Source organism: Actinoallomurus acanthiterrae (genome assembly GCF_054775715.1).
The window spans coordinates 2,478,788-2,535,665 of the sequence record NZ_BAAHCO010000001.1; the positions used below are offsets into that span (position 1 = coordinate 2,478,788).

At 72.1% G+C, this 56,878-nt stretch carries 51 protein-coding genes (2 of these 51 cut by a window edge); 25 read left to right on the top strand and 26 right to left on the bottom strand.

The annotated features are described in order from the left end of the window. The 4 genes from ACYVF7_RS12190 to ACYVF7_RS12205 all read left to right on the top strand — a co-directional run. Nucleotides 1-694, top strand: partial view of a Vgb family protein gene (locus ACYVF7_RS12190; RefSeq protein ID WP_460338945.1) — the 3' portion only. It extends 1,055 nt beyond the left edge of the window; the window shows 694 of its 1,749 coding nt (coding positions 1,056-1,749); its start codon lies beyond the left edge, outside the window; the stop codon is at nt 692-694. 127 nt (nt 695-821) lie between these two features. Continuing rightward, a complete protein-coding gene (locus ACYVF7_RS12195; protein WP_460338947.1) occupies nt 822-1,415 on the top strand; it encodes a hypothetical protein in 594 nt (197 codons plus the stop codon). Between the two features lie 192 nt (nt 1,416-1,607). Then, the gene (locus ACYVF7_RS12200; protein WP_460338949.1) at nt 1,608-3,635 is read left to right on the top strand and encodes a Vgb family protein; all 2,028 of its coding nucleotides are present in this window, start codon (nt 1,608-1,610) and stop codon (nt 3,633-3,635) included. Next, nucleotides 3,590-4,051 carry a hypothetical protein gene (locus tag ACYVF7_RS12205; protein ID WP_460338951.1) on the top strand — a complete coding sequence of 154 codons (462 nt, stop codon included), beginning with the start codon at nt 3,590-3,592 and terminating at the stop codon, nt 4,049-4,051. The genes ACYVF7_RS12200 and ACYVF7_RS12205 overlap by 46 nt, the downstream gene beginning before the upstream one ends. Nucleotides 4,052-4,258: 207 nt before the next feature. Here ACYVF7_RS12205 and ACYVF7_RS12210 read toward each other — a convergent pair whose 3' ends face one another. Next, nucleotides 4,259-4,924, bottom strand: coding sequence for a hypothetical protein (locus ACYVF7_RS12210; RefSeq protein ID WP_460338952.1), 666 nt, complete (start codon nt 4,922-4,924; stop codon nt 4,259-4,261). Nucleotides 4,925-4,995: 71 nt separating this feature from the next. On the opposite strand from ACYVF7_RS12210, the gene ACYVF7_RS12215 reads away from it, so the two are divergent. Genes ACYVF7_RS12215 through ACYVF7_RS12230 form a run of 4 tightly spaced genes read left to right on the top strand, consistent with a single transcriptional unit; the run spans nt 4,996 to nt 9,285 of the window. After that, the gene (locus ACYVF7_RS12215; protein ID WP_460338954.1) at nt 4,996-7,008 is read left to right on the top strand and encodes a bifunctional YncE family protein/alkaline phosphatase family protein; all 2,013 of its coding nucleotides are present in this window, start codon (nt 4,996-4,998) and stop codon (nt 7,006-7,008) included. An 18-nt stretch (nt 7,009-7,026) separates the two neighbouring features. Then, a complete protein-coding gene (locus ACYVF7_RS12220) occupies nt 7,027-7,986 on the top strand; it encodes an ABC transporter ATP-binding protein (protein ID WP_460338956.1) in 960 nt (319 codons plus the stop codon). Beyond that, complete coding sequence (locus tag ACYVF7_RS12225; RefSeq protein WP_460338958.1) at nt 7,983-8,840, top strand: ABC transporter permease; 858 nt, start codon at nt 7,983-7,985, stop codon at nt 8,838-8,840. The genes ACYVF7_RS12220 and ACYVF7_RS12225 overlap by 4 nt, the downstream gene beginning before the upstream one ends. Nucleotides 8,841-8,844: 4 nt before the next feature. After that, nucleotides 8,845-9,285, top strand: a complete 441-nt coding sequence (locus ACYVF7_RS12230; protein WP_460338960.1) for a hypothetical protein — start codon at nt 8,845-8,847, stop codon at nt 9,283-9,285. Between the two features lies 1 nt (nt 9,286). Here ACYVF7_RS12230 and ACYVF7_RS12235 read toward each other — a convergent pair whose 3' ends face one another. After that, entirely contained in the window at nt 9,287-9,838 is a 552-nt protein-coding gene (locus tag ACYVF7_RS12235) for an OmpA family protein (protein WP_460338962.1), read from the bottom strand. Between the two features lie 191 nt (nt 9,839-10,029). Then, nucleotides 10,030-10,530: a MarR family winged helix-turn-helix transcriptional regulator gene (locus tag ACYVF7_RS12240; RefSeq protein ID WP_460338964.1), complete on the bottom strand. Its 501-nt coding sequence runs from the start codon at nt 10,528-10,530 to the stop codon at nt 10,030-10,032. Between the two features lie 106 nt (nt 10,531-10,636). On the opposite strand from ACYVF7_RS12240, the gene ACYVF7_RS12245 reads away from it, so the two are divergent. Continuing rightward, nucleotides 10,637-11,641 (top strand): EamA family transporter, encoded by a 1,005-nt coding sequence (locus ACYVF7_RS12245; RefSeq protein WP_460338966.1) that lies wholly within the window; start codon nt 10,637-10,639, stop codon nt 11,639-11,641. A 62-nt stretch (nt 11,642-11,703) separates the two neighbouring features. Next, nucleotides 11,704-12,906 (top strand): RNA-guided endonuclease InsQ/TnpB family protein, encoded by a 1,203-nt coding sequence (locus tag ACYVF7_RS12250; RefSeq protein ID WP_460338968.1) that lies wholly within the window; start codon nt 11,704-11,706, stop codon nt 12,904-12,906. Nucleotides 12,907-13,014: 108 nt separating this feature from the next. On the opposite strand, the gene ACYVF7_RS12255 is transcribed toward ACYVF7_RS12250, so the two are convergent. From ACYVF7_RS12255 to ACYVF7_RS12265, 3 genes are read right to left on the bottom strand one after another with little or no spacing between them, the layout of a single operon-like run. Next, nucleotides 13,015-13,236, bottom strand: coding sequence for a hypothetical protein (locus tag ACYVF7_RS12255; RefSeq protein WP_460338970.1), 222 nt, complete (start codon nt 13,234-13,236; stop codon nt 13,015-13,017). A 51-nt stretch (nt 13,237-13,287) separates the two neighbouring features. Next, nucleotides 13,288-13,581: a DUF6204 family protein gene (locus tag ACYVF7_RS12260; RefSeq protein WP_460338972.1), complete on the bottom strand. Its 294-nt coding sequence runs from the start codon at nt 13,579-13,581 to the stop codon at nt 13,288-13,290. Next, a complete protein-coding gene (locus ACYVF7_RS12265) occupies nt 13,569-14,222 on the bottom strand; it encodes a TetR/AcrR family transcriptional regulator (RefSeq protein ID WP_460338973.1) in 654 nt (217 codons plus the stop codon). The genes ACYVF7_RS12260 and ACYVF7_RS12265 overlap by 13 nt, the downstream gene beginning before the upstream one ends. A gap of 164 nt (nt 14,223-14,386) precedes the next feature. Between ACYVF7_RS12265 and ACYVF7_RS12270 the strand changes: the two genes are divergently transcribed. The 3 genes from ACYVF7_RS12270 to ACYVF7_RS12280 all read left to right on the top strand — a co-directional run bounded on the left by ACYVF7_RS12270 (nt 14,387) and on the right by ACYVF7_RS12280 (nt 16,756). Further along, nucleotides 14,387-15,016, top strand: a complete 630-nt coding sequence (locus tag ACYVF7_RS12270) for a TetR/AcrR family transcriptional regulator C-terminal domain-containing protein (protein WP_460338975.1) — start codon at nt 14,387-14,389, stop codon at nt 15,014-15,016. A gap of 9 nt (nt 15,017-15,025) precedes the next feature. Beyond that, the gene (locus ACYVF7_RS12275; protein ID WP_460338977.1) at nt 15,026-15,466 is read left to right on the top strand and encodes a type II toxin-antitoxin system PemK/MazF family toxin; all 441 of its coding nucleotides are present in this window, start codon (nt 15,026-15,028) and stop codon (nt 15,464-15,466) included. Between the two features lie 99 nt (nt 15,467-15,565). Next, the gene (locus tag ACYVF7_RS12280; RefSeq protein WP_460338979.1) at nt 15,566-16,756 is read left to right on the top strand and encodes a cellulose-binding domain-containing protein; all 1,191 of its coding nucleotides are present in this window, start codon (nt 15,566-15,568) and stop codon (nt 16,754-16,756) included. A 63-nt stretch (nt 16,757-16,819) separates the two neighbouring features. On the opposite strand, the gene ACYVF7_RS12285 is transcribed toward ACYVF7_RS12280, so the two are convergent. From ACYVF7_RS12285 to ACYVF7_RS12295, 3 genes are read right to left on the bottom strand one after another with little or no spacing between them, the layout of a single operon-like run. Next, the gene (locus tag ACYVF7_RS12285) at nt 16,820-17,275 is read right to left on the bottom strand and encodes a DUF5990 family protein (protein ID WP_460338981.1); all 456 of its coding nucleotides are present in this window, start codon (nt 17,273-17,275) and stop codon (nt 16,820-16,822) included. A gap of 23 nt (nt 17,276-17,298) precedes the next feature. Beyond that, nucleotides 17,299-20,118 carry a hypothetical protein gene (locus tag ACYVF7_RS12290; RefSeq protein WP_460338983.1) on the bottom strand — a complete coding sequence of 940 codons (2,820 nt, stop codon included), beginning with the start codon at nt 20,116-20,118 and terminating at the stop codon, nt 17,299-17,301. After that, a complete protein-coding gene (locus ACYVF7_RS12295; RefSeq protein WP_460338985.1) occupies nt 20,115-21,437 on the bottom strand; it encodes an SWIM zinc finger family protein in 1,323 nt (440 codons plus the stop codon). The genes ACYVF7_RS12290 and ACYVF7_RS12295 overlap by 4 nt, the downstream gene beginning before the upstream one ends. Nucleotides 21,438-21,620: 183 nt before the next feature. On the opposite strand from ACYVF7_RS12295, the gene ACYVF7_RS12300 reads away from it, so the two are divergent. The 3 genes from ACYVF7_RS12300 (at nt 21,621) to ACYVF7_RS12310 (ending at nt 25,730) form a co-directional block, all read left to right on the top strand. Then, nucleotides 21,621-23,252, top strand: coding sequence for an APC family permease (locus ACYVF7_RS12300; RefSeq protein ID WP_460338987.1), 1,632 nt, complete (start codon nt 21,621-21,623; stop codon nt 23,250-23,252). A 173-nt stretch (nt 23,253-23,425) separates the two neighbouring features. Next, the gene (locus tag ACYVF7_RS12305) at nt 23,426-24,349 is read left to right on the top strand and encodes a response regulator transcription factor (protein WP_460338989.1); all 924 of its coding nucleotides are present in this window, start codon (nt 23,426-23,428) and stop codon (nt 24,347-24,349) included. 7 nt (nt 24,350-24,356) lie between these two features. Beyond that, a complete protein-coding gene (locus ACYVF7_RS12310) occupies nt 24,357-25,730 on the top strand; it encodes a sensor histidine kinase (protein WP_460338991.1) in 1,374 nt (457 codons plus the stop codon). A 5-nt stretch (nt 25,731-25,735) separates the two neighbouring features. On the opposite strand, the gene ACYVF7_RS12315 is transcribed toward ACYVF7_RS12310, so the two are convergent. Continuing rightward, nucleotides 25,736-26,740 (bottom strand): TAXI family TRAP transporter solute-binding subunit, encoded by a 1,005-nt coding sequence (locus tag ACYVF7_RS12315; RefSeq protein WP_460338993.1) that lies wholly within the window; start codon nt 26,738-26,740, stop codon nt 25,736-25,738. A 632-nt stretch (nt 26,741-27,372) separates the two neighbouring features. Between ACYVF7_RS12315 and ACYVF7_RS12320 the strand changes: the two genes are divergently transcribed. From ACYVF7_RS12320 to ACYVF7_RS12330, 3 genes are all read left to right on the top strand, one after another. After that, a complete protein-coding gene (locus ACYVF7_RS12320; RefSeq protein WP_460338995.1) occupies nt 27,373-29,964 on the top strand; it encodes a right-handed parallel beta-helix repeat-containing protein in 2,592 nt (863 codons plus the stop codon). A gap of 164 nt (nt 29,965-30,128) precedes the next feature. Beyond that, nucleotides 30,129-30,905 (top strand): SAM-dependent methyltransferase, encoded by a 777-nt coding sequence (locus tag ACYVF7_RS12325; RefSeq protein ID WP_460338997.1) that lies wholly within the window; start codon nt 30,129-30,131, stop codon nt 30,903-30,905. Nucleotides 30,906-31,064: 159 nt separating this feature from the next. Then, nucleotides 31,065-32,777 (top strand): DEAD/DEAH box helicase, encoded by a 1,713-nt coding sequence (locus ACYVF7_RS12330; protein WP_460338999.1) that lies wholly within the window; start codon nt 31,065-31,067, stop codon nt 32,775-32,777. Nucleotides 32,778-32,864: 87 nt separating this feature from the next. On the opposite strand, the gene ACYVF7_RS12335 is transcribed toward ACYVF7_RS12330, so the two are convergent. Continuing rightward, a complete protein-coding gene (locus ACYVF7_RS12335; protein WP_460339001.1) occupies nt 32,865-33,806 on the bottom strand; it encodes a LysR family transcriptional regulator in 942 nt (313 codons plus the stop codon). A gap of 110 nt (nt 33,807-33,916) precedes the next feature. Here ACYVF7_RS12335 and ACYVF7_RS12340 point away from each other — a divergent pair, with 110 nt between their 5' ends. Continuing rightward, nucleotides 33,917-34,123 (top strand): hypothetical protein, encoded by a 207-nt coding sequence (locus ACYVF7_RS12340; RefSeq protein ID WP_460339003.1) that lies wholly within the window; start codon nt 33,917-33,919, stop codon nt 34,121-34,123. A 451-nt stretch (nt 34,124-34,574) separates the two neighbouring features. Here the strand turns inward: ACYVF7_RS12340 and ACYVF7_RS12345 are convergent, their stop codons facing one another. From ACYVF7_RS12345 to ACYVF7_RS12375, 7 genes are all read right to left on the bottom strand, one after another. Next, entirely contained in the window at nt 34,575-35,462 is an 888-nt protein-coding gene (locus ACYVF7_RS12345) for a DUF2268 domain-containing putative Zn-dependent protease (protein WP_460339005.1), read from the bottom strand. Between the two features lie 166 nt (nt 35,463-35,628). After that, nucleotides 35,629-35,832: a hypothetical protein gene (locus tag ACYVF7_RS12350; protein WP_460339007.1), complete on the bottom strand. Its 204-nt coding sequence runs from the start codon at nt 35,830-35,832 to the stop codon at nt 35,629-35,631. 52 nt (nt 35,833-35,884) lie between these two features. Next, entirely contained in the window at nt 35,885-36,775 is an 891-nt protein-coding gene (locus tag ACYVF7_RS12355; protein WP_460339009.1) for a hypothetical protein, read from the bottom strand. A gap of 225 nt (nt 36,776-37,000) precedes the next feature. After that, nucleotides 37,001-37,564 carry a hypothetical protein gene (locus ACYVF7_RS12360; RefSeq protein WP_460339011.1) on the bottom strand — a complete coding sequence of 188 codons (564 nt, stop codon included), beginning with the start codon at nt 37,562-37,564 and terminating at the stop codon, nt 37,001-37,003. A gap of 194 nt (nt 37,565-37,758) precedes the next feature. Then, nucleotides 37,759-38,241 (bottom strand): hypothetical protein, encoded by a 483-nt coding sequence (locus ACYVF7_RS12365; RefSeq protein WP_460339013.1) that lies wholly within the window; start codon nt 38,239-38,241, stop codon nt 37,759-37,761. Nucleotides 38,242-38,382: 141 nt separating this feature from the next. Continuing rightward, complete coding sequence (locus ACYVF7_RS12370) at nt 38,383-41,040, bottom strand: LuxR C-terminal-related transcriptional regulator (RefSeq protein WP_460339015.1); 2,658 nt, start codon at nt 41,038-41,040, stop codon at nt 38,383-38,385. A gap of 64 nt (nt 41,041-41,104) precedes the next feature. Beyond that, nucleotides 41,105-43,735, bottom strand: coding sequence for a LuxR C-terminal-related transcriptional regulator (locus ACYVF7_RS12375; RefSeq protein WP_460339017.1), 2,631 nt, complete (start codon nt 43,733-43,735; stop codon nt 41,105-41,107). Nucleotides 43,736-43,876: 141 nt separating this feature from the next. On the opposite strand from ACYVF7_RS12375, the gene ACYVF7_RS12380 reads away from it, so the two are divergent. The 3 genes from ACYVF7_RS12380 to ACYVF7_RS12390 all read left to right on the top strand — a co-directional run bounded on the left by ACYVF7_RS12380 (nt 43,877) and on the right by ACYVF7_RS12390 (nt 47,412). Beyond that, the gene (locus tag ACYVF7_RS12380; protein WP_460339019.1) at nt 43,877-45,154 is read left to right on the top strand and encodes an FAD-dependent oxidoreductase; all 1,278 of its coding nucleotides are present in this window, start codon (nt 43,877-43,879) and stop codon (nt 45,152-45,154) included. 133 nt (nt 45,155-45,287) lie between these two features. Then, entirely contained in the window at nt 45,288-46,340 is a 1,053-nt protein-coding gene (locus ACYVF7_RS12385) for a PP2C family protein-serine/threonine phosphatase (protein ID WP_460339021.1), read from the top strand. A 64-nt stretch (nt 46,341-46,404) separates the two neighbouring features. After that, nucleotides 46,405-47,412: a cation diffusion facilitator family transporter gene (locus ACYVF7_RS12390; protein WP_460339023.1), complete on the top strand. Its 1,008-nt coding sequence runs from the start codon at nt 46,405-46,407 to the stop codon at nt 47,410-47,412. A gap of 74 nt (nt 47,413-47,486) precedes the next feature. Here the strand turns inward: ACYVF7_RS12390 and paaE are convergent, their stop codons facing one another. The 6 genes from paaE to paaZ all read right to left on the bottom strand — a co-directional run bounded on the left by paaE (nt 47,487) and on the right by paaZ (nt 53,314). Further along, on the bottom strand, nt 47,487-48,575 hold the full coding sequence (gene paaE, locus ACYVF7_RS12395; RefSeq protein WP_460339025.1) for a 1,2-phenylacetyl-CoA epoxidase subunit PaaE: 1,089 nt from the start codon (nt 48,573-48,575) through the stop codon (nt 47,487-47,489). A gap of 1 nt (nt 48,576) precedes the next feature. Beyond that, nucleotides 48,577-49,080 carry a 1,2-phenylacetyl-CoA epoxidase subunit PaaD gene (paaD, locus tag ACYVF7_RS12400; protein WP_460339027.1) on the bottom strand — a complete coding sequence of 168 codons (504 nt, stop codon included), beginning with the start codon at nt 49,078-49,080 and terminating at the stop codon, nt 48,577-48,579. Beyond that, nucleotides 49,074-49,943: a 1,2-phenylacetyl-CoA epoxidase subunit PaaC gene (gene paaC, locus ACYVF7_RS12405; RefSeq protein ID WP_460339029.1), complete on the bottom strand. Its 870-nt coding sequence runs from the start codon at nt 49,941-49,943 to the stop codon at nt 49,074-49,076. The genes paaD and paaC overlap by 7 nt, the downstream gene beginning before the upstream one ends. Nucleotides 49,944-49,950: 7 nt before the next feature. After that, nucleotides 49,951-50,217, bottom strand: a complete 267-nt coding sequence (gene paaB / locus ACYVF7_RS12410) for a 1,2-phenylacetyl-CoA epoxidase subunit PaaB (protein ID WP_305883833.1) — start codon at nt 50,215-50,217, stop codon at nt 49,951-49,953. 125 nt (nt 50,218-50,342) lie between these two features. Then, the gene (gene paaA / locus ACYVF7_RS12415; protein ID WP_460339031.1) at nt 50,343-51,281 is read right to left on the bottom strand and encodes a 1,2-phenylacetyl-CoA epoxidase subunit PaaA; all 939 of its coding nucleotides are present in this window, start codon (nt 51,279-51,281) and stop codon (nt 50,343-50,345) included. Beyond that, nucleotides 51,278-53,314: a phenylacetic acid degradation bifunctional protein PaaZ gene (gene paaZ / locus ACYVF7_RS12420; protein ID WP_460339033.1), complete on the bottom strand. Its 2,037-nt coding sequence runs from the start codon at nt 53,312-53,314 to the stop codon at nt 51,278-51,280. Before paaZ ends, paaA begins: the two co-directional genes overlap by 4 nt. A 70-nt stretch (nt 53,315-53,384) precedes the next feature. On the opposite strand from paaZ, the gene ACYVF7_RS12425 reads away from it, so the two are divergent. After that, complete coding sequence (locus tag ACYVF7_RS12425; protein WP_460339034.1) at nt 53,385-54,017, top strand: TetR/AcrR family transcriptional regulator; 633 nt, start codon at nt 53,385-53,387, stop codon at nt 54,015-54,017. 57 nt (nt 54,018-54,074) lie between these two features. Here the strand turns inward: ACYVF7_RS12425 and ACYVF7_RS12430 are convergent, their stop codons facing one another. Then, nucleotides 54,075-54,659 carry a TetR/AcrR family transcriptional regulator gene (locus ACYVF7_RS12430; RefSeq protein ID WP_460339036.1) on the bottom strand — a complete coding sequence of 195 codons (585 nt, stop codon included), beginning with the start codon at nt 54,657-54,659 and terminating at the stop codon, nt 54,075-54,077. Between the two features lie 156 nt (nt 54,660-54,815). Between ACYVF7_RS12430 and ACYVF7_RS12435 the strand changes: the two genes are divergently transcribed. After that, nucleotides 54,816-55,754 carry an SDR family NAD(P)-dependent oxidoreductase gene (locus ACYVF7_RS12435; RefSeq protein WP_460339038.1) on the top strand — a complete coding sequence of 313 codons (939 nt, stop codon included), beginning with the start codon at nt 54,816-54,818 and terminating at the stop codon, nt 55,752-55,754. 353 nt (nt 55,755-56,107) lie between these two features. Here the strand turns inward: ACYVF7_RS12435 and ACYVF7_RS12440 are convergent, their stop codons facing one another. Then, on the bottom strand, nt 56,108-56,878 hold the 3' end of the coding sequence (locus ACYVF7_RS12440) for a tetratricopeptide repeat protein (RefSeq protein WP_460339039.1). The gene runs 5,883 nt beyond the window's last position; only the last 771 of its 6,654 coding nucleotides appear in the window; its start codon lies beyond the right edge, outside the window — the gene reads right to left on this strand; its stop codon occupies nt 56,108-56,110.

Genomic DNA, 56,878 nt, shown 5'->3' on the forward strand with positions numbered 1-56,878 from the left:
CGTCGACGGGACCAGCCCGCGGATCGCGGCGTCGTTCCAGGGCCGCTGCCCCACCACCGCGATCATCTGCCAGACCCAGCTCACGACGGGCGGCAGCGTGAAGATCGGCAGCTTCAGCCAGACGATGCCCTCCGGCGCGCTGCGCGTCACCGGCTATGTCACCTCGCTCAGCGGTGGTTCGACCGTCCTCCAGCCGCCCCTCACGGGCTCCCAGCTCGAGTCGGTCCCGGTCGAGGTGCCGGGAGGCATCATCGGCACCCTGCCCCTGATCGGCCCGATCCTCGGCATGACCCCAGCGGCGATGCTGCCGTTCAACAAGCTGACGATCACCCAGTCGCTGGCCGGACCGATCACGGTGGGCTTCGGCCCCGGCGGTCTGCAGGCCACCGCGCAGCTGAACGTCCATCTCAACAACACCCTGCTCGGGGACAACTGCGTCATCGGCCCGATCACCGCGAAGCTGGGACCGGCGGACCGGTCCGGCGGCTCGGCGCACGACCCGCAGCTCGGCTGGCAGCCCCTGAACGTCGAGATCAAGGACGACACCATCGCCGTGCCGAAGGCCGCGGGCTGCGGCCTCGCCGGAATCCTCGACGGGGTCATCAACTCGACCATGGGCCTGCCCTCGACCTCGGGCAACACCCTCGACCTCACCGCGATTCTCAGCGTCGGCGCGGGAGCCCACGCCAACTGACCGGAAGGAGGCCGTGACTCACATCCCCCGCCAATCTCCCTCTCTCTATTCCTCCCCGCCATCACCCCCCGCCACCCGAGACCGGCCACGCCGGTTCCCGGTCCCCTTTGTACGAGAGGCGCAGCACATGATCTCCAAGACGGCGAAACTCGCCCTGACCATCACCGGGGCGGGTTCCCTGGTCGCGCTGATGGGCGGCACCGCCTACGCGGCCGGCGTCAGCCCGGCCAACACCGCGATCACCGCCACCAGCACGAGCGTGAAGTTCGCCGGCACCCTGTCCGGCCTGTCGTTCTCGGTCACCTGCACCGGCTCGACGATCGCGTTCACCACCCCGTCGTCGGGGTACGGCCCGGTCAACATCAGCCCGGACCCGACCTTCACCAGCTGCAAGGACAACTTCGGCGGCACGGCGACCATCACCGCCAACCACACGAGCGGCAGCTGGACGCTGCTGGCCGTGGCGAGCCCGACCCAGGTCAAGATCACGATCCCCACGGGCGGCGTGACGGTCACCACCAGCACGCTTCCCGGCTGCACCGTGACGGCCGCGCCGACCGCCCCGGCGACGATCACGGCCAGCTACAGCAACACGACCGGCAAGGCGACGTTCACCAACGCGAGCGTGCCGTTCTCCGGGACCTCCGCCTGCGGCAGCATCAGCCCGACCGGCACCGCCACGGGCGTCTACACCACCAGCCCGACCGTGACGATCACCTGACGTCCGATCGCGACACGAGACGGGCAGGGGCCGCCGTCCGGCGGCCCCTGCCCCCTCTCCGTACAGGCCGAACGTGACCGGAAGCGGTCGGGCGGTACTGATCGGCTTGACGTGAAACACCCGTGGGTTTCTAGTAGCCCATTACTGCTCTGTCCTGTCGTCCTCGGGGGAACCATTCAAGGAGGCGATGGCATGCGCCATCGTGGTGTGCGCGCGGGGGTCCTCGCGTCGGCGGCCCTGCTCGGCGCGGTCGCCCTGAGCCCGACCTCGCCCGCCGGCGCCGCCGACGGCGTTACGGAGGTCGGGTTGCCCATACCCGACGTCACCCCGGCGGGCCTGACCGCCGGCCCGAACGGCAGCGTCTGGTTCGGCGAGAACGCCGGCGGGCTCGGCAAGGTGGACTCGGCAGGCAAGGTCACCGAGTACCCCCTTCCGGCCAACTCGCAGAAGACGCTCGGCGCGGCCGACGCGATGGCCGCCGGACCGGGCGGGCGCCTCTGGTTCACCGACTCCTCGGTCGACGTCCCACGCGTGGGGTACGTCGATCCGGCGACCGGGAAGACGACGCTGTTCGAGGTCCCCACGACCACGGACGTCAACTTCGCCGGCGGCAGGCTCACCGACATCGTCGCCGGTCCGGACGGCGCGATGTGGTTCGGCGGCGTCTCGGCGACGGCGATCGGCCGGATCGACGCCTCGGGCACCGTCACCGCGTACGCCACCGCCGGTGCGGCCGTCTACGGCCTCGCGGCCGGGCCCGACGGCGCCATCTGGTACACGGGGACGGACGGCTCGATCGGGCGGCTCGACCCGAAGACCGGCGCGGTCACCGCCTACTACCCGCCGTCCGCGGGCTCGGGCTCGCCGACCCTCGGCGGGATCGTCAAGGGCCCCGACGGAGCCCTCTGGTTCACCGAGCCCGGCGTCGGGAAGATCGGCCGGCTCGACCCGGCCACGGGCGACATCGGCGAGTACCCGGTGAACACGGCCGACTCCGCCCCGATGGGCATCACCGCCGGCCCGGACGGCCTGATCTGGTTCACCGAGGCCGCCGCCAGCAACGTGGGCAGTATCGACCCCGGGTCGGGGGCCGTCAGCGAGTACCCGCTTCCGGCCACCCTGTCCGCGCCGATGCGGATCACCTCCGGCCCCGGCGGACGACTGTGGTTCAGCGAGTCGGGCAGGGGCGCCGTCGGCAGCCTCGACCCGGCGTCGCCGCCGGCCGGTTCGCCGCACCCGGCCGTCCCGCCGCTGGCCGCGGGCAGCATGCCGCGGATCGCGGCGAAGTTCCAGAGCCAGTGCCCACAGAACACCACCTGCCAGAGCCAGGTGACCTCCGGCGGCAGCGTGAAGATCGGTAGTTTCGCCCTGGACCTGCCGCCGAACGCCATCCGCGTCACCGGCTACATCACCTCGCTGAGCCCGGGTAGCGTCCTGCACGCGCCGGTCATGGGGGACCAGCTGGTGTCGCAGCCCGTCGAGGTCCCCGGCGGCCTCATCGGGCAGCTGCCGTTGATCGGCCCCATCCTGGGCAAGACCCCGGCGGCGATGCTGCCGTTCAACCGGCTCACCGTCAGCCAGACGCTGGCGGCGCCGATCACCGTCCAGCTCGGCCAGGGCGGCATCCAGGCGACCGCGCAGCTGAACGTCCACCTCAACAACCAGCTGCTCGGATCGAACTGCGTCATCGGCCCGATCACCACGAGCCTGACCCCGACCGTTCTCGTCCCGGGCGGGGCCGGGCGACCCGTCGCTCGGCTGGTCGCCGTACCCGATCCAGATCAACAACAAGATCGCGGTGCCCGCCGCCAAGGGATGCGGCCCCGCCTCGATCCTCGACGGCGTGATCAACCAGATGATGGGCCTGCCGTCGAGCTCGGCGAACAACGCGATGAACCTCGTCGGCGTCATGAGCCTGGGCGCGGGGATCAACCCCGCCGACACCCCGGCCCTGCGGTCGACGGCGTCCACGTCGGTGCTGTCCAAGCTGGTCGCCGGCCTCCGGCCGCAGCCCAAGGCCAAGGCGGGCAGCAAGAAGCACGTCAAGGCGCCCAAGAAGGTCACCGTCAAGGTGAAGGCCCGCCACTGAGCCGCGTCGATGGGGCGCCGTCTGGCGCCCCATCGGTCGTACGGCTCTCCGCCGGAAGCCCGGAATCGCGTAGCGGGAGGACAGGATGCGACGAGCACGGCACGGCACCGTGGCCTTGGCGCTCGCCGTGACGGCGGCGGGCTGCGGCGGCTCCGGGCACGGCGCGACGCCGACGGCCGTTCCCCCGTCCGCCCGAGCCACCGGCCCCGGCCGTACGCCGGGCACCGGGACCGCCTCGGCGGGCACCGGAGCCGCTCCGGCGATCAACGGTGTTCACCCGGGAGCGGAGCGGAAGTCCGCGGCCGACGGCACGTGGGTCGCCGGGACCGGCAACGCCCGGGTGGCCCTCTACCTCTTCCGCGGCGCGGCGGCGCTGAACGCCCCGTACTTCTGCACCGGGACGGTCGACGCGGCGATGCGCATCGCTTTGACCTGTGCGAACGGTGCTCGTGACCGGACCGCAGGCCGCGCGACGCTCGGTGCCGGGGGCAGGATCCTCACCGTCGCGTGGGACGGCGGGAATGAGGACGTCTTCCAGCGGAAGTAGACGCGCGATGAACGGCCGGCGACGCGCGGACATCCGATGATCATTTTAAAACCGGATTTAAAGGCCTATTTCGGCCAGCGTGGTTTGGATGTTCTGCACCCCAGGGGGGAGGCGCGGTGGCGATCAGCGGTCTAGATTTCTCCGGCGGGTTGACCCGTCGCCCGGCGGGTCATGCGTCAGGAGGAATCCATGGCCCGACGGCTCCTGTCAATGCCGGTACTCGGCATTGCCATGGCCCTGGTCACGTCCACGGCGGCATTCGCCGCAGGCGTGACCAATCAGAACAAACCGTTGGCCGACCATTTGGTCGGACGGCAGGCTGACGGATCCGTACTCACCCCCGACAACCAATACGTCACCCCGGCGGGCGTCAGCATCGAACAGTCCGGCCGCCCGATGGACCTGGCCGTACGCCCGGACGGCAAGACCGCCGTCGACCTGACCAAGTCCGGTGCGGGCCTGTTCACGGTCGTCGACCTGGCCGGTCAGAAGGTCCTGCAGCAGTACACCCCGCCGAAGGGCACCGGCAGCGGCAACGTCGGCGTCGGCGGCCTGCTCTATTCCAAGGACGGCAACACCCTCTACGCCGCGCAGGGCGGCGACATCCTGAAGTTCGCCGTCGCCGCCGACGGCACGCTGAGCAGCCCGAGCGTCATCAAGCCGCCGGCCGACGCCAACGTTCCGAAGGACGCCACCGGTGCCGCGGCACAGCCCCTGCCGACGGACCTGGCCTGGACTCCGGACGGCAGTCACATCCTGGTCGTGCTGGACGGATGGGACCGGCTCGGCGTACTCGACCCCGCCACGAGTACGCTGACCGCCCAGACGTCCGTCGGTGTCGCGCCCCGGGACGTGGTCGTCGTGGGGAACCACGCGTTCGTCAGCAACGAGGGCGGCCGTAGCCGGCCGACGGCGACTTCACCAACCTCAGCTACGACTCGCCGGTGGTCGCCGACGAGGTCGACGGCCGGGCGAGCACCGGCACCGTCTCCGAGGTCGACCTCGCCACGAACGAGGTCGTCAAGACGTACCGGCTCGGCCTGGACCCGAGCAGCCTGCTCGCGCACGGCACCGAGGTGCTCGTCACCAACTCCAGCGACGACACGGTGTCCGTCATCGACACGGCCGCCCAGCGGGTCACCCAGACGTTCAACGTCAACCCGCTGCCCGGGCAGCCGTTCGGCAGCTCGCCCAACGCGCTGGAGTTCATCGACTCGTCGCACCTCGTCGTCAGCCTCGGCCGGAACAACGCCCTCGCGGTGTACGAGTACCGCGGCGCGCGCCGGCCGGTCGCCTTCGACGGGCTGATCCCGACGGCCTGGTACCCGGGCACGCTGCACTGGAACGCCACGCTGAACAAGCTCGTCGTGGCGAACCAGGCGGGCGTCGGGGCGCTCGGCAAGGACGGGACCATCAGCGAGGGCCCGGGCACGACGCCCGCGACCGGCCGGCAGGTGTACGCCGACGTCGGCACGATCGGCCTCGTCGACCGGCCGACGCGGGCGCAGATCGCCAAGTACACCGCCCAGGTCTTCCGCAACAACCAGTGGCTCGGCCTGAAGGCCCGGAACAAGAAGGGCTCCCGGCGCACGCAGCCGACCGCCCTGCCGCTCCGCGTCGGCGACCCTTCGAAGATCAAGCACGTGTTCATGATCGTGAAGGAGAACCGGACGTACGACCAGGTCCTCGGCGACGACCCGCGCGGCAACGGAAACCCGGCGTTCGCGCAGTTCGGCCAGAAGACCACGCCGAACATCCACGCCCTCGCCCAGCAGTTCCCGCTGATCGACAACCTGTACTCCGACGGCACCAACTCGGCGGTCGGCCACACCTGGCTCGACGCGGGCTTCGTCAACGACTACCTCGAGCGGTCCTACGCCAACTACATCCGCGACTACGGGCAGCCGGACGCGATGGTCTACCCCAAGTCCGGGTTCCTGTGGGACAACGCGCAGGCGCACGGCCTGACCGCGCACGTCTGGGGCGAGTACGCCGAGTTCTGGAACGCCCCGGGCGGAGCGGTCTGCCCCGGCACGTGGGCGGACTGGTACAAGGACTCGCAGATCCTCGAGGGCAAGGCGACGGGCACGCCGCATGTGCCGGTCGGCTACTGCCAGACCACGGCCGACGTGCCATCACTCGACAAGGTCCTGTCGCGTGACTTCCCGAACTTCCAGACGAACATCACCGACCAGTACCGCGCGGACCTGTTCACGCGGGATCTGCAGCAGTACGAGAAGAACGGGAAGCTGCCCGCGCTCAACATGCTGTGGGTGATGGACGACCACACCAACGGCCTGAACAAGGGCTACCCGACGCCGTCGGCGATGGTCGCCGACAACGACCTGGCGACGGGCCGCATCGTCGACGCGATCTCGCACTCGAAGTACTGGAAGGACAGCGCGGTCTTCGTCGTCGAGGATGACTCCCAGAACGGCATCGACCACGTCGACGGCCACCGCAACGTCACGCTGATCGCCAGCCCGTACGCCAAGCGGGGCGTGGTCGACCACACCTACTACAGCCAGCTCAACGTCGTCCGTACGATCGAGCAGATCCTCGGCCTTCCGCCGATGAACCAGCTCGACATGGCGGCCGAGCCGATGTACGGGGCGTTCACCGACCGGCCCGACTTCACCCCGTACACCGCGCTGCCGAACCAGATCCCGCTCGACACGATGAACGGGACGGCGGCGCAGGCCACGGACCCGATGCAGAAGGCCTGGCTCGCCTGGTCGGAGAAGCAGAACTTCAAGTCCGAGGACCAGCTGGCGTTCGCCCCGTTCAACCGGCTCACCTGGTACGCCACGACCGGCTGGAAGCGGCCGTACCCGGGTGACTCCAAGGTCATGACTCCGGAAGAGGTGCTCAAGAAGTTCCCGCAGACGACGGTGACGGGCAGCGTGGACAATGACATTCCGTCAAGCCGCGCTCAGGCACCGCACAAGGCGAACTGATGAGGTCTCGATAACACGATGGATCACTCCTTCTCACCGGCGATCGAGGCGCTCGGCCTGACCAAGCGCTTCGAGGAGACGGTGGCCGTCGCCGGGGTCGACCTTGTGGTCGGCCCCGGCCGGGTCCATGGAATGCTCGGGCCCAACGGCGCCGGAAAGACGACGCTGCTCACCATGCTCATGGGCCTGGTACGGCCCGACGGGGGCACCATTCGCGTCCTCGGCCGCCCCCGGGACGAATTCGGCGCGCGCATGCTCGACGGAGTCGCCGGCTTCGTCGAGAGCCCGCGCTTTTATCCCTACCTTTCCGGCCGCCGCAATCTGGCGCTGCTGGCCGAGCTGGACGGCGGCTCCGCCGCGAGCCGGATCGACGACGCCCTCGACCTCGTCGACCTGCGCGACCAGGCCGGCGCGAAGGTCGGCGGTTACTCGGTCGGCATGCGCCAGCGGCTCGGCATCGCGGCGGCGCTCCTGCGCGATCCCCGCCTGCTGATCCTCGACGAGCCGGCGAGCGGCCTGGACCCGGCCGGGATGCGCGACATGCGCGCCCTCGTCGCCAGGCTTGCCGCCGACGGGGTCACCGTGCTGCTGAGCAGCCACGACATGGCCGAGGTCGAGGAGCTCTGCGACAACGTGACGATCATGCGCAGGGGCGAGGTGGTCTTCGACGGGTCGATGGGCATCCTCCGCCGGCGCGCCCCGGACCCGGCGTTCCGGCTCGCGACCAGCGACGACGAGCGCGCGCTGGAGCTCGCCCGTGACACGCAGGGGATCGCCGCCGCCGTCGCCGGCGACGAACTGCTCGTCCACGCCCAGCGCGGCAACCTGGACGGCTACGTCATCGCGCTCGGCCAGGCCGACGTCGCCGTACGCCGCCTCGACCTGGAGTCCTCTCCGCTCGAAGCGCTGTTCTTCGCGCTCACCGAGGACGAACCCGACGAGGCGACCGAGCGCGTCCCCGAGGAGGCGACCCGATGACGGCGGTCGCGGCGCCCCCCGAAGCCCGTACGGCCGCGCGCGGTGGATCGTGGGTCGTCTACCGGTGCGAGCTGGCCAAGCTCGTCCGGCAGGTGAAGGTCCAGGTCGCGGCGATCGGGTGCCTGCTGGCCCCGTTCCTGTTCGTGTCGGCGCTGAACGTCCAGAGCAACACCCCGCAGGACACTCTGTTCGGCCGGTGGGTGCACGACTCCGGCTTCGCGATCCCGCTCGTCGTGCTCGGCTTCGCCGGCCAGTGGGCGCTCCCGGCCCTCACCAGTGTCGTCGCCGGCGACATCTTCTCCTGCGAGGACCGGTACGGCACCTGGAAGACCATCCTGACCCGGTCCCGGAGCCGCTCGCAGATCTTCACCGGCAAGGCGCTCGCCGCCATGACGTACTCCGTGGCGATGACCGTGCTCGTGGCGCTGTCCAGCCTGGCCGCGGGGGTGCTGCTGGTCGGCCGGCAGCCGCTGATCGGACTGTCCGGGACGCTCCTTCAGCCCGGACACTGCACGGCCCTGGTGCTGACCGCCTGGGCGACGGTGCTGCCACCCGTCCTGGCGTTCACCGCCTTCGGGCTGCTGCTGTCGGTCGCGAGCCGGAACAGCGCGGTCGGCGTCGGCGGCCCGGTCGTCGTCGGCCTGGCACTGCAACTGGCGTCGCTGGTCAACGCTCCGGAGGTCGTCCGGATACTGCTGCCGACCACGGCGTTCGGGACCTGGCACGGCCTGTTCGCCGAGCCGTCGTTCGCCTGGCCGCTGGCATTGGGCATCGTCGTCAGCGCCGTGTACTTCGTCGTCTGCGTCGTCGGCGCGCACGCGCTGCTGCGCCGCCGTGACATCACCGAGGGCTGAGACCATGCGATGGGGAGCGACCGCCGCGCTCGCGGCCGTACTGCTGGCGACCACCGGCTGTGGATCGTCCGGCATCACCCGCGACCGGCTGAACACCGCCGTCGCGCCGACATTCGCCAACCTCTACGTGCTCCAGCAGTCCCTGCGGGGCCGTACGGTGACGGCGGCGTCGATGCGCGCGAAGGCGTCCTGCGCCAAGGGCGGGCCGTCCACTCCGGACCAGGGCGCGGGCAACGACTGGACCTGTTCGGTGACCTGGTTCAACGCCGGACCGGCCGTTCCGGAGACCGCGTCGTACCAGCTGCACGTCCAGACGAACGGCTGCTACTCCGCGGACGGCGACGGCCCGGCGGACCTGAACGGCCAGCAGATGATCGTCGCGGCGGACGGCGCGACCGTCACCAACCCGCTGTGGGAGTTCGACGGCTGCTTCGACACGACGTGAGCTACTGCTTGTAGGAGATCTCCACGCGGCGGTTCTTGGCGCGGCCGACGGGGTCGTCCTTGCCGTCCGGCGTCCGGTTCGGCGCGGCCGGACGCGCCTCGCCGTAGCCGACCGCGGTGACCGTCACCTTGACGTGCCCGGCGAGCTCGGCGCGCACCGCCTCGGCCCGCTGCTGCGAGAGCGTGCGGTTCTGCGTGGGGGAGCCGATCGCGTCGGTGAACCCGGCGACGCGCACCGGCCCGTGGATCTGTTTCGCGATCTCGGCGATCCGGCGCCGCGCGACGTCGGTCAGCGTCGCCTTGCCGAAGTCGAACAGGACGTCGGCGGCGATCCGCACGGTGATGTCCCCGCCCTTCGTCTCCTTCTCCTCCAGCGGGATGACCGAGTGACCGAGGTCGATGTCGCGTACGCCGTCCGTCACGGCGATGGACTGGACGGACTGCCGGAGGTTCGCGTCGGGGACGTCGCCCGCGCTCGCCGCCCCGGGCAGGAACAGCAGCGCCGGCGCGAGCGCCGCGCCGGCGAGGAGGGAACCGCGCCGTATCCCGGTCACCGCCCGATCGGCACGTTGTGGAAGGTCGGCCAGTTGCCGATCTGCACGTCGATGTGATCCCCCCTGGGGACGGAAACGTCGTCCCGGACCGGTCGTGACGCTCGGTCGGTGCGCCATGACGGACAGGTGTCGATTTACCGGAGCTTTACCCTAGCGTCCGGGATTTCCGGATGTGGGGGTCTGGGCGTGTCCTAATCGATGGAAGTGTCGCCCAGGGACTCGAGCAGGCCGCGGAGCAGATCCGCCAGCCGGTCGCGGTCGTCCGGGGCCAGCGCGCCGAGCAGGCGGACCTCGTTCGCGACGTGGAGGCCGAGGGCCTCGTCGACCAGCGCCCGGCCGCGGTCGGTCAACCGGACCCGTACGGACCGCCGATCCTCCTCGTCCGGGACCCGCTCGACCAGTCCACGGGTGGAGAGGCGGTCGATCCGGTTGGTGATCGCCCCGGAGGTCACCATGGCGGCCCGGTTGAGGGCGCCCGCCGTCAGCTCGTACGGGGGGCCGGACCGGCGGAGAGTGGCCAGGACGTCGAACTCCCAGTGTTCGAGGCCGTGACCGGCGAAGAACTCCTTCAGCTCCCGGTCCAGGACCCGTGACAGTCGGGTGATCCGGCCGATGACCCCCATGGGCCAGACGTCGACGTCGGGGCGCTCGCTCCGCCACTGGGCGAGGATCCGGTCCACCGCATCGCTCATCGAGCACACCTCTCAACGCAAACAATCTCAACGTTCATCTACTTGACGTTGAGCATACCGTCATGATGATATTTCAACGTTGAGATTCTTAATAAGGAGTTATCTCGTGGTCGCCCTCACCGCCCGGCGCGGCGCCTCCCTACCGAACGCCCGCGACCTGGCCCTCACCGCGCTCACCCCCCTCACCTGGGGGTCGACCTACGCGGTCACCACCGAGTTCCTGCCGCCCGGCCGCCCGTTGTTCACCGCGACGATGCGGGCGCTGCCCGCCGGACTGGCGCTGCTCGCCGTCACCCGCGTCCTCCCGCGCGGCGCGTGGATCTGGCGGGCGACGGTGCTGGGCCTGCTGAACATCGGCGCGTTCTTCCCCCTGCTCTTCCTGGCCGCCTACCGGCTGCCCGGCGGCGTCGCGGCGGTGCTCGGCGCCGGAGGGCCTCTCTTCGCCCTCGGTTTCGCGGCCCTGCTGCTCGCCGAGCGGCCGGCCGCCCGCAGGCTGCTGGCGGCCCTGACGGGGCTGGCGGGGGTGGGCCTCGTCGTCCTGCGTGCCGACGCGCGGCTCGACGTGGTGGGAGTGCTCGCCGGACTGGCCGGGGCCGCGTCGATGTCGGCGGGCACGGTGCTCACCAAGCGCTGGGGCCGTCCCGAAGGGGTGGGGCCGCTCACTATCACCGCCTGGCAGCTCACCGCCGGCGGGCTGCTGCTCGTGCCCGTCGCCCTCCTCGTCGAGGGCCCGCCGCCCGCCCTCGACGGGCGCGCCGTCGGCGGCTACGTCTACCTCGGAGTCGTCGGCACGGCCACGGCGTACTGGCTGTGGTTCCGCGGCATCTCCCGGCTCCCCGCCACCTCGGTGTCCTTCCTCGCCCTGCTCAGCCCGCTGTCCGCGGCCGTCATCGGCTGGGCGGCTCTCGGCCAGGCCCTGACCCCGCTGCAGCTGGTGGGCATGGCCCTCGCCCTCGGCGGCACGCTGGCCGGCCAGACCCCGGCCAGGCGGCGCCCGGAGGCCGTGACCGCCCCCGTCTCCATCACCACGAGGAGTTCATCGAAGACCTCCGGGAAGACCCTGCCTTCAGGCGGGGAAGGATGGGACTGCTGCGGAGCAGGGCAGGGATAGCCGAATCGCCGTCAGGGCGATTCCGCGCGCGTCTTACAAATCGGCATGTTAGTTTGTGAGACGTGAAGGCCGTGCACGTGAAGCGGGCATTCAAGTACCGCTTCTACCCGACCCCCGAGCAGGCCGCTGAGCTTGCCCGGACGTTCGGATGCGTGCGGAAGGTCTACAACATGGCGCTGACCGCTCGTACCGAGGCGTGGGCGCTGCGGCAGGAGCGGGTCAACTACAACGCCACGTCGGCAATGCTGACGGCGTGGAAGAAGACCGAGGAACTGGCGTACCTCAACGAGGTCTCCTCGGTTCCGCTGCAGCAGGTGCTGCGGCACCTGCAAGGCGCGTTCACCAACTTCTTTGCCAAGCGGGCGAAGTATCCGCGGTTCAAGTCGCGGAAGAAGTCCCGCAAGAGCGCGGAGTACACCACCAGCGGGTTTAGGTTCCGGGACGGCGACCTGACGCTGGCGAAGATGAACGAGCCGCTGGACATTGTCTGGTCGCGTCCCCTCCCGGAGGGCGCGATTCCCTCGACCGTGACCGTGTCCCAGGACAACGCGGGCCGCTGGTTCGTCTCCCTCCTGGTCGATGACCCTGGCGTGCAGCCGCTGCCCGCGAACGGTCAGGCGGTTGGAATCGACGCGGGTTTGGACCACCTACTCACCCTCTCCACCGGAGAGAAGATCGCCAACCCCCGCCATGAGCGCCGCAACCGCACCCGCCTCGCCCTGGCCCAGCGGCGCCTTGCCCGTAAGGCCAAGGGCGATGGCGCGAATCGGGCCAAGGCCCGCCGTAAGGTCGCCAAGATCTACGCCCGGATCGCCGACCGCAGGCGTGACCACCTGCACAAGCTCACCACTCGACTCGTGCGTGAAAACCAAACGCTCGTGATCGAGGACCTCACCGTCCGGAACCTGCTGAAGAACGGCAAACTGTCCCGGGCGATCTCAGATGCGGCGTGGTCGGAGTTCCGGAGCCTGCTGGAGTACAAGGCCGCCTGGTACGGCCGCGAGGTGATCGCGGTCGACCGCTGGTTCCCTTCCTCCAAGCTGTGCTCTACCTGCGGCACCCTGCAACAGAAGATGCCGCTCAGCGTCCACACCTGGACGTGCGACTGCGGCACGACCCATGACCGGGACGTGAACGCAGCGAAGAACCTTCTGACCGCCGGACTGGCGGTGTCGGCCTGTGGAGCCGGTGTAAGACCTCAACGGGAGTCCTCCCGGACGGGGCTGTCGGTGCTGAAGCAGGAAGCCCCACGGCGCGAGCCGTAGGAATCCCCCTCGTTTACGAGGAGGAGGAAGTCAAGACGATGCGTATCACTTGATCTCGCGGTGGCGCTGCTCGACGAGCCGAGAGGCCCCGGCGCCACGGGACTTGGTTCACCGTCGGTCGGTGAACCTGTCCTTCTCCTCCTCATATCGGTGGCGGGCCGATGCGAGGATCTGCCCGAAGTCGTGTTGGGTGGCGTCACACCAGTGCATCAGGTCCGAGAGCAGGACCCGCAGATTCTCGCTCGGGCCGGCTCGCCAGCCGTCGGCCGAGAGGGTGTAGGCCTGCATCGCCGCACCGGCGCGCTCTGTACTCCGGTCGATGTCCGCCACGGTGTCGGTCCTTTCGTCATCGCGCAGCTGTGCTCGTACCGTTGTCTCCGGTCACCGCCGTCGGCCTTTCCGGCGGATCTTGATGTCGCGCATGTCCGTCACCGCCACGCGGAGGATCCGGTAGGGGTATCCGTGCGCGTCGAGCGCCGCGATGGCCCGTTGGGCGGCCTCCTGCTCGCCGTCGTCCGGGCCCGCCGGCACCTGGCACCGGAAGGTGAACGCCGAGAGACTGCTGTCGCTGGTGAAGGTCCCGGCCTCGGTGAAGGCCGCCACGAAGGGATCGGCGCCGTCGAGGTCGGCATCGCTCAGTCCGTCGAACGTGCCGCGGATCGTCACTCTGAACACGGCGGGTCCTCTCGTACGGCGTAGGTGAGAAGGCGTTCACCGAGCAGCTCCTCGACGGTGTCGAGGAGCTCGAGGACCGCCTTGGCGATCACGTCGGGGCCCTGACCCGCTGTGACGCGTTCGCCGATCTCGGCGAAGACCAGTGCGTGGAACCAGCCGATCTGAGCGGCTGCGACGCGGGGCAGCGGGTCGTGCGGCGCCGCCCCGGTCTCCTCGACGAGCACGACGGCGAGAGCCTCGGTCATCTGGCGGCCCAGGTCGCCCAGCCGGGCGGTGAGAGTGGGAGCGGCCCGCATCATCTCGAAGACCCGGCCGAAGCCCTCGGTCAGCCCCAAGCTGCGGTCCCGGCGGCGCACCTCTTCACGAAGCCGTGTCAGCACCGCCTGGGCGGCGGACTCGCCGGGGCCGCGCTCCCGCACGATGTCGGCGAGCCGCTGCGGCGAGGCCTCCTCCGGATGGAGAACGAGGTCCTCCTTGGCGTCGAAGTAGTTGTAGACCGTATTGATGGACACGTCCGCCGCTGCGGCGACCTCGGCGATCGTGACGTTGTCGAACCCGCGCTCCACGAACAGGCCGGTGGCGACCTCGGAGACGCGCTGCCGGGTCCAGCGCTTCTTCCGCTCCCGTAGCCCCTCTGTCACGGCGTCATCGTAACCGAGTCCAATCTTGCAATGCATATCAATTTTGGAGTCGACTTCGTTTTTGGCCCGCTCCGTCGTCGCAGGACTGCGATGACGGGGTGGCTCTGCGGTACTTGGAACGTTCGCGTTGACGGGGCGGGTTCTCCACAAGATCCTTGTGCGTCATGGAATCCGATGATCAATCGGCGTGGACCTCGGCGACGGGCGGTCACGGCGACGCCGTACGGCATCAGGTGCTCGGAGCGGCCGCCGACATCATGCATGGCGCTCCGGTCGCCGGTCGGGTGGCGGCGGACGACCAGTCCGCGGTGACCCTCTACCTGGCCCTTCTGCAGGACCGGCTGCCCGTCTACGCGCGCGTCATGAAGGATCTGGGCTCGCGGGTCGGCGAAGGCGACGTCGCCGGCAACCTGGCTCCCGCCGCGCAGGCGACCATCGGCTTCTACACGGGGATCCTGGCCGCGAAGGTGTCGGTCTTCGCCAACCCGGACCAGCTGATGCGGCTCCGGCAGGTCTTCCAGACCCATGACCTGGGTCCGCAGGCGGCGTACGAGGCCGTCGCGAGCTACCTCGCGGCGGAGCGCGAGCTCGGGCGGATCGCGCCGGACGTCGACTGCACGGCGGCCGCCCACCTCCTTCTCGGTGCCTGCCTCAACCACGTCTTCACGAAGACGCTGCTCGGCGAGGCGCCCGCGGACGACGCGTACATCGCCCAGATGATCGCCGGTCTCCGCCTCGGTCACCGTCCGGAGTGCTCCCCGGCCGAGGGAACGGCAGCGGACCAGGCCGGATAGGCTGCCCGGATGTTCGATCATGGTGAAGACCCGCGGCCGGCCCGCGGTGTGGTGCGGGAGATCTACACCCCTGAGCGGGCCGCGACTCTGGAGTACTCCCCGGACCTGGACGGGCTCGCGGACCCCGGCGAGATCGTCTGGGCGTGGGTGCCCTACGAGGAGGACCCGGCGCGCGGGAAGGACCGGCCGCTGCTGGTCGTCGGGCGCCACGGGCGCCGGCTGCTCGCGATGATGCTGTCCAGCCGCGACCACAGTGACGACCCGGACTGGATGGAGCTGGGCTCGGGAACGTGGGACCGCGACGGCCGCGACTCGTACGTGCGGCTGGACCGCGTGTTCGAGCTCGACGAGGACGACATCCGGCGGGAGGGCGCGATCCTCGAAGGGGACCGCTTCGCCCACGTGGCCGCCGTCCTGATGCGCCTGCACGGCTGGAAGCCCACGCGCTGAGCCGTCCCGGCTCGTCGTGAAAGAACGTGGAAGATCCTTGCCGGGGCGGTGAGGTGCTCGCACTCTGGTGCGTACGCGCCGCCCTGGTGAGGAGTGCCCATGACCGGCCCAGCGAACCCCCGTTCCACGACGTCCCGGCGTCTCTCATGGCCGTACGGATTGATCCCCGCGGTGCTCGGGGCCGTGGTCCTCGTGGTATCGCTCGCCTTCGGCGTGCCGGGAGCCCGGTCGGCGTCCGCCACGCCGCCCTGCGCGGTGGCCTACTCCCTCAACCAGTGGACCGGCGGCTTCACCGCGCAGGTCACGGTCACCAACAACGCCGCGCCCGTCACGACCTGGACGCTGACCTGGACGTTCGCCGGGGACCAGAAGGTCACCTCGGCCTGGAACGCCCAGGTCACGCAGTCCGGGCAGGCCGTCACGGCCCACGACAGCGGCTACAACGGCACGCTCGCGACCGGCGGGTCGACGACGTTCGGGTTCCAGGCGACCTTCGGCGGTCAGAACGCCGTCCCGGGCGACTTCGCGCTGAACGGCGCGAGCTGTGGCGGTGACGGCACTCCCACGCCGACCCCCACCCCGACGCCCACGACGCCGACGTCGTGTCCGCAGGCGGCGTTCTGCGACGGCTTCGAGGGCCAGACCGGCACGACGCCGTCCGGAGCCTGGCAGCCGTCGTACCCGGACTGCCAGGGCAGCGGCACCGTGGCCGTCGACCACACGCAGGCCCACACCGGTAGCACGTCGCTCCGCGTCGACGGCGGCGGCAGCTACTGCGACCACGCGTTCGCCGTCAACACGACGGGCGTGGCCGCGGCCGGATCGGTCATCTACGTGCGCTACTACATCCGGCACACGCAGGCGCTGCTGGCCGGCCACGTCGCCTTCACGACCCTCACCGACGCGGCCGACGGCGGCAAGCACCTGCGGCTGGGCGGCCAGAACCAGGCGCTGCAGTGGAACCGCGAGTCCGACGACGCGACGCTGCCCGAGCAGAGCCCCGCCGGGGTCGCGATGAGCGTGCCGCTGCCCGTGAACCAGTGGTCCTGCCTGGAGTTCGCCATCAACGGGATGAACGGCACCATGAGCACCTGGCTCAACGGCACCGAGGTGGCGGGCCTCCACCTCGACGGCACCCCGACCCCGGACGTCGACCGCCAGTGGCTGAGCCGCGCGAACTGGCGCCCGCACCCCACCGACCTGCGTCTCGGCTGGGAGAGCTACGGCGGCGCGCGGGACACCCTCTGGTTCGACGACGTGGCGGTCGGCTCCTCGCGCATCGGCTGCTGACCCCTCGGCCACGACCGGCTGGAACGGCGCGTCTCGGTCACTGGGGCGGCTGACGCCGGGAGTTCAGGAGCCGGCGGACCATTCGATCAGCGGAGGCCGGACCGACGCGCACAGCGGATGGCCGCGCGCGTCGGTCAGTCCCAGCCGGCCCACCAACAACCCACCGCGCACCGCCGCCTCCAGGACGTCCGGGCCGATGGCGTCGAACCACAGCTTCGCCCGCCGGAACATCGCGAACCGCCCGCCGTCGTTCACGCTCCCCCACGACAGGTAGACGAACCGGCCACCCGGACGACCCTGGACGTAGGGGCCGCGAAGATCCCACCCCGCCTCGGCCGCGGTGGCGGTGACCTCCAGCTCCCATGCCGCGGAGGGGGCGTCGCCGGGGTGCAGGTCGAGCAGCTCGGCGGGGCGGTCACGCCGCTGCACGCCGACGTGGATGTCGCGGTAGCCGGGAAAACCGGGAGCTTGTCCGCACTCCCGCCCGGGCAGCCGGGACGCCTCGATGCGAATCAGCACAGTGCCATCATCCCTTTCGGACGTCAGGGGAGGACGTTCGCCAGGCGTCGCGCCTCCGCGACGAGGCGGCTGGAGCCTCCGCGTTCGGCGACGGCCTTGAGCACGGGAATCCCCTCCCGCGGCCGTACGACGCCGGCGACCTCCACGCCGAGGGCGAGCAGGTCGGCGAGGCGCTGCGGGCGGCCCTCGAGGGCGGGCGGGAGCGCGGCCGCGATCATCTCCCAGGTCTGCGCCCAGGCCCCCGACCGCGCCAGGTCGGTGAGCGCGGGCACGACCCGGTGGAGCGACAGCACACCGTCGCGGGCCATCGTCCCCAGTTCCCCGCCGAGCGCCGGCCAGTCCGGCCCGTCGGCGGCCGGGGGGCCGCATGTGCCGTCCGGCCCTTCCACGGGCGCGTTCTCCCCGCCTGCGGACGACCCGCCCGCGTCGGCCGTACGTCGCTCGCGTGCGGCGAGGATGAGGAGGGCGTCGACCGCGCAGGCGCGGTCCGCCTGGTCGCGGGCGCCGAGACCGTAGGCGAGCGCGAGCGTCATCCCCATGCCGACGGGGCCGTCGGCCTCGGCGAGCATCGGCAGCAGCGGGCCGGCCCCGCTGCCGCGCCGGGTATGGGCGGCGAGGTGCCCGGCCAGGTGCGAGGCGCTGATGTCGCGGTGCGCCGGGAGTATGGCGGGCCAGCACGACAGCCAGTACGAGGAGTAGCCCCGCCGGATGTCCGCCTCATAGGTCGCGGTCAAGACGCTCGCCAGCGACCCGTCCGGGGCACGGGGCGTCATGGTCACCAGGTCACGGACGTACTTCTCGTCGTCCCAGTGACGGGCGTCGAACTCGTGACGGTGGCGGGTGCGCTCGGGGAGGGGCAGCCCGCCGTCCGCGAGCCGGTCCGCGAGGCACGTGGCCGCGGCCGTGCCGATCCGTCGCGCGCGCACCGCGATGGCGTCATCGACCTCGCGAGGCAACCGGAGCAGGGCCTGTTCGAGGTCAAACGGCCATGGCTCCAGGCATTCGGCGGCGAGGCGCTCCAGCCGGTCGAGGAGCTCGGCCGGGTCGATCAGGCCGGAGGCCGTGGTCGGGGTGGACACCAGCATCGGCCGGGGGTCGTGCGCGAGTCCGGTCGCGATCTCGTGCAGCCGCAGCATCAGCACCCGCTCCGGCCCCGCCCACGGCCGTCCGTCCACGGCCTTCCACCACCGCCGCTCCCATTTCCGCCACTGCCGCTCCCAGGCGCCAATGTGCGGGGCGGGCGGGGTCACCGCCGCGCCGATGGCCGACGACAGTTCCCGGGCTTCGTCTGGGAACCAGTAGTCGCGCGGGGGAGCGGCGAAGCCTGGGCTGATGCGGTACCGCGTCATGACCGGATCGAGCGCGTCGCGCAGCGCGGTGCGGTCGGCCCAGGCGAACGCCACCAGCGCGGCGAGCACGCGTTCGAGGGCGACCGGGTCGACGGCGTCGTAGAGGCCGGTGTACAGCGTCGCCAGCTCCTCGGCCAGCTCGCCGGGAGAGCCGATCGGTGACGGCGGCGCCGGTGGTGACCAGGCCGGCGGGGCGGAAACGGGGGCGGCCGGCTCGGACGGATGGTCCCCGCCGAAGGCCTCGGCAGCGTGCTTCCTGAAATCGACGGGAAGCACAGTGGCCGCCTCGGCCAGTTCCGCGTACACGTCGGGGGAGGCGTGCTCGATCGCCAGGTTCAAGGCCCGCTCCTGCAGGTCGGCGGCCTCCTGCCCGAAGGCCGTCGCGACCACGCGGACGACCTCGCTCGCGTCGCCGCGCCGGGCGACCGCGTCCAGGCGTTTGAGCTGGGCGCGGACGAGCTTCTTCTCGCGGCGCAGCAGCACGGACCGGCTCGCGTCGAGCAGCGTGTCGAGCTCGAGCCGCCCGGCGTCGTCGAGACGGAACAGGGCGTCCTGCGCCATGCCGGCCACGGCGGACGGGCCGTCCGGGAGCAGCGCGGCGTAGTCGCGCGCCCGGTCCGCGAGCTCGTCGAGCGTCGGTGCGACCCCTTCGTGCGCGGCCAGGAAGCCGCGAAACTCGCCGGCGCGTCCGCCGCGCTGCAACGCGCCGAGGCACGCGTCGAGCAGCGTGTCCCGGTCGACCAGGCCCTCTGCGGTCAGTGCCAGGAGCGTGGAGGGCCAGCCATCGTCGCCGGGCTGGCCGAACCATCCGCCGGTCTGCTCGACCTCGAACGCCTGAAGCACCAGCGTCGCCCAGCGCTGATCTCGGCGGACCTTCTCGATCACGGCCGATCCAGTGAAAGAGTACGTCTGGACAAAGCCGAGCACGAAGCCGTCGGTCAGCGGCGGATCGATTCCGGTGCGCTCGGTGAGCCCGTTGATGAGCCGCCACCGGTGGTTGTCGTCCCAATTCCGCATGCGCAGTCGTTCGGCGAGCCGGCCGACCAAATTCGGCAGCCAGGCGGCGTCGCGTTCGATCAGGATGTCGAGCACCGCGCCGACGACGTCGAATGTCTTAAGGCGGGCGTGCCGCGTGGCGTGCTCGACGAGTTGGCCGCGGGCCAGCCAGGGGGCGAGTGCGGTGGCCCCGGACAGGCAGGCCGCGCCGGCGATGGTCACGGCGGTGGCGCTGTTCGACCACCAGCGCTCCCAGTCGCGGCGCAGCTCCCGCTCGTAGTCCTTCAGCGGCGTGACCAGCGGCCGCCGTTCCTCGTCCGACAGCCCGCGTGCCAGCTCGGCGACGGCGCGGAGGTCACCGGCGTCGAGCAGAGGCTTCAGGTCGTCCCAGCCGGTCATGGGGCCTCCTGCCTTGCCCGACCAACCCACCCCGGCCGACCTCCCGGCGTCGGCCTCATGACCGTAGGTGCTCTGCTTTCCGGCGCTTCGCTGGGTCATGTGCCCTCTCTCCTGACGATCTCGGCGGCGAGCACGTGCTTGCACTTGCCGCGGCTGCCGCGGTAGTCGGCCCACCACGGGCAGGTGCAGGACGCGGTGCCGTCCTGGAAGCGCACGCGCTGTGCGCCCACGACGGTCAGGTCGCCGTCCGGGCGTACGCCGCCCGCGGCGATCAGCGCACGCGCGTTCGCCAGGCGCGGGTTCATCGCCTCGGCGAGCCCGGCGTCGTACGGCAGTTCGCGGTGGAAGTAGGCCGCCTCCGCGAGGTCGAATCCGACCCGGCCCGCGGTGCCGAGCCGGGTGAGCGCGTGGCGCACCCGGTCGGCGGGCAGGCCCGACCGGTCGGCGAGCAGGTCGACCTCCACGCGTGGTTCGAAGGCGAGCAGCGCGCCGACCAGGTCGGCGTCGGCCTCATCGCGCGTGAGCCCGTCGAGCACCGCGCCCTCGCCGGAGAATCCGCGCCGGACCTCGGGGGACAGCGCCAGGACGAGCCGAATGCCGGGCAGGTCGAGTTCCCACGCGCTCGCGCACGGCAGGTCACCGGGCCGTACCGCCGGACCGTACACGCGCAGCGCGCGGGCGTACGGCAGCAACGGAACCAGCGCCTCGAGACGCTGTGGTCCGGGCAGGCAGACCGCGCCCGCGGCGGCTCGCGGGGTCAGCCGGAACGAACGGCCCGACGGCACGGCCCACTGCGCGCCGCTCGCCCGTGAGCCCTTCGGGAGGGATCGCAGGAAGCGCACGGCCTCGGTCGCCGACAGTTCGGCACGGGGCTCGAAGCCCGCGGTGATCACCTGGACCTCGGCGAAGCCCCGCAGCCAGCGCTGTGGGAGCGGGACCTTCTTCTCCACGACGGCGCCGTCGAAGGTGGTCACGGTGAGCTCGTCCGGCCCGACCGCCAGGTGCAGCGGGTCGCGGCCGATTCGGGTGAGCGACCGGCGGAGCGGCTCGCCCACGTCGACGTTCGTGGTGCCACGATCGTGCATCTCGCCGTCGAGCGCGTCGGACAGCAGGTCGAGCCGGGCGTACACGCCGCAGCAGGCCGAGAAGGACTCGAAGCGCAGGCGGTCGCCGTTGGCCGTGACGACCGGGTCGCGTACGCGCTCCTGTATCGGCATGAAGTACCGGGTCCGGGCCACCTTGGCGACCGCGAGCAGGCCGGCGGCGGCCGGAGCCGGGTCGGTCAGGAAGCCGGAGAAGAAGCGGGGATGGGCCGCCGGGCCGGCCAGCGCGGTGCCACCGGAGGTCTCCAGGCCGAGCCGCCCGTCGGCCAGCGAGGAGCGGTGGAGGTAGGCGTAAGACTGCGTCGCATCCGACATGCCCGGGGACGCTACAAGCCGGCGCCGTCAAAAAATCCGGAGTGTCCGATACGTCCCGGATGGAACCTCAGATCTCCCTCAAACGTCTTGGGCCGCGTCCCCGGGTGGGTGGATCCTCGACCAAATCTCGCGAGACAGACCCTTCTTCCCCCGCGAAAGCGCGCAATGAAAATGGAGTGATCCATGGCGAACGCGTCACCCCCATCCGGGTCCGCGCCGGTCGGTGACATCCGGCGGCGACTCGGGACGTTCTCGCTCCTCATGGTCGGGCTCAGCTCGATCATCGGATCCGGCTGGCTGTTCGGATCCTGGAAGGCCGCGAAGGTCGCCGGACCGGCGGCCCTCTTCGCCTGGATCATCGGCGCCGGCATCATGATCCTCATCGGACTCTCGTACATGGAGCTCGGGTCGCTGTTCCCCAAGTCCGGGGGCATGGTCCGGTACGCGCAGTACTCCCACGGCTCGCTCGTCGGCTACATGGGCGGCTGGTCGAACTGGATCGCGATCGTCTCGGTCATCCCCATCGAGGCCGAGGCCTCGATCCAGTACATGAGCTCGTGGAAGTGGCACTGGGCGAAGGGCCTGTACGACGGGAAGGAACTCCATCCGATGGGGCTGGCGCTCGCCGCCGTCCTCGTCGTCGTCTACTTCCTGCTCAATTATTGGACCGTGAAGTTGTACGCGATGGCGAACAACTTCATCATGATCGTCAAGTTCGCCGTCCCCGCGCTCACGATCATCGGGCTGATCGCCTCCGGCTTCCACGGCTCCAACTTCACGCACCACGGCGGCTTCGCCCCGTACGGCTGGGCGGCGGTGCTCAGCGCGATCGCGACCTCCGGCGTGGTGTTCGCCTACAACGGTTTCCAGAGCCCGATCAACCTCGCCGGTGAGGCGCGCAACCCCGGTCGTTCGGTGCCGATCGCGCTGATCGGCGCGCTGGTCATCGCGGCGCTCGTGTACGTGGGCCTGCAGACGGCGTTCCTCGGCGCCGTCCCCGGTCACCTGCTCGGCCACGGCTGGTCCGGCATCGACTTCAACTCGCCGTTCGCCGACCTGGCGATGGCGTGGAACCTCAACTGGCTGGCCGTCACCCTGTACGCCGACGCGTTCGTCTCCCCGTCCGGCACGGGCATGACCTACACCGCCTCCACCGCCCGGATGATCCAGGGCATGAAGGAGAACGGCTACTTCCCCAAGATCCTCGGCTACGTCCACCCGAAGTACGGCATCCCGCAGCCGGCGATGTGGTTCAACCTGGCCGTCTCCTTCGTCTTCCTGTTCACGTTCCGGGGCTGGGGCTCGCTCGCCGAGGTCATCTCGGTCGCGACCGTCATCTCGTACGTGACCGGGCCGGTGTCGGCGATGGTGCTGCGCCGGACCTGTCCGGACCTGCGTCGGCCCGCCCGCGCCCCGGCGCTGAAGATCGTCGCTCCGGCCGGGTTCATGCTCGCCTCGCTGCTCCTCTACTGGTCGAAGTGGCCGCTGACCGGCGAGGTGATCGGGATCATGGCTCTCGGCCTGCCGATCTACCTGTTCTACGGCTGGCGGCAGCGGTTCGTCGGCTGGGCCCCGCATCTGAAGGCAGGCATCTGGCTCGTCGTCTACCTGGCCTGGATGGTGCTGCTGTCCGCGCTGGGCAGCGCGAAGTTCGGCGGCCACGACCTGATCCCGTACGGCGTGGACATGGCGGTCGTCGCCGTCACGTCGCTGGCCTTCTACGCCTGGGGTGTTCGCAGCGGCTGGGCCGGACCGTCGCGCGAGGTCGCGGGCGAAGCGGCGGCCGCGCAGCGAGACCTGGCCCCGGTGGGCTGACCGAAACTCCGGTCCAGGCCCTCCCGTTCCCCCCCGTCCCCTAGGCGGGAGGGCCCGGACCGGTTCACCAAGCGGGCCCCGCGCGCCTCGGTCGTGCGGGCCGGTACGGTGAGCGATTGGACGATCCCGGTACGTACGTGGCGTCGGTGGCGTCGGACAGGAAGGAGCGGTGGATGCGGCTGCTCGTCGTGGAGGATGACGTGCGCGTCGCCGCCGCACTGTGCTCGGTGCTCCGGCGGCACGGCTTCGAGGTCGAGCCCGCGCGAACGGCCGCGGAGGCCCTTGAGCGCCTCGAAAGCGATCCGGACGTCATCCTGCTGGACCTCGGCCTGCCCGACCGCGACGGGTTCGAGCTGTGCGGCCGCATCCGCGCCGTCCGCGACGTCCCCATCATCATGGTCACCGCGCGGGGTGACGTGCGCTCCCGGATCCACGGCCTCCACCTCGGCGCGGACGACTACGTCGTCAAGCCGTACGACGTCGGCGAGCTGATCGCGCGGATCCAGGTCGTCAGTCGCCGCACCGCGCGCCATGACGGCGCCCGGCCCGCCGAGCCGCCCGCCGGCACGCTCATCGCCGGGCGTATCCACCTGGACCGGCTCCGCCGCGTCGTCAGCGTCGACGGGGTGCCCGCGAGCCTGACCCGCAAGGAGTTCGACCTGCTCGCCGTCCTCGCCCGCCAGCCCGGCGTCGTCTGCCCCCGCGAGCAGCTGATCAGCGAGGTGTGGCGGACCAACTGGCAGGGCAACCAGCGGACCCTGGAGGTTCACGTCGCCTCGCTGCGCGCCAAGCTGAGGGTGCCCGGCGCCATCCAGACCGTGCGGGGAGTCGGCTACCGCGTCGCTCCGGACGGCGGACCACCGGCGGGGGGCTCACCGGCCACGGACCCGACCGCCGGTGCTCCCCAGGCGACGGGCCCGTCGACGGGGAGTCCGCAGGCGAACGATCCGTCGGCCGGGAATCCGCGCCTGCCGAGGCCGTCGACCGGGGAACCGCAGCAGCCGTCGGCCGGGAGCCCGCGCCTGTCGGGTTCGTCGGCCGGAGATCCGCAGCAGCCGTCGGCCGAGGGCCCGCGCTCCACACCTCCGCTACGCTGATCCGACCGTGCGCGCACGCCTGATCCTCGTACTCAACACCCTCGTCATCTGCAGCCTGCTGGCGCTCGGCGTCCCGCTGGCCATGAGCATCGTCCGGCAGCACCAGGAGGCGCTGTTCCAGGACCGCCTCGACGACACGACGCGATTCGCGGCGATCGCCGTAGGCGCGCCCATCGGCGCGTCCTCCTCGGACGTCGGCTCCGAGCTCACGCGCTACCGCCAGCTGTACGGCGTGTCGGCGGCGGTGGTCGACCGGCAGCGCTCGACCTGGGTCAGCACACCTGGCTATCCCGGCAATGAGACGGCCGACGTCGAGGCCGGGCTGCGGCAGGCGTTCGCGGGTCGGCACAGCACCGAATTCCGCACGATCTGGCCCTGGGACGACCGCCCCCTCGTCGTGACCGCGCCGGTGACGCGGTACGGCGACGTCATCGGCGCCGTGGTGACGGTGTCGTCCACGGACCGCATGCGTTCCGCCGTCACCGGCGACTGGTCGGTGCTCGCCGCCGCCGAGGCGGTCGCCGTACTGCTGTTCCTGGCGCTCGCCCACCTGCTGGCCACCTGGGTCCTGCGACCCGTTCGCGCGCTCGACGCGACGACCCACACGATCGCGACCGGACGGCTCGACGTGCGCGCCCCGGCAGCCACCGGGCCGCCGGAGCTGCGCCGCCTCACGACGTCGTTCAACGAGATGGTGCAGAAGGTGGAGGCCACGATGGAACGCCAGCGCGCCTTCGTCGCCGACGCCTCCCACCAGCTGCGCAACCCGCTGTCCGCCGTCATGCTGCGGCTGGAGGGGCTGGCCCTGTCCCTGCCCCCGGGGTCGGAAGAGGAGCTCCAGGATCTCCGGCAGGAGGCCCAGCGCCTCACCCGCGTCCTCGATGACCTGCTCGAACTCGCCCTCGCCGAGGAGGGCGGCTCCGAGGTGGAGACCATCGACGTGGCCGTGCTCGTCGACGAACGCGTCACCGCCTGGCAGATCGTCGCCGACCAGCGCGCCATCGAGGTGCGCCGGAGCTGGGAGGGGCCGGTGCTCGGCGCAGCCGACCCCACCGGCGTCGGCAGCGCCTTCGACGCGGTGATCGACAACGCGCTGAAGTTCTCCCCGGAGGGATCGGCCGTCACCGTCGAGGTCGCCGAGGTCGGCGACGACGTCGAGATCCGCGTCACCGACGAGGGCTCCGGCCTGCCGCCTGAGGAGCTCGCCCGCATCGGCGATCGCTTCTGGCGCAGCCCCGGCCACCAGAACATCGACGGCTCCGGGCTCGGGATCTCCGTCGCCTGCACGCTCCTCGAGGCGAGCGGCGGCCGGCTGACGGTGGCCGCCGCCGAGGGGACGGGTCTGCGCGTCACCATGGCGGTGCCCGCCGTCAAGGTCTGACCGGCTCAGAGCTTGACGGACTGGTAGTACCGCGCCGCTCCCGGATGCAGCGGCACGGGATCGGTCTGGACGGCACTGCGCACGTCCAGCAGCTCCGCCGAGGGGACGGCCGCCGCGATGGTGTTCCGGTCACGGATCAGGATCTCGGTCAGGCGGTAGGCGAGCCGGTCGTCGAACGAGGGCGGGGTCACCAGGTAGTTGGCCACGGCGAGGGTCTGGACCTCGTCGACGTTCACATAGGTGCTCCCGGGGATCGTGGCCGCCCGGTAGTACGGGCCGTAGCGCCGGCGGATCTCGGGCGCCAGCCCGCCCAGCGGGATGAAACGGAGCGGTTCGCGCCCGGCCAGCTCCGCGATCCCGGCCGTGGGCAGACCCCCGGACCAGAAGAACGCGTCGATGAAACCCGAGCGCAGCGCGGCGGTCGCGTCATCCAGGCCCATGCGGACCCGCCGCACTTGTCGTTGCACCTTCGGCCCGGCGGCGGCCAGCACCCGCTGGGCCACGATCGCCACACCCGACCCTTTCCCGCCGACCGAGACGACCCGGCCGCGCAGGTCGTCGATCGACCAGAAGCCCGACTTTCCCCGGACCACCAGGTGGATGTAGTCGTCGTACAGGCGGGCCAGCGCCCGGATCGGCATGCCGGTCGTGGCGCCGGCGGCGTCCGCCGCCACGAACGCCAGCCGGTCGCGGCCGTCCTGGAGCCGCTGCAGGTTGTCGACGGACCCGGTGGTGACGTCCACGGAGGCACGGACTCCCGGGAGCTCACGGTCGATCAGCCCGGCGAGCCGCCGGCCGTACAGGTAGTAGACCCCGGCCGCGACGCCGGTCGCGATCGGCAGCGGTCCTTTCGGGTAGTCGCCCGCGCCGCCGGTCAGCGCGCAGGCGCTGACCGCTCCGAGCCCGGCCGTCCCCAGGGCGGCCAGCCCGAGACCGGTCCGGAGTGTCGTCCTCCGGTCCGGCATGCTCGCCCGGCTCGGGTAGCCGGGCGATCGCGCAGGGTAGGCCATAAGGCATGATCTCACTCGTCGGAGTGGTGTCGGTGCACGTTGCGGCATCGTGATCGAGAGAGACATACCGGACGCCGAATCGTGAAATCGTGGCACTCGCGTGTGGCAGATGAGCCTGGCAAGCTTGATCGTGTGGGTATGCCAGGGAACACGGATCGTGAGTACTTCGTGCCGTGCCGGCCGGACTCCGCGGCGCCTCGTCCCCCGGTGCTCGCGGTGACGGCAAGAGCCGATAGGACGCGTGGGCCTGTGGCGGCCGGGACACCTCCTAGATCGCCCGGGACACGATGGCCCGCGGCGGCCGGCTGGTTCGCGGCAACGGCTGGCGGGTTCGCGGCGGCGGTCGGTGGGCTTGTGGCGACTGCCGGTGGGCTTGTGGCGACTGCGGTCGGCGGGCATGTGGCGACGGCCGGCGGGCTCGTGGCGGCGATCGGGAGGCGGCCCTGACCGGGCCTCGGCCCCCGGTCCCCGGGCCGGGAGGCCCGGGAGACCGGCGGCCGTCCGGTCAGCAGGGACCACTGGGGGAGACCAGGGTCAAAGGAGGGTGGCAGCGCGTCGCACCCGGGGCCTGGGGTGGGCACCGGACGATCGGCGCCGCCGTACGGGCGGCCGCCGACGGCGCGGTCGTCTCCGTGCCGCCCGGCGTCTACAACGAGGCGCTCATCGTCGACCGTGACGTCACGATCGTCGCCGCCCGGGGCGCGGGCACGGTGCGCGTCGTCTCGCCGCACGGGCCGGCGCTCAGCCTCCACGGCTGCTCGGCCACCGTGCGCGACCTGACGCTCGAGGCGCCCGCGTCGGCGGACGTGGCCGTGCTGATCCGCTCCGGCGTTCCGGTGATCGAACGTTGCGAGATCAGCGGTGGCGGCATCACCTTCACCGACGCCGCCTTCACGCTGCGCGGCTGCACCGTGCGCGAAGCGGGCGACACGGGTGTGCGCGTGACCGGCACGAGCACGGGCATCGTCGCGGACTGCACCATCCGGTCCGTGGCCGGCGCGGGCGTACGCCTCGACGGCGTCGCCCAGCTCGAGTGCGTCCGAACGGTCGTCGACGGGGCGCGCGGTCCCGGCCTGCAGTTGACCGCCGGCGCCCACGGGCTGTTCACGGACTGCGAGGTCAGAGGGTCGGGCGAGGCCGCGCTGGCCATCGGAGCGGCGGCGTACGCCTACCTCCGAGGGTGCAAGCTGCATGACTCCGGCGCGCAGGGGGTGCGCCTGGAGGACTCGGCGGGAGCGGCCGAGCACGCGGCCGCTGCCGCCCACCGGGGCGACGAGGAGGCCGAAGGCGCCTCGGCCGGCCTGGACGACCGCCGCGTACGGCTCGAAGGGTGCGAGATCGCCCGTACCAAGGCCGAGGGCGTCCTCGTACGCGGCGAGGCCGTCGCCCGGCTGAAGGACTGTCAGGTCCGCGAGACCGACGCGGTGGCGATCATGGCCACCGGGTCGTGCCGGCTGGAGCTGGAGGACGTGCGCGCGGTCGACGTCACGGGGACGGCGCTGGTCGTCACCGGTGCGGCCGCCGTACGGGCCCGCCGCTCGGTCTTCGCGCGGTCGGCGGCCAACGGGGTCAACTGCAAGGGCGACGCGGTCGTGTCCCTGCGCGAGTGCGAGATCGCCCGGACGGCGTTCACGGCGGTTCACCTCGGCGGTGGGGCGCGGGCCACGTTGCAGGACTGCCACGTCCGTGAGTCGCCGGAGCACGGCATCCGGGTCGATGGGAGCGCCGACCTGTTCGCCGAGCGGACCCGGATCGAGCGGGCCCGGATGACCGGGGTGTCGATCGAGGGCGCCGACGCCGTGCTGCGCGAGTGCCGGATCAGCGACGTCGAGATGGGGGCGCAGATCACCACGCGGCACCGGCCGCTGCTCGACGCCTGCGACTTCTCCGACGTGGTGCGCACCGGGGTCGAGGTCGGGCCCGACACCGGTGTGCTGATCCGCGGGGGCCGCATATCGGGGACCGGCTCGGCCGGGGTGTTCCTCGACGAGGGCAGCGAGGCGTGGGTCGAGGACGTCGAGCTCTGTGACACCGAGGGCAGCGCGCTGGTGATCTGGACGGGAGCGCGCCCGCGCGTCCGGTCGGTGACCATCGCCCGGTGCGGCAAGAACGGCGTGTACATGAACGAGGGCGCCGCGGGCGTGCTCGAGGACTGCGACATCTCCGAGACGGGCTTTCCCGCGCTGTACGTCGGGCCGCACGCCAAGCCCACCGTGCGCCGCTGCCTGGTCCACGACACGAAGGAGGACCTCACCGTCGCGGAGGGCGCCGAGCCGGTCTTCCAGGACTGCCGTACCGGCAACGTGGCGACCAGCGCGATGCCGCTCGCCGAGAGCAGCCAGCGCGTCGTGCTCCGCCCCGGCGCCGCGAACGCCACCGTGCGCGGCGCCCTCGCGAACGAGGAGGGCGAGGAGGACCTGGCCGACCTCCTCGCCGAGCTCGAGCGCCTGGTCGGCCTGGGCCGCGTCAAGCAGGAGGTCGCTTCTCTGGCCAAGCTGATGCAGATGGTCAAGCGCCGCGAGGAGGTGGGGCTCTCGCCGCCGCCGCTGTCCCGGCACCTGGTGTTCGCCGGCAACCCGGGCACCGGCAAGACCACCGTCGCCCGCCTCTACGGCCGGATCCTCGCGGCCCTGGGGCTGCTCTCCAGCGGCCACCTGGTCGAGACCGACCGCGGCGACCTGGTGGGGGAGTACGTCGGGCACACCGCGCCGAAGACGCAGGCCGTGTTCAAGCGGGCGTTCGGCGGCGTGCTGTTCGTCGACGAGGCGTACGCCCTGGCGCCGTACGGGCAGAGCAACGACTTCGGGCAGGAGGCCATCGCCACGCTGGTCAAGCTGATGGAGGATCACCGCGACGAGGTCGTCGTGATCGCCGCCGGCTATCCCGGGGACATGGAGCGGTTCATCGACTCCAACCCGGGGCTGGCGTCGCGGTTCACCCGCACGCTGACCTTCGAGGACTACTCCTCCGAGGAGCTCGTCCGGATCGTGCAGCACCAGGCCCGGCAGCACGACTACCATCTGCCGGACGACACTCTCGCCCGCCTGCTGGACTACTTCGAGCGGTATCCGCGCGGAGCGAGGTTCGGCAACGGCCGCGCGGCCCGGCAGGTGTTCCAGCGGGTGACCGAGCAGCAGGCGCAGCGGGTGGCGGAGCTGCGCGCGCCGACGAAGGAGGACCTGACGATCGTACGACCGGAGGACCTTCCGGAAGGGCCGCTCTAGAGCCCGCGCGGAATGGGCGCCGGGCGGTCCATTCGGCGCGGGCTTTTAGCTGGTCTTCGGATGGCCCGGCGGTTAACGCCGGTTTCTGGGATGATCTCAGCGTGGTGGTTCGTGAGGGAGCAGAGGTGGAGTCAGCGCCGCGGTCGTACGGCTTCGATCCGACGATGCCGAACGAAGCTCGCATGCTCGACTACATGCTCGGCGGGAAGGACAATTTCGCCGCCGATCGCGCCGCCGCCGACCGGGCCCTCGCCGTGGCCCCCGAGCTGCCCATGATGGCGCGCGAGTCGCGCAAGTTCCTCAACCGGGCGGTGCGTTTCCTCGTGGCGGCCGGAATCCGGCAGTTCGTCGACATCGGCTGCGGGCTGCCGACCCAGGGGCCCGTGCACGAGGTCGCGCAGGCCGCGGCCTCGGACACGCGGGTCGTCTACGTCGACAACGACCCGCTGGTCGTCAACCACGCCGAGGCGCTCCTGACGTACACCGCCCGGACCGCCACCATCCGCGCGGACCTGCGCGAACCCGAGGAGCTGTTCGCCCATCCGCGGCTGACGGAGCTGATCGACCTGCGGTGGCCGGTCGGGGTCGTGCTGGTCGGCGTACTGGGCGTGATCCCGGAGGACGACGTCGTGCGGAGCGTCGTCGGCCGGGTGAGCCGGGCGGTCGCCTCCGGGAGCCACCTGGTCATCACTCAGGCCATCTCCGACGTGCGCCCCGAGGTCACCGAGGAGCTGGCCGCGCTCTACCAGGACGAGCAGATCGTCCGCGGGTCGCGCCGGCGCAACGTCCGCACCCGGGCGGAGGCCGAGCTCTCCTTCGAGGGGCTCGACCTCGTAGAGCCCGGTATCGTCCATGTACCGGCCTGGCGCCCGGATCCCGGCGAACCCTCTGTCGACCCCCGGGAGGTCTGGGCGATCGCGGGCGTGGGGCGCAAGCCCTGACGGGGCACCGCCGCGAAATACCCCCGCCCTGAGCGTTTCACTTCTGCGCCGTCAGCGCGGACGATCCCGCCTTGTCGGGAACGCTCCAACGCGGGGTGGTCGAACGACGCCGACCGGAACGGTGTAGGCGTAGAGGTGAGCTTTGGGAAGGACGAGTCGATGATGACCCCCAGTGAGTCCGAAGGCACGGCCGAGGACGTAACAGGTTTCGCGGACCTGCGGCTGCGGCCGGAACTGCTGAACGCCCTGTCCGGCCTGGGCTACGAGGAACCCACGCCGATCCAGCGGGAGGCGATCCCGCTGCTGATCGAGGGCGGCGACCTCGTCGGGCAGGCGGCGACGGGGACGGGCAAGACCGCGGCGTTCGCGCTGCCGATCCTGCAGCGGATGCCGGAGGACCGGGGCACCGGCCCGTTCGCCCTCGTGCTCGTGCCGACCCGTGAGCTGGCCGTCCAGGTCTCCCAGGCGTGCCACCGGTACGGCCGGGAGCTGGGGGCGCGTGCCCTGCCGATCTACGGCGGCCAGCCGATCGGCTGGCAGATCAAGTCGATCGAACGCGGAGTCGACGTCGTGGTCGCCACGCCGGGACGGGCCCTCGACCACATCCGGCGCGGCACGCTCCGGCTGGACACCGTACGCGTCGTCGTCCTCGACGAGGCCGACGAGATGCTGGACATGGGCTTCGCCGAGGACATCGAGGCGATCCTGCAGGAGACCCCCGAGGAACGCCAGACCGTGCTGTTCTCGGCGACGCTGCCCCCGCGCATCGAGGGCCTCGCCGGGCGCTACCTGCGCGAACCCGCCCGGATCCAGATGGGCCGCGAGGCGCCCGCGCCGGGCGAGGCGCCGAAGGTACGGCAGGAGGCGTACGTCGTCGGCCGCGCCCACAAGCCGGCGGCGCTCGGTCGGCTGCTCGACGTGGAGGCGCCCACGGCTGCGATCGTGTTCTGCCGGACGCGTGAGGAGGTCGACACGCTTACCGAGAACCTCAACGGATCGGGCTACCGCGCCGAGGCCCTGCACGGCGGGATGAGCCAGGAGCACCGGGACCGGGTCATGGGACGGCTGCGAGGCGGCACCGCCGAGCTGCTCATCGCCACCGACGTGGCCGCGCGAGGGCTCGACATCGAGCAGCTCACCCACGTCGTCAACTACAACGTCCCCTCCGCGCCCGAGACGTACGTGCACCGCATCGGCCGCGTCGGGCGGGCGGGCCGCGAGGGCGTCGCCATCACTCTCGCGGAGCCGCGCGAGCACCGCATGCTCAAGGCGATCGAGCGTCAGACCAAGCAGCGGATCAACGTCCGGAAGGTCCCGACCGTCGCCGACCTGCGGGCCCGGCGCCTCGAGCTGACCCGCGCGGCACTGCAGGAGAGCCTCCTCGAGGACGATCTGCAGCAGTTCCTCGCCGTGGTCGAGCCGCTCGCCGAGGAGTTCGACGTCATGGAGGTGGCGCTCGCGGCGGTCAAGCTCGCGTACGACTCCAGCGGGGCGACGGTCGACGAGGAGGAGATCCCGGAGGTCGCACCCAGGCCCGAGCGCGACGGGCGTGACGGCCGCGACCGCCGGGACGGCGGCCGCCGCGAACGCCGCGGCCGCGGACCCGCCGAGGGCATGACGCGGCTGTTCGTGGGTGCCGGCCGCAGCGCCGGAATCCGGCCACAGGATCTGGTCGGCGCCATCGCCGGCGAGTCCCGCCTGTCCGGGCGCGACATCGGCACGATCGAGATCGCGGACCGCTTCTCCCTCGTCGAGATCCCCGACGGCGCCGCCGAGGACGTGATCAAGGCCCTGCGCAAGACCACCATCAAGGGCCGCAAGCCCACCGTCCGCCGCGAACGCGACGCCACCAGCAACCGCCGCTCCCGCTGACGTCCGGGGCCCTTACGCGGGGCGGGCGACGCCGGTGTGCTCGGCCGCCGGCGTGTCGGCTGACGTCCGGGGGCGCGCACCCACCCTTTACGTAGGGCGGGCGACGCCGGGGTGCTCGGCCGCCAGCGTGTCGGCCGCGGCCCGCAAGGCGTCGAGGACCGCGCGGACCGACGGTCGTATGTCGCCGTCGCTGCGGGTCCAGACGATCACGAGGCGTCGTACGGTCGCGTCGGCCAGGTCGCGGACGGCGATCCCGGACTGTTCGGTGAAGCGGACCAGCTCGGGCAGGAAGCCGATGGCCTGGCCGTGGGCGGCGAGGGCGAGGTTCACGAGCAGGTCGTTCGAGCGGTACCGGATCTCGGGGCGGAAACCGCCGTGCTCCACGCACAGCCGCTCGGTGATCTCGGCGTGGGATGTGCCGGGATGCCCGGATGCCCACACCTCGCCCGCGAGGTCGGCGATCGGTACGGCCGAGTCCGAGGCGGCGAGACGGTGCCCGGCGGGCAGGACCAGCCGGGTCGGCTCGGAGAGCAGGACCTCGTCGATCAGGCCGGCGGTGCGCGGTCGCCGGAGACTGTCGTACTCGTTGCTGATGACCAGGTCGACCTCCTGCAGGACCAGGGACTGCAGGGCGTGCTCGAACTCGTCATCGAGCACCTCGACGACGAGGTCCGGGTACTGGGCGGACAGGCCCGCCAGCGCGGGTGCCACCAGGTGCAGCAGGGCGGTCTGGAACCCGACGAGCCGTACGGTCCCGGCGACCAGTCCGCACGCGGCGCGCGCTGCGTCTTCGGCCTGCTTGGCCTGGGCGAGGAGACCTTCGGCGGCGCGCGCGAGCGTCTCGCCGGCCTCCGTCAGCCGTAGGCGACGGCCGACGCGTTCGGTGAGCGGCACCCCGATGTCCTTCTGGAGCTGGGCCAGCTGCTGCGACACCGCGGACGGGCTGTAGCCGAGCGCGCCGGCGACCGCCCCGACCGTGCCGCGCAGTTGAAGCTCGCGGAGTACCCGCAACCGGACCAGGTCGATCATTCAGTAAGTCTTACATGTTCCATGCAGTAATGCTCGCTGGACCTTCATGGTCAGCGGGCGCACAATGTAAGTACCAAGAAAGCGGAACACTGATGACGAAGGAGATCGCCATGTTGGCGATGGTCGCGATTCTCGTCGCGCTCGCTGTGCTCGGACCCCTCGCCGGCGCGGACACTCGTGACGGCCTCGACTGGGCGCGGAACAACTTCTGGCTGCGCCGCCGCAACGCCGCGAAGACGGCCGCCGCCACCCGGACCTCCGAGACCGCGACCCAGGCCCGCGTCCGCGAGCACCGTACGATCCCGGCCGCCCGCTGACCCCAGCCGTCCGCGGATCCCGGCCGCCGGCTGACCCCAGCCGTCCGCGGATCCCGGCAAGCCCGCGGATCCCGGCCGCCGGCTGACGTGGGCCACCCCTGTGGTCCCGGCTACCCCCCCTGGCCCCGGCCGCCTGCGGATCCCGGCAGCCGGCCGACCTGGGCCACCGCCTGGCCCCGGCAACCCACTACCGGCCACCCTTCCGGGTCCGGGCGACCCACTGGAACCGGCCACCCCTCTGGTTCCGGCCGCCCGCCGATCCTCGCCGGTCCACTGGCTCGGGCTGCTCGCTGATCCGGGCCGCTAACCGATCCTCGCCGACCCGCTGATCCCCGGCCGCTCGCCCACCTGCGGTCCGGGGCCGTCGATCCGTCCCCCGGCATGGATCGACGGCACGCGGCACGCGCGGATCGCCCGGTGCCACCGTGCCCGCGCGATCCCGTACGGGCGGTCACGCGTTGGTCGGCACGCCCGCGTTGACGAGGATCTCGCGCGCCGGCAGCGCGGTGCTCTGGGCGGCGGTCAGGCCGGAGGCCGCCAGGTGGGCGTCCACGATCCGCAGGCCGGCCGCGTACCCGGCGAAGTCCGGCAGCCCCACGGGCTCTTGCCCCATGAGCTGCGCGGTGGCGTCGCCGAAGACGTACGCGGTCAGGTTCTGCATCCCGGCCACGTCGATCCCGGCAGTGATCTTCTCGTAGGCGCCGTCCAGCTCCGTGCCGGTCAGGCCTGTCGCCCAGGGGCCCATGGCCTGCTCGCCGGCCAGTTCCCGGACGAACGCCTCGGCCAGTCCCTCGGCGACGACGTGTTCGCCGACCGTGACGGTCATCGGGTTCCAGACCACGTTCGCGTAGCGCACGTTGTGGTGGAGTTCGTGGGCGGCGGCGTGGCCGATCTTCTGGAGGCTCGTGTCGGTGGGCCACATCAGCAGGTGGATCGCGCCTGGGATGCCGCCCATACCGAAGTAGCCGGCGCTGCGGACCGTCAGGTGGTGGTCATCGGGGTCGCCGAGCACCAGGACGACGTGCACGGTGTCGGCGTGCTCGATGCCCGGCACCGCACCGCTGATCCGCTCCCAGGCGGCGGCGAGAGAGTCCTCGACCCGGTTCCACACGCTCGCGTCCCGCATCTGACGCAGGGCGGTCGCGTACCGGGGGTCGTCGCGATCGAGGCGGAAGCCACTGCCCATCTGGTGCATCTGGACGAGGTCGATATCGCCCATCACGGACATCGCACTCTCGAGCGGACTGAGCATTTCTCGCAGGGCGTCGGGCCGCTCCTCCAGCGGTCGCTGCAGGAGTTCGAGCATGGCCGACGCCGTGTCGTGAACCACGATCTTCATGGCTCGGGACCGTAGGCCCTCCTGTTAGGTAAGGGTCAAACCGCGTCGACGAGACCGGAGGCCGCAGGCGGGTCTCCGACCGGCCAATGCGGCGCAGGAGCGGGCCGTGGTCTCGGGTTTCGGGGTTCGGCGACCAAGACACTCGGCGGCCGTGGCCGGGCGGGGCTCATCGACGCAGCCGGCCGACCAGGTATCCGATCGGCAGGCCGATGGCCAGGCCGAGGACGACGCCGATGAGCAACCCGGCGATCAACCCGGCCACCACTCCCGTCGTGAGGAACATGGTGAGCCCGACGGCCAGGCCAACGATCACCCCCGCGACCAGCCCGGCCAGCAATCCCAGGACAAGCCCGGCGATCAGACCCGGCATACCACGTGCATACCCAGGCCGTTCCAGGTCAGACGACCTGCGGGATGGGGGTTCACCGTTGCCGCACGAACTCCAGGCGTACGGGGTCGTTGTCGGCGATCAGCATCACCACGCCGTGCTGCGGGGTCCAGCCGTCGGAGACGAGGACGTAGTGACCGCCAGTGTGGAGGTTGAGCCGCAGGCCGGTGTACCGGTAACGGTAGGCGGCATTGGCGTCGGTGAGCGTGGTCTCCGTCACGCCCGGCGCGGTCAGGTACAGGCGCTTGGGGCTGTAGACCACGACCTGGGTCAGGCCCTTGATGTGGGCCGCGAAAAGATCTGCGAGGGCGTAGCCCTGGACCTTCGCGTAGCGGGACGTTCCCCAGAACAGCGCGACGCCGACGATGATGGCGGTGAAGGCGCGTAGTAGCGGGACTCTCCCCGGGGGCGGCTCGGCCGCATCAGGCAGCATGCTCCGGAGCTGGGCGGCGTACACGACGAGGAGGACGCCGGCACCGACGCTGAAGGGAAAGGAGAGGTAGGCTGCGGCCCGCCAGACGTAGCCGAGGGCCCAGACGACCCCCGGGAGGATGAGCCAGGCGAACGGCAGGATCCGGAGCGTCCACCGGACGACGCGATCGTCCCGTCCCCCGGCGCGGATCCGGCGCACCAGCCGGTCGTCCCACTGGAGCCACACCATCCCACCGGCCGCGATGATCAGTAGGAGCACGAACACCGGCAGCACACTGCGCAAGACGTAGTCGCGGGTGGACATCCCGAGAATGCTCTCGTCGAACCCCAGCTCCCGCGACTGCACGTCATTGCGCTGCCAGCCGAAGAAGACGAGCAGGGCGGTCAGGACGGTGGCGTTGGCGATGATCCCGGCGAGCCAGCGAAGGATCTCGTTGCCCTTCCCACCCTCACCGTCGGCCTTGCCCGTCGCGGCGTCGTCCTGTGACGCCACGTTCGTCCCCGAAGCCGGTGCCTGTGGATTGGAGGTCGGCGCCCCGGCGCCGGGAGTGTCCGGCTGGGGGGTCGGTGCCTCCGTCTCAGACGCGTGTGGAGCCGAGGCCGAGGTCCTCGCACCGGGTGGCGCTTCAGGCGGCGAGGAGACCGGTATCGGCTCTTGCGGTCCGGCGGGCGGCGCCGCCGGTGTTTCTCTACCTTTCGGGTGCCCGTCGGGCATGGGTCACCCGCCGGTTCCGGATGACGACTCCGGTGAGTCGGGCGGGCCGGCCGAGTTCGCGGGTTCGGACGGTTGCGCGCTTCCTTCCGACTCTGAGGGGCTGGGGGACTCCGCGGGAGGCGGAGGGCAGGTGCCGAACGCCGACCGCGGTTGCTGGTGGACGACCGACGCGGAGGCTCGGTAAAGCTCGCAGAGGAACCAGTCGTGCGAATCGAAAGAGGGCCGGGTGAGCGTTCGGAGAAGGTCATGCGCGGTGGTCCGGTGACCTCTGCACACCGCGATGCCGATCTTCAGAATCGTCGCGAAGCTGCTCGAGTCCTTGTCCAGTTCCTGATATTCCAGTTCCTTCTGCGCCTTATCGCAGTTTTTGGCGCGGATGTCGGCGTAGATGAAGGCGGGCGGATTGCCGCTGTCCGGCCCGGCAGGCAGGTCGAAGCCGTACCGGTCGCCGCCGTTGCCACCGCCACCTCCGTTGCCGCCATTCCCCCCGCCGCCGTTTCCGCCACCGCCGCCATCGCCATGGGCGCCGCCGCCCCCGGCGCCGCTGTTGCAGCCGCTCAGCAGCACGACGGCGCACGTCAGGCCCGCCAGCGGCCGACTGATTCTTCCCCCTGGGCCACGACGCGGCCCTGGCAGATCCTGGATCGATGCTCTGATAGCCATGACGCCGACCTCCCCGTCTCCTGGTGTTGGGCCGGCCCGTCGAGCTCACGCGGGCCGTGGATCGCCCGGCCGACACCCCCGTGGTGGCCGGGCGCGGATCAGATGTTGTGGTAGAAGTCGGCTCCGGCGGAGGCGAAGTAGATCTCCCCGCCCCCGGGTGCGGAGAAGAGCATGGAGATGCCGACGCCCCACGCGATCCCGTCGTGGTTGACGTTGAAGGTGTTGACGGCGTCCAGGCTCCCGGAGTGGTTGCCGTCGATGCTGAGTCCGTCGCGCTGCAGGATGCGGTTCGGACCATCCCAGACGTGCACCGCCTGGAGAGCGCTGAAGTGCGCGGTGGTCGAGAAGAGGATCATGACCCGGCCCAGGGTGGCCCGGCGGTCCTCGACGATGACCGGTGTCGGGATCGCCACGTGGAACCAGTTGCCGTGGCCCTCCTTGAGGTAGTAATGCGCGCCGAAGCCCTCGCGCAGGCCATTGACGTCGACGTACGGCTGGTTCTTCGGATCGAGCGTCGCCGTGCCCATGCTCTGGGCGACGACGGAGTATCCCGGTACCCATGATGCGAACAGCTTGGCCATCACTTCCCCTTCCCCGTCTCGCCGCCGGGAGATTCGGCGGCTGATGGCCACGCTAAAAACGCGGGGCGGCCGGAACATGAGTAGGCCCTACTCAAACCGGAGCATGGGCAGGCCCCACTCGAACCGGAGCACGGGTAGGTCCTACTCGAAGTCCAGGGCGCCGAGCAGGTCGGCGAGGGCCGCGCGGTCGCCGACGCCGAGCCGGCCGTAGACCCCGACCAGGTGGTTCGCGACCGTGCGGGTCGACAGCACGAGACGGTCGGCGATCTCCCGGTTGCTCAGTCCGGCGGCTGCGAGCCGGGCGATCTCCCGTTGCCGCGTGGTGAGCCGGGGCGCCGTCAGGTCGCGCAGCGCGGGGGTGCGGGCTCCCTGACAGCTCCGGGCGAGGGCCCAGGCCCGGGAGGCGGCGAAGACGCCGGCCCGGTCACCCGGGGCGTACGCGGCGGCGGCCTGGGCGGCGGCTTCGGCGGCGTGCAGGAGCATGCCCATCCGCTCGAAGGCGCGGGAGACGGCGTCGAGTTCCGCGCCGTTCGCCGTGACGACGGCGGCGGCGTGCCGGGCGCACACGGCGGCGAGCGGGCCGTCGACGGTCGCGCACAGGCGGGCCAGGTCGTCGGCGACGGCAGGAGCAGCGCCGAGGCGTACGGCGTCGTGCAGCGCGAACATCCGGTAGCAGCGTAGCCCGTGGGTCTCGGCGGCGTCGGCCGCGGTCAGGGCGGCGGACACGGCCGCGCCGAGGTCGCCGCCGGCGGCGTGCACCCAGGCGCGGGCGAGCGCGGCGGGGAAGTCGATCGGCACGAACGTCTTGAGCGATCGCCGTTCGGCGGCGGCGAGGGCCGTCCGGGCGGTCGCGAGGTCGCCGAGCAGCGCCGAGGCGTGCGCGAGCTCGCCGAAGCACAGCCCGGCGAAGCCCGTTCGCTGCTCGCCGAGCTGGGCGATGCCGTCGCGGGAGAAGCGGACGGCGTCGGCCGGCCTGCCCGCCAGGAGGTGGATCTGGGCGCGGTGGCCGTCGAAGCCGGCCATGCCGAGCCGCCAGGGTGCCTCTTCCCGCATGAGCCGCCGGGTCAGGCCGGTGACCTCGTCGGCCGCGGCGAGATCGCCGTCGAACAGGTGGGAGAGCAGGCGGACGCACTGCAGGCTCCAGAACGCGTCGGGCGCGTCGTCGCGCCAGCGATCGACCTCCCGCAGCGTCGCGTCGGCGACCGCCCGCGCACGCTCGGTGTGCCCGCCGTGCGCGAGCCGGAGACCCTCGACGACCGCGGCCTGGGCGGCGCTCGCGGGCGTCATCGCGTCGCCGAGCCGGCGCGCCCGGGCCAGCTGGCGGTCGGAGGCCAGGGGATGCCCGGCGAAGAAGTGGACGAAGGCGCTGAGCACGAGGAGATCCTGGTGGATCACCGGGTCGGTGACGGCGGAGACGGCCTCGTCGACGACCCGCTGCGCGTCGGCGTCGTCGCCGACGCTCCACGCGAGTCCGAGAACGCGGGTCCGCGCGTAGACGGAGCGCTCCTGGTCGGTGGCCGGCGTCCCCATGAAGCGGCGCAGGGTCTCCTCGGCCTCCTCCGGCCGGTCGTCGAAGAAGAGGGTGTAGGCCAGCGACAAGGCAGCAGCAGGCCCGCCGCCCGCGTCGACCGCGGCCCGGCCGAGCCGCTGCGCGAGCGCGATGTCGAAGACCGACATCGCCAGGCGGCACGCCGCGATGAGCGGGAGGGGCTGCCGGGCGGTGCCGCTGTCCAGCCGCCAGACCGCCACCCTGAGGGCGTCCTCACGCCGCCGTGACCCGGTCGCCTCCACGGCGTCGGCGAGCCGGGCGAGCATCTCGCGGATCCGGCCGGAGTCCGCACGGGCGCGGACGACCTCCCCGTACAGCGGATGCGCCGGGCGCACCTGAAGCCGATGCCCGTCGCGGAACGTCGTGATCAGCTGCCGCGCCTCGCAGCGCTCGACGGCCACCGCGCCGGTGAGCCGGATGAGGACGTCCGCGCCCAGGGGCTCGCCGAGCGTGGCGAACTCCAGGGCCCGGCGTTCGTCCTCGTCGACGTCGCCGATGCGGGCCTCGACGAGGTCGCGGAGCCGCGGGGTCAGGGACAGGTCGCCGTGCCAGCGCCAGAGCCCGCCGGTCTCCTCGAGGGCCCCGGCCGTACGGCCGGCCAGCACCATCTCCCGCAGGTACAGCAGGTTGCCCTGCGTGACCCGCCACAGCCGCCGCAGGGTCGCCTCCTCGATCCGCCCGCCGAGCACCTGGGCCAGGAGCCGGCCGGTCTCCTCGACCGGCAACGGCTCGAGTTCGAGGCGCCGGACCAGGCCGTCCTTCCACAGCGCGACGATGGGGTCGGGCACGGGCTCGCCGCCGCGGACGGTGGCCAGCAGGCGGGCCCTGCAGTGCAGCACCATCTGGTGGATGAGCGCCGCCGAGGCGGCGTCGAGCAGGTGCGCGTCGTCGACCGTCAGGAGGAGGGTCTCGCCGGCCGGTGGACGCAGTGCCTCGGCCGCCCAGCGGAGCGGGTTGACGCCGGCGGCGGCCGGGAACCGCTCCGGCAGCAGGTGGGCGAACGCGCCGAAGGGGATGTCGGCGGCCGCCGCCGTGCCGCGCACCGGCGCCACCGTGAAGCCCTCCAGCCCGGCGGCGGCCTGGGCGGCCAGCCTGCTCTTGCCCGCTCCGGCGGGACCGGCCACCACGACCCCGCCACGGGCCTCGTCACCGACGATGGAGCGCACCGCGTCGAGCTGTGCCGTACGGCCGACGAAAGGCCAGAGCGGCGGCGGCGTGCCCGCGTCGTGGCGAACTCCCGGCCGTGTCATCCGGTCACGCCTTCACGGCCGACGAACGGCCAGAGCGGCAGCGTGCCCGGTTCGTGGCGCACCGTCACGCCTTCACGGCCAGCGGGCGAGCGGACGGACCGAACAGGTCTGCGAGCTCGGCGCGGTCGCCGACGCCGAGGCGTTCGTACGCGTGGAGCAGGTGGTTCTCGACCGTGCGCACCGAGAGTCCGAGGCGTTCGGCGATCTCGCGGTTGCTCGATCCGGCGACGACGAGGTGGATGACCTGCCGCTGCCGGGGCGTGAGCTCGGGCGTGGCCATCGTGGCCAGGGCGGGGGTGCGGGCGCCGTGACATCGGCGGGCCGTGGTCCACGCCCGGGCGCTCGCCGTACGGGCGGCCCGGACGCGGCCCGCGGACTCGTGCGCCGTCGCGGCCTGGGCCGCCGCCTCCGCGGCGTACAAGGTCATGCCGAGGCGTTCGTACTCCGCCGACACGGCGTCCAGCCCGGCGCCGTCGCCCGTCAGGGCGGCGTGGCGCGCGAACAGCGGCGCGAGGGCACCGTCCACCTTCCCGGTCAGGGCGGAAAGTCGGGCGGCGGCACGGCCTGCCGCGCCGAGGCGTACGACGTCGTGCAGCGCGAACATCTCGAACGCCGGCAGACCGAGCGACCGCGCCCGGGCCGCACCGTACAGGGCCACCTCGACGGCCCGGCCGACGTCGCCCCGGGCGGCCGGGATCCAGGGGCGGGCCAGCACCGCAGGGAAGTCCGGGGCGAGGTACGTCGGCAGGGTGCGCCGCTCGGCCTCGGCCAGGGCCTCCTCGGCGGCGGGGACGTCGCCGGCGAGGGCCGTGGCGTGGGCGAGCTCGCCGAAGCACAGCCCGGCGAACCCGGCCGGCGCGTCGCCGAACCGGGCGACGGCGTCACGGCACCAGCGGGCCGCCGCGCGGACGTCGCCGCGCATGCGGCTGATCTGCCCGCGGAGGGCGGCGAGGACGGTGACGCCCATGTTCCAGGTGCCGGGCTCGCCGAGTTCGCGGTACGCGGCGTCGGCCAGCGCCTCGGCCCCGGCGAGGTCGCCGGCGAAGATCTTGGCCATGAGGCGGGCCAGGCCGAGCTCGGCGAGGGCGCCGGGAACCTCGTCCCGCCAGCTCCGGGCCGTCGCGAACGCGGCGTCCACGACGGCCGTCGCGCGATCCGTACGCCCCGTGAAGGCGAACGCCTGGCCCTCGACGGCGGCCAGTTGAGCCGCGACGCCGGCGGCCGTCGGCCGGATCGCGCGGACCCGGTCCACCAGGGCCAGGGACTCGTCGACCCGCGCGGCGAGGAGGTGACAAAACGCCTTGACCGTGAGGACCTCCTGACGCCACCGGGGGTCCCCGATCGCCGCCTCGGCGGCGTCCAGAACGCGGTGCGCCTCGGCGGAGCGCCCGAGGCCGCCGTGGAGGGTGCGGGCGCGGGCCGCCGCGACGAGGGCGCGCTCGCGGTCGGTGCTCGCCGAGCCGGCCGCCCGGCACAGCGCCGCCTCGGACTCGGTGTGCCGGTCGGCGACGTGCAGGACGGCGCCCAGGGCGATCGCCGCGTCCAGGCCGCCTCCCGCCTCCAGCGCCGCCCGCCCCAGCCGTACGGCCAGGTCCACGTCGTGCGCGGCCCAGGCCAGCCGGCAGGCCGCGACCATGGGCGCGGGGTCGGCGACGCTGTCGCTGTGCAGCCGCCAGACCGCGACGCGCAGCACGTCGTCGCGCCGGCGAAGCCCCGTGGCGTCGGTGGCCTCCGCCAGCCGCCGGAGCCGGCTCCGGGCGCGTAACCTCCCGGTCCGCCCGCGGATCACCTCGCCGTACAGCGGGTGCGCCAGCCGCGCCAGCCTCCGGCGGCGGTCGACGACGACCGTCACGATCTGCCGGTCGACGACGCGCCCCACCGCGTCCGGGGACGTCAGCCCGGCGACGAGGTCGACGCCGATCGGCTCGCCGAAAGCCACGAACTCGAGGGCCTCGCGCTCATCCTCGTCGACCTCGCCGATCCGGCCGCCGATCAGCTCGTACAGTCGCGGCACGGCGGGCAGGTCGCCGGTCTGCCGCCATACGCCACGGCTCTCGGTCAGGGCTCCGGCGAGGATCAGCTCGCGCAGGAACAGTGGGTTGCCCTCGGTGATCCGCCACAGGCGCCGCGCGGTCGCCGCCTCCACCTGGCCGCGGACCGAGTCCGCCAGAATCCGCGCCGTATCCGCCTCCGACAGCGGCCCGAGCTCCACCCGCGGCACGAGGCCGTCCTGCCAGAGCCGCCGCACATGGGCGGGGACCTCCTCGCCGGTGCGGATGGTGGCGAGGAGCCGCGCACCGCCCCGGGCGACGACGTCGCGGACGAGCGCCGCGGACGCCGGGTCGAGCCAGTGCACGTCGTCGACGACCAGGACCAGCGCGCCCCGGCCCCGCCGGGCGAGCAGCGCGTCGGCCGCCCAGCCCGGACCGTCGGCCCGGCTCCCGGAGACGGGACCGGCGGGCAGCAGGTGCGCGAACGGTCCATAGGGAAGGGCCGAGGCGGCCAGCGTCGCCTGCGCCCGCGCCACCGTGAACCGCGCCGGATCGAGCGCGGCGATCACCTCCGCGGCCAGCCGCGTCTTTCCCACCCCGGGTGCGCCGGCGACGACGACCCCGCGGGCCGATGCGCCGGTCAGCAGCGATCGCACCCTGCCGAGCTGCGCCCCACGGCCGACCAACGGCGAGGGGGACCACATGAACGCATCGTACGGATTCCATCTCACTGCGTGACAGCACGTGTCCGTATCCGGCCACCCGCCCAGAGGGTCCTCGGTTGTCCGTCGTGGCGTGCGGGTATGGGGCACAGCGGTGCTTCCCTCGATTTACAGGAGGCCGCGATGCCGGACGTTCAGACCACGACCTGCGCGATCGCGGGGGGAGGCCCCGCCGGGATCATGCTGGGTCTCCTGCTCGCCCGCGCCGGGGTGCGGACGACGGTCCTGGAGAAGCACGGGGACTTCCTGCGCGACTTCCGAGGCGACACCGTCCACCCCTCCACGCTGCGGCTGATGGACGAGCTCGGCCTCGTCGAGGAGCTCGAGCGCCTGCCGCACCAGAAGCTGACGACCTTGCGGATCGGGACGCGGACGCGGCCGCTGGTCGAGGCCGACCTGACGCGGTTCACCCGCTGGAAGTACCGCCACATCGCGATGATCCCGCAGTGGGACTTCCTGACCCTCCTGGCCGACCACGCGCAGCGTTATCCGGCGTTCCGGCTGCTGATGGAGGCCGAGGTTCTCAGCCCCATCGAGGAGGACGGCGTGGTGCGGGGCGTGCGGTACCGCGACGCCTCCGGCGAGCACGACCTGCGGGCCGTGCTCACGGTGGCGGCGGACGGCCGCCGGTCCGATCTGCGCCGCGCCGCCGGCATGGTCCCCACCGAGCTCGGCGCGCCGATGGACGTCCTGTGGCTGCGGATCTCCCGCCGGCCCGGCGACCAGAACGGTCTCGGCGGCGTCATCGGCCAGGGCGAGATGGCAGCGATGATCGACCGCGGCGACTACTGGCAGATCGCCTTCCTCATCCCCAAGGGGTCGTACGAGCAGGTCCGGGCCAGGGGGCTCGGGGACCTACGGGACCGGCTCGCCGAGCTGATGCCGTCCCTGGCCGACCGGGTCGGGGAGATCGACGACTGGGACAAGGTGGCCTTCCTCGAGGTCGGCCTGAACCGGCTCCGCCGCTGGGACCGGCCGGGCCTGCTCGCCATCGGCGACGCCGCCCACACGATGTCGCCGATCGGCGGTGTCGGCATCAACCTGGCCGTTCAGGACGCCGTGGCGACGTCCAACCTGCTGGCCGAGCCGCTGTACCGCGCCCAGTCCGACCCGGCGAGGTTCGACCGGACGTTCAACCCGGAGCTGGTGCGCCGCGTCCAGTGGCGCCGGACCGTGCCGACGATCGGCACCCAGACGGTGCAGCAGGTCATCCAGCGTCAGGTGGTCGACCGGGCGCTGGCGAACACCGAGCCGCACATTCCCCGGATCTTGGAAAGCCGGCGTGGCAGGCGGCTGCTGTCACAGGTCCTGGCCCGGATCATGGTGTACGGCCTGCTGCCCGAGCACGTCCGCACCCCGGAGCGGCGCGTGACCGAGACGCCCGCCGCCGTCCGTTCGTAACGCCCTCGTCCGTACCGGGCGCGGTCGCTGATCGGGGTGATGCCTGCTGACCAGCGGGTACGCAGGGATCGTGCGTCGGTTCGGGGATGGCCGGTCGGCCCGGTCACGGTCTTGGTTGCGAAGCCACGCGCTGGTGGCGCTTCCACTGGCGCTGATCTTGGTGATCGCGCTGATCGACGTCCTCAACGGGCCGCGGATCCACCTGGGGCCGCTGCTGATCGTGGCACCGGCGATCACGGCGTCCTTCGCCGGACCGAGGGCGGTCGCGCTGATCGGCGCGATGGCCGTCGCCGCCGAGGTGCTCGTCGGCGTATCCGACGAGTGGCGCGGGGTCACGGAGTACGAGACGCAACTCTCCTCGTTGCTGCTGATCTCGGTCCTGATCGTGTTCTTCACCGCCGTACGGCAGCGGCACCGGCGTGAGCTGAAGGCGGCCCGCTCGGTGGCCGAGACGGCGCAGCGGGCGCTGATCCGCCCGCTCCCCGAACGGGTCGGGCCGCTGCGCATCGCGTCGTTCTACCTGACCGCCGAGCAGGAGGCGAGAATCGGCGGTGACCTGTACGGCGCGGTGCGGATCGCCGGAGGCACCCGGCTGATCATCGGTGACGTCCGGGGGAAGGGCCTGGCCGCCATCGACGCGTCCGCCCTGGTGGTCGGGGCGTTCCGGGCCGCCGCGCACCAGCGTTCCGCGCTCCCCGACCTGCTGTCCTTCCTGGACGGCGCGGCCGAGGTGGAGGCCGCCCGGGTGCTCGGCGGCGGGCCGGACTCAGGGGAGGGCTTCGTCACGGCCGCCGTGGTGGACATCCCCGATGAGGAGCCGCACGTGTGCATCCTCAACCGGGGGCACCCGTCGCCTCTGTTGCTGGCGGGCGGGGGCGTCACGGAACTGCGGGCGACCCAGCCCGCGCCGCCGCTCGGCCTGGGAGACCTGTACCCGGCCGACGCCCACGTCGACATCTTCCCGTTCCGGCCCGATGACCTCCTGCTCCTCTATACCGACGGAGTGATCGAGGCCCGGGACGCCGTCGGCGCGTTCTACCCCCTCGGGGAGCGTCTGCTCGCGTGGGCGGAGGACGACCCCGCGCATCTCGTCGAGCACCTGTACGAGGACCTGCGCGCGTACGCCGAGGGACGCCTGGACGACGACGTCGCGGTGATCGCCATCAAACGGATGCCCGCCCGGTAGCGCCCGACGTGTGCGACCTGGCCGCCGCCCATCCCGAACACCACCAGACCGAGGAAGACGTGACATGAGGGCCCATGACGCGCACACCGACCGCCCCGGGCACGCCGCCGGTCACGGTCACGAGGGGCACGCCCACGGCGTCAGCGAGAACGCCGACTCACGCTGGCTGAGCGGGGCGCTCGGCGTGATCGTCGCCTACATGGCGGGCGAGGTGGCCGTCGGTGTGCTGGCGCACTCCCTGGCGCTGATCTCCGACGCGGCGCACATGCTCACCGACGCCGTCTCCATCGTGCTGGCGCTGGTGGCGATGCGACTGGCGGCCAAACCGCCCACGGGCGGGTACACCTACGGTCTCAAGCGCGCCGAGATCCTGTCCGCTCAGGCCAACGGGCTGTCGCTGCTGCTGTTGTCCGCCTGGCTCGCGTACGAGGCGGTCCGCCGGCTGGTCAGCCCGCCGCAGGTGACGGGCGAGCTGGTGCTGGCCACCGCGCTCGTCGGCATCGTCGTCAACGTCGCCGCCGCCTGGATGATCTCCAAGGCCAACCGGACCAGCCTCAACGTCGAAGGCGCGTTCCGGCACATCCTGACCGACCTGTACGCCTTCATCGCCACGGCCGTCGCCGGCCTGGTCATGACGCTCACCGGGTTCGCCCGCGCGGACGCGATCGCCTCCCTGGTCGTGGTCACCTTGATGGTCAAGGCCGGGGTCGGGCTGGTTCACGAGTCCGGGCGGATCTTCCTCGAGGCGGCCCCGGCAGGGATCTCCCCGGACCAGGTGGGCAAGGCCCTGGCCGCCCGGCCCTGCGTCACCGAGGTGCACGACCTGCACATCTGGCAGATCACCTCGGGCATGCCCGCGGCGTCCGCGCACATCCTGGTCGCGCCGGGGGAGGACTGCCACGCCGTACGCGCCGACCTCGAGGCGGTGCTGGCGGAGTCGTACCAGATCACCCACACGACCCTTCAGGTCGATCACAACTCCGACTCGGTGCTGTCGATCGGCTCGCGGCCGGACGAGCACCGCGAGGAGTCCCACGGCCCCGTCCACCGGTCCGAACCGACCGAAGACTAGGGCGCGTCTGGGCGCCGCGCAGCCGAACAGCGGGTTTGTCAGACGCGCCCTGGGTCGCCGCGGTCAAGCGCGCTTCAGGCGTCGTAGTCGAGGCCGACGCGTTCGGACAGCGGCGTGGACTGGCAGGTGAGCACGAAGCCGGCGTCGACCTCGGACTCCTCCAGGGCGAAGTTGCGCCGCATATGGACCTTGCCGTCGGTCACCCTGGCCCGGCAGGTGCCGCAGACGCCGCCCTTGCAGGCGAACGGCAGGTCGGGCCGGACGCGCTGCATCGCGTCCAGCAGCGGCGTGTCGCGGGGCACGGCCGCCGTGGTCGAGCGGCCGTCGAGGAGCAGCGTCACCTCGCTGGTCGCGCCGTCGACCGGGGCTTCTTCGTGACGGACCGGGGTGGGCGGGACGTCGTCGACGAAGAACAACTCCCGGTGCACCCGCTCCGCCGGGACGTCCGTACGGGCGAGCACGGACCGCAGGCTCTCGACCATCGGGTACGGGCCGCAGAGCCACCAGTGCGCCACGTCCCGGGCGGGCGGGAGCAGCGCGGACAGCGCGGTGAACTTCGCGGCGTCCAGCCGCCCGGTGAACAGCTCGGCCTCGAGGGGCTCGCGGGACAGGACGTGGAAGAGTTCGAGGCGGTCGAGGTACCGGTCCTTCAGGTCCGCGAGTTCGTCGGCGAACATCACCGTGTCGGTGCGCCGGTTGGCGTACAGCAGGGTGGCCGTGGCCGCCGGGTCGCGCAGGACGGTGGCGGCGATCGACAGGATCGGCGTGATCCCGGACCCGGCCGCGACGAACACGTGGTGTCCCGCGGTGTCGTCGCCGGGCGTGAACCCGCCGGTGGGCGGGCCGACCTCGATCTCGTCGCCGGGGCGCACGTCCCGTACGAGCCAGGTGGAGAACAGCCCGTCGGGCACCTCCCGTACGCCGACGCGGGGGGCGGCGCCCTCCGGAGCGCAGATGGAGTACGACCGGCGCTCCTCACGGCCGCCGACCGTACGGCGCAGCGTCAGCGACTGGCCCGCGCGGAAGGCGTAGGCGCCTTCGAGCTCCGGCGGGACGTCGAACGTCACCGCCACCGCGTCGGCGCAGAGCCGTTCCACCGAGGCGACCGTCAGGCGGTGGAAGCCGCCGCGCGCCCGGGCCGGCGCCGGTGTGCTCACGGTCAACTCAGATCTCCTTCACGTGCTCGAAGGGTTCGCGGCAGGACCGGCACCGGCGCAGTGCCCGGCAGGCGGTCGGGCCGAACGCCGACGTCTCCTCGGTGTCGGCGGAACCGCAGCGCGGGCACCGGACCGTGCGCACGGTCGGGCCGAGGGCGAGCGGAATCGGTCCCTCCGCGCGCCTCGGCGCGGCGCCGGGAGGGGCGATGCCCGCCTCGGCGAGCTTGCGGTGGCCCTCCGCGCTGATCCAGTCGGTGGTCCACGGCGGATGCAGCGCGGTGCGCACGTCGATCTCGTCGTACCCGGCCGCGCGCAGCGCGCGGATCAGGTCGGCGCGCATGGCGTCCATCGCGGGGCACCCGGAGTACGTCGGCGTGATGGTGACGACGACGCGGCCGTCCTCCTCGGAGACGTCGCGCAGCACGCCGAGGTCGGCGAGCGTCAGCATGGGCAGCTCCGGGTCGGTGACCGTCTCGGCCACCGCCCGCGCGTCCGTCGTCACGGTCACCACGTCGCCTCCGGGTGGGCGCGGGCCACGCTCTGCAGCTCGGCGAGCAGCGGCCCGAGGGCGTCGGTGTGCCGGCCACGCCGCCCGTCCGGGTCCGGCGGCACGTCGGCGGGACGGCGGAGGGTCGCCGCCGTGAACACCTGATCCAGTACGGCGTCGAACTCCACGCGCAGGCCGGCCGGGTCCGCCGCGACGCCGGACCGGGCCAGGCGCTCCTCGGCCTCGTGCGCGGTGAACAGCTCGCCGACCAGCGGCCAGATCCTCTCGAACGCGGCCTGCGTCCGCCGGTGCGACTCGTCGGTGCCGTCGCCGAGGCGTACGGTCCACTGCGCGGCGTGGTCGCGGTGGTAGGCGACCTCCTTGACGCCCTTCGCGGCGATGGCCGCGAGCACGGGGTCGCGCGAGGCGATCAGGCGCTGCAGCAGGGCGAGCCGCCAGGTGGCGAAGACCAGGAGCTGGGCGATGAGGTCGCCGAAGTCGCCGCGCGGGGTCTCCGCGAGCCGTACGTTGGCGAACTCCTCCTCCTCGCGGAAGAAGGCGTAGTGGTCCTCGCCCCGGCCGGTGCCGTCGGCGTGGCCCGCCCGGGCGTACAGCAGCCGGGTCTGGCCGAGGAGGTCCAGCCCGATATTGGCCAGCGCCACCTCCTCCTCCAGGTCGGGGGCGTTCGTGCACCACTCCTGCAGCCGGTGGGACATGATCAGCGCGTCGTCGCCGAGCATGAGGCAGTAGGCGGCCAGGTCGGCGCCGTCGACGTCCGGCGGCACCGTGGTGTCGACGCCGTTCAAGGGATCGGCGAAGCCCGTGCCGAACGCCCAGCGGGCGTCGCCGTCCCCGGTCAGGGCCTCGTAGACGTTGTCGAAGGACACCGTGGCCTCACATGTGCGGGACGTCGTCGGGGATGTCGTAGAAGGTCGGATGCCGGTAGACCTTGTCCGCCGAGGGCGCGAAGAACGGATCCTTCTCGTCCGGGCTGGACGCCGCGATGTGCGACGCCTTGACCACCCAGATGCTCACGCCCTCGTTGCGGCGGGTGTACAGGTCCCGCGCGTTGCGCAGCGCCATCTCGTCGTCCGGCGCGTGCAGCGACCCGACGTGCACGTGGTTGAGCCCGCGCTTCCCGCGCACGAACACCTCGTACAGATCATTCCCTGTCTGATTGCGCTCGCTCCGCGAGCGCGGTGAGCGAGCGCCCAACGCGCCGTCTTCCCTCGTCGCTCTGGTCGCTTCGCTCCCGGCGCTCCTCAGCCCAGACGACGCGCGCTCGCTCATGACTGCCTCCGCTTCGCGGCGTGGGCGGCGGCGGCCTCGCGGACCCATGCGCCCTCCTCATGGGCGCGGCGGCGCCGGGCGACGCGCTCGGCGTTGCACGGGCCGTCGCCGCGCAGCACCCGTTTGAACTCGTCCCAGTCGATCGGGCCGAAGTCGTGGCGGCCGCGCTCGGAGTTCCACTTCAGATCGGGGTCGGGGAGCGTGACGCCGAGCGCCTCGGCCTGCGGCACCGTCATGTCGACGAACCGCTGGCGCAGTTCGTCGTTGGTGTGCCGCTTGACCTTCCAGGCCATCGACTGCGCGGTGTTGGGCGAGTCGGCGTCGGGCGGGCCGAACATCATCAGGCTCGGCCACCACCAGCGGTCGACCGCGTCCTGCACCATCGCCCGCTGGGCGTCGGTGCCGCGCATCATCGTCATCAGCAGCTCGTAGCCCTGCCGCTGATGGAACGACTCCTCCTTGCAGATGCGGATCATCGCCCGGGCGTACGGGCCGTACGAGCTGCGGCACAGCGGCACCTGGTTGCAGATCGCGGCGCCGTCGACCAGCCACCCGATCACGCCGACGTCGGCGTACGTCAGCGTCGGGTAGTTGAAGATCGAGGAGTACTTCTGCCGCCGCTCGATCAGCCGGGTGGTGAGGTCGGCCCGGTCGACGCCCAGGGTCTCGGCGGCGGAGTAGAGGTACAGCCCGTGGCCCGCCTCGTCCTGCACCTTGGCCAGCAGGATCGCCTTGCGCCGCAGCGACGGCGCGCGGGTGATCCAGTCGCCCTCGGGCTGCATGCCGATGATCTCCGAGTGCGCGTGCTGCGCGATCTGGCGGATCATCGTGGCGCGGTAGGCGTCCGGCATCCAGTCGCGGGGCTCGATCCGCTGATCCCGCTCAATGGTGTGCTCGAAGTGCCGCTCCAGGCTCTCCTCAGCGACGGCCGTCATGACTTCTGCTCCTTCGCGACGAGGGTGAGCACGTCGTACTTGGCCACCGACTCCCCGGTCTGGTTGGTGACGTCGGCGTCCCAGCGGACCTCGCCGTAGTCGGCGTTCGCGCGCGGCGTGATCTGCTTGGCGGTGAGCGTCACGGTCAGCTCGTCGCCCGGCTTGACCGGGGTGAGGAACCGGAGGCTCTCCAGGCCGTAGTTGGCCAGGACGGGCCCCGGCTCGGGCGCGACGAACAGCCCGGCGGCCAGCGACACCACGAGGTAGCCGTGGGCGACGATCCCGCCGAACAGCGGGTTCGCCTTGGCGGCCTCCTCGTCGGTGTGGGCGTAGAACGTGTCGCCGGTGAACTCGGCGAAGTGGTCGATGTCCGCCAGTGTCACCGTACGGGGGCCGGCGGTCACCGCGTCGCCGACCCGCAGCTCGGCCAGGGACTTGCGGAACGGGTGCACGCCCTCCGTACGCCTCGGCGCGCCGGGGACCCAGCGGCCGGTCACCGCGCCGAGCGTCTCGGGGTCGGCCTGGACGGCGGTGCGCTGCATGTGGTGCAGCACGCCGCGCAGGCCGCCCATCTCCTCGCCGCCGCCCGCGCGCCCGGGGCCGCCGTGCACGAGGTTCGGCAGCGGCGAGCCGTGCCCGGTCGACTCCTTCGCGTCCTCCCGGTTCAGGACGAGCAGGCGCCCGTGCCACGGCGCGAGGCCGAGCACGACCTCCCGGGCGAACCCGGTGTCGGCGGTGACGACGGAACCGGCGAGGCTGCCACGCCCGCGCGCGGCGAGCTCGATGACCCGCTCGGTCGAGGTGTACGGAAGGAGCGTGGACACCGGCCCGAACGCCTCGACCTCGTGCGGCTCGGCACGGTCGGGGTCGTCGCAGCGCAGCAGCATCGGGGAGACGAACGCGCCGCGATCGGCGTCCGCGCCCACGAGCTCGACGTGATCGGGATCGCCGAAGACCAGGGTGGCCGCGCCGCGCAGCGCCTTGACCGCCCGGCGGACCTCCTCGCGCTGGTCGAGGCTGGCCAGGGCGCCCATCCGTACGTCCTCGCGGGACGGGTCGCCGACGGTGACCTTCGCCAGCCGGTCGCACACCGCCGCCGCGACGTCGTCCATCAGCTCGGCCGGGACGAGGGCCCGCCGGATCGCGGTGCACTTCTGTCCGGCCTTGACGGTCATCTCGGCGACGAGCTGCTTGACGTACAGGTCGAACTCCGGCGTGCCCGGCCGGGCGTCCGGTCCGAGGATCGAGCAGTTCAGCGAGTCGGCCTCGGCGGTGAACCGAGCCGCCTCCCGGACGATCACCGGGTGGGAACGGAGCTTGCGCGCGGTGGCCGCCGAGCCGGTGAATGCGACCAGATCCTGGCCGGTCACGTGGTCGAGCAGGTCGCCGGGCGGGCCGCAGACGAGCTGCACCGAGCCCTCCGGCAGCAGACCGGAGTCGACGATCAGCCGGACCAGGCGCTCGGTGAGGTACGCGGTCTGCTCAGCGGGCTTGATCAGGCTCGGCATCCCGGCGAGGAACGCGGGGGCGAGCTTCTCCAGCGGCCCCCACACCGGGAAGTTGAAGGCGTTGATCTGGATCGCGACGCCGCGCAGCGGAGTGCAGACGTGCTGGCCGACGAACGTGCCGCCCTTGCCGAGCGGCTCGGCCGGGCCGTCCACGTAGACCGTGTCGTTGGGCAGCTCGCGCCGGCCACGGCTCGAGTACGCGAACAGCACGCCGATGCCGCCGTCGACGTCGAAGCGCGAGTCGCCGAGGGTGGCGCCCGTCCGGGCCGACAGCGCGTACAGCTCCTCGCGGTGCTCGCGCAGATGGGAGGCGAGGGCCTTGAGCAGGGCCGCGCGCTGGTGGAACGTCAGCTCGCGCAGCGCCGGCCCGCCGACCCGGCGGCCGTACTCCAGGGCGGCGGCCAGGTCGATCCCTGCCGTGGAGACGCGGGCGATCTCCTCGCCGGTCGCCGCGTCGTGCAGCGGAATGCCCTCGCCCGTCGGCGCCTGCCAGCGGCCGCCGACGTAGCTGTGCAGTGCGGTCATGGAGTCGGCCTCCAGGTGATTCGGGCGATTTACTGACCGAATGGTAGGTAATTCATGTTACCGTGCAGCCATGGCTGAGGGAAGGGGACGACAGGGTGACCGTACGGCGGTGTCCGGGCGGTCCCGCCGCGGCCGGCCCGGCCACGACCGGGAGTCCCTGCTGCGGATCGCCGTCGGCCTGTTCAACGAGCGCGGCTTCGACGGCACGAGCATGGACGACCTCGCCCGCGAGCTGGGCGTCACCAAGGCCGCGATCTACCACCACGTCTCCGGCAAGCAGGAGCTGCTGCGGCTGGCGGTGGACCGCGCCCTCGACGGCCTGTTCGCCCTCGTCGACGAGCTCGACACCGTGCCGGGCCGCGCGGTCGACCGCCTCGAGCACCTCGTCCACGGCAGTGTGACGGTCCTCGTCGATCGGCTGCCGTACGTCACGCTGCTGCTGCGGGTGCGCGGCAACACGCCCGTCGAGCGGGACGCCCTCGAACGGCGGCGGGAGTTCGACCGCATCGTGGCAGGCCTCGTCGCCGAGGCCGTCGCCGACGGCGACCTGCGCGGCGACGTCGACCCGGCCACGACGGCCCGCCTGCTGTTCGGCATGGTCAACTCACTGATCGAGTGGTACCGCCCGGACGGCCACATCGGCGGCCCCGACCTCGCCGACGCCGTCGCGACCGTCGCCTTCGACGGCCTGCGCACCACCTGAGCCGTATGTCAGGGGCCCGGTAGCCGCGGCTCTGCCGGCGGCGGGGCCGTCATCCGATCAGGCGTGGGCGGAGGGGCGGTAGCGGAGGCCGTCCATCAGGAGGTCGAGGGCGCTGCGGGCGCGGTCGCGCCGGTCCGGCTCGCCGGTGGCGAGGGACACTCCGCTGAGGCTGGTGAGAACGGCCATCGGATCGACGTCCGCGCGCAGGGTCCCGGTGGCGGCGCCTGCCTTGAGGAGCGTCTCGATCGCCGTCATCATCCGGGCGCGGCTTTCGGAGAACGGGTTCCCGCCCGAGGCGATGATGGCGTGCAGGGCGTCGCTCATGTGGCGTTTGGTCGCCATGTAGTCGATGAAGCGGTCCATCCAGGCGCGCATCGCCTCGTCCGGCGGCGCGGTGCGGAGAAGGTCCGGTGCGGCGTCGCAGAGGCGTGCGAGCTCGTTGCGGTACGCCGCCTCGGCCAGTGCCTCGCGCGTCGGGAAGTGGCGATAGAGGGTTCCGATGCCGACGCCCGCGTCCTTGGCGATCGCGTCGAGCGTGGCATCCGTTCCCTTCTCGGCGAACGCTCGTACCGCGGCCTCGAGCAGGCGTTCGCGGTTGCGCCGGGCGTCGGCGCGAAGTGGGCGGGGACCGGTGTCCGGCACGGCTCCTCCTCATCCGGGGTGACCAGCCGACTGTCCGGGTTCGGCGGGCGATTTGCAAAGCGGAGGAGGCTCCGCATAATCTCCAACTATCGGAGGGTCCTCCGGTTCGATTCTATCGGAGGACCCTCCGCATCACCGAGGGGAGACCGGACCACCATGAGCACCAACACCCGCGTCACCACACCGTTCACCGCCGAGTCCACGGCCGCCGAGGTCGTGGCCGGCATCGACCTCACCGGCCGCCGCGTCATCGTGACCGGTGGCGCCTCGGGCATCGGCGTCGAGACCGCCCGCGCCCTCGCAGGCGTCGGCGCGGAGGTGACCCTGGCCGTACGGAACGAAGAGGCCGGGCGGCGCACCGCCGAGGACATCATCGAGACCACCGGCAACAAGCAGGTGCTCGTCGCGCCGCTGGACCTGGCCGACCAGGCCTCCGTCGCCGCGTTCGTCGCCGCCTGGGACGGTCCGCTGCACATCCTGGTCAACAACGCGGGCGTGATGGCCTCGCCCGAGACGCGCACGCCGGAGGGCTGGGAGCTGCAGTTCGCGACCAACCACCTCGGTCACTTCGCGCTGGCCACCGGGCTGCACGGGGCGCTCGCCGGAGCGGACGGGGCCCGGGTCGTGTCGGTCAGCTCCAGCGCGCACCTGCGCTCACCGGTCGTCTTCGAGGACATCCACTTCCGGGAGCGCCCGTACGAGCCGTGGGCCGCGTACGGGCAGTCGAAGACGGCCAACGTGCTGTTCGCCGTCGAGGCGACGAGGCGCTGGGCCGACGACGGCATCACCGTCAACGCCCTGATGCCGGGCGGGATCCGCACCAACCTGCAGCGGTACATCACCGACGAGGATCTGGAGCGGCTGCGGGCCCGGTCCGGTGGCCCCATCGTCTGGAAGACGCCCGAGCAGGGGGCCGCCACCTCCGTGCTGGTCGCGACGTCGCCGCTGCTCGACGGCGTCGGCGGCCGCTACTTCGAGGACTGCGAGGAGGCCGGCCCGAACCAGCCCGGCACCCGCAAGGGCTTCGCGCCGTACGCCCTCGACCCCGAGGCGGCCGAGCGCCTCTGGCAGGTCTCGGTCGAGACTCTCGCCTGACGGCTCTCGCCTGACGGGAGACGCGGCCGACCCGCGGTCGGCCGCGTTCCCCTCGGCAGGGCCGCGGTTGTTGCCGGGCGACAGCGGCCGCGGCCCGGACACGAAGCGCGCCTGGACGCTCGGTCAGCGGCGGTGAGCCGGCCCGCGCGAGCAGGAGGCGGCCCTCGCGTTCGCCCGTGGCCGGACGAACGCCGGCGTCAGGCCTCCTCGCCGAGTTCGCCCGGCAGCATCCGTGCCTTCTCGGCGGACCCCGCGTGGTCGGGCGAACGTGGGCGTTAGATCTCCTCGCCGAGTTCGCTCAGCAGCGCCCGTGCCTTCTCGGCGGACCCCGCGCGGCCGGGCGAACGCGGGCATTAGATCTCCTCGCCGAGCTCGCTCAGCAGCACCCGTGCCTTCTCGGCGAACCCCGCGTGGCCTGACTCGACCGCGCGGCGGAGGGAGAGCACCGCTGGCCCGCGGTCGCCGTCCCGGTGCCGGATCTCGCCGAGGCGGTACGCGGCCTCGCCCACCAACGCGGGGTTCTTCGTGCCGGTGGCCAGCGTGAGCTCATAGAACCGCACCGCGGAGTCGCGGTCGCTCAGCCAGTACGCGAGCTCGCCCAGGTGCGCGGCCGCCATGGGCGCCTGGCTGACGTTTCCGGTCCGGCCGCCGGAGTCGATCACCTGCTGGTACCAGCGCAGGGCCTCGGGCCAGTCACGCTCGTCCTTGGCCAGTCCGCCCAGGTACATCTTGGCCAGCACCGAGCCGATCTCGCTCGGTCCGCCGGATACCTGGAGCGCACGCAGGAAGTACTCCCGCGCCCGGCTCGGATCCTCCTTCTGATACGTCCGGCCCATCAGGACGAGGGCCTGGTCGCCGATCCCGGACTCCGTCTCCGGTACGCGTGCCAGCACCTCGCGGGCCTCGGCGAACTCGCCCGCTTCGACAAGCGCGTCCCCGAGGGCGAACAGGGCGACGGGCTCACCGTCCGCCGCGGCGGCGCGGAACGTGCGCAGCGCGCCCTCCTCGTCTCCGTGCTCGCCCTGGATCACGCCGAGCATGCTGTTGAGCAGCGCCCGCGACTCCGGGTCCAGACCGGTCGCGGCGGAGTCGTCGGCGATCAGCCGGGCGACGTTCTCCAGGCC

Excerpts from the sequence above, each read along its gene's own strand:
- ACYVF7_RS12300 (WP_460338987.1), top strand. The coding sequence starts at position 21,621 with ATGGCGAACGCGTCACCCCCATCCGGGTCCGCGCCGGTCGGTGACATC.
- ACYVF7_RS12380 (WP_460339019.1), top strand. The coding sequence starts at position 43,877 with ATGCCGGACGTTCAGACCACGACCTGCGCGATCGCGGGGGGAGGCCCC.
- ACYVF7_RS12280 (WP_460338979.1), top strand. The coding sequence starts at position 15,566 with ATGACCGGCCCAGCGAACCCCCGTTCCACGACGTCCCGGCGTCTCTCA.
- ACYVF7_RS12435 (WP_460339038.1), top strand. The coding sequence starts at position 54,816 with ATGAGCACCAACACCCGCGTCACCACACCGTTCACCGCCGAGTCCACG.
- paaZ (WP_460339033.1), bottom strand. The coding sequence starts at position 53,314 with ATGACCGCACTGCACAGCTACGTCGGCGGCCGCTGGCAGGCGCCGACG.
- paaA (WP_460339031.1), bottom strand. The coding sequence starts at position 51,281 with ATGACGGCCGTCGCTGAGGAGAGCCTGGAGCGGCACTTCGAGCACACC.
- ACYVF7_RS12340 (WP_460339003.1), top strand. The coding sequence starts at position 33,917 with ATGTTGGCGATGGTCGCGATTCTCGTCGCGCTCGCTGTGCTCGGACCC.
- ACYVF7_RS12350 (WP_460339007.1), bottom strand. The coding sequence starts at position 35,832 with ATGCCGGGTCTGATCGCCGGGCTTGTCCTGGGATTGCTGGCCGGGCTG.
- ACYVF7_RS12345 (WP_460339005.1), bottom strand. The coding sequence starts at position 35,462 with ATGAAGATCGTGGTTCACGACACGGCGTCGGCCATGCTCGAACTCCTG.
- ACYVF7_RS12305 (WP_460338989.1), top strand. The coding sequence starts at position 23,426 with ATGCGGCTGCTCGTCGTGGAGGATGACGTGCGCGTCGCCGCCGCACTG.
- ACYVF7_RS12375 (WP_460339017.1), bottom strand. The coding sequence starts at position 43,735 with ATGTGGTCCCCCTCGCCGTTGGTCGGCCGTGGGGCGCAGCTCGGCAGG.
- ACYVF7_RS12220 (WP_460338956.1), top strand. The coding sequence starts at position 7,027 with ATGGATCACTCCTTCTCACCGGCGATCGAGGCGCTCGGCCTGACCAAG.
- ACYVF7_RS12200 (WP_460338949.1), top strand. The coding sequence starts at position 1,608 with ATGCGCCATCGTGGTGTGCGCGCGGGGGTCCTCGCGTCGGCGGCCCTG.
- ACYVF7_RS12225 (WP_460338958.1), top strand. The coding sequence starts at position 7,983 with ATGACGGCGGTCGCGGCGCCCCCCGAAGCCCGTACGGCCGCGCGCGGT.
- ACYVF7_RS12230 (WP_460338960.1), top strand. The coding sequence starts at position 8,845 with ATGCGATGGGGAGCGACCGCCGCGCTCGCGGCCGTACTGCTGGCGACC.
- ACYVF7_RS12290 (WP_460338983.1), bottom strand. The coding sequence starts at position 20,118 with ATGACCCAGCGAAGCGCCGGAAAGCAGAGCACCTACGGTCATGAGGCC.
- ACYVF7_RS12370 (WP_460339015.1), bottom strand. The coding sequence starts at position 41,040 with ATGACACGGCCGGGAGTTCGCCACGACGCGGGCACGCCGCCGCCGCTC.
- ACYVF7_RS12335 (WP_460339001.1), bottom strand. The coding sequence starts at position 33,806 with ATGATCGACCTGGTCCGGTTGCGGGTACTCCGCGAGCTTCAACTGCGC.
- ACYVF7_RS12195 (WP_460338947.1), top strand. The coding sequence starts at position 822 with ATGATCTCCAAGACGGCGAAACTCGCCCTGACCATCACCGGGGCGGGT.
- ACYVF7_RS12390 (WP_460339023.1), top strand. The coding sequence starts at position 46,405 with ATGAGGGCCCATGACGCGCACACCGACCGCCCCGGGCACGCCGCCGGT.
- ACYVF7_RS12325 (WP_460338997.1), top strand. The coding sequence starts at position 30,129 with ATGCCGAACGAAGCTCGCATGCTCGACTACATGCTCGGCGGGAAGGAC.
- ACYVF7_RS12295 (WP_460338985.1), bottom strand. The coding sequence starts at position 21,437 with ATGTCGGATGCGACGCAGTCTTACGCCTACCTCCACCGCTCCTCGCTG.
- ACYVF7_RS12275 (WP_460338977.1), top strand. The coding sequence starts at position 15,026 with ATGTTCGATCATGGTGAAGACCCGCGGCCGGCCCGCGGTGTGGTGCGG.
- ACYVF7_RS12270 (WP_460338975.1), top strand. The coding sequence starts at position 14,387 with ATGGAATCCGATGATCAATCGGCGTGGACCTCGGCGACGGGCGGTCAC.
- ACYVF7_RS12425 (WP_460339034.1), top strand. The coding sequence starts at position 53,385 with ATGGCTGAGGGAAGGGGACGACAGGGTGACCGTACGGCGGTGTCCGGG.
- ACYVF7_RS12365 (WP_460339013.1), bottom strand. The coding sequence starts at position 38,241 with ATGGCCAAGCTGTTCGCATCATGGGTACCGGGATACTCCGTCGTCGCC.
- ACYVF7_RS12240 (WP_460338964.1), bottom strand. The coding sequence starts at position 10,530 with ATGAGCGATGCGGTGGACCGGATCCTCGCCCAGTGGCGGAGCGAGCGC.
- ACYVF7_RS12205 (WP_460338951.1), top strand. The coding sequence starts at position 3,590 with ATGCGACGAGCACGGCACGGCACCGTGGCCTTGGCGCTCGCCGTGACG.
- ACYVF7_RS12330 (WP_460338999.1), top strand. The coding sequence starts at position 31,065 with ATGATGACCCCCAGTGAGTCCGAAGGCACGGCCGAGGACGTAACAGGT.
- ACYVF7_RS12315 (WP_460338993.1), bottom strand. The coding sequence starts at position 26,740 with ATGGCCTACCCTGCGCGATCGCCCGGCTACCCGAGCCGGGCGAGCATG.